Below are 49,317 nucleotides of genomic sequence, written 5' to 3'. Positions count from 1 at the left end.
GTAGAGCGTTTTTTTGCCTGGCTACAAAACTTCAGACGATGCGTAACCAGATACAAATATCATTTAGACAATTTTGCAGGATTTGTCAAACTGGCTGCCATGATTATACTACTTAGACAGTTTTGAGATGAGTTGTAATCACCCTTTTGTCAGGTTTTTCACTCTTTTTTCTTACATTCAGATTAACCCCTATCCAACGGAAGAAATAAAAGTGAAATACTCAAAAATAATCTTTCCCAAGTATAAAAAAGCGTTAGAATAATTGACTGCTGAGCGGTAATCGTTGGTTTCTTAAATCAAAAAATTTTATTGGATTGGAATGCCCGTAATTAACTTTTGAGCGTTAACTTTGTAGTAGATATTTCAAATATCTGATACTCATTGAAACACCGCTCTGCTACCAAAATTATCTATAAGGCGGATGTTAGAAAGAAAGCGCCATATTGCCCAACAAATCAAGCTCATCAGACGGGCTAAAACCTTAGTTTTATTGCTACTGGCATTGTCGTTTGTCTTAGAGCTTGTTTTGCTGAATCTGATATCGGCTTATCACGAACAATGGGTCAGCGCTGATCTTTCTTTGGGTCAGGTTAAAAATGAGATCCATGCTGTCACCACTCATGTAAGGTCGGAAATAGCAGAAAAATACAAGGCGCTTCTGGATTACATCAAAAAAAAACACGAAGAGCAAAACCGTCATCAAACTAAAAATCATCAGTTTTCAGTTTTCAATTTATTTATTGTTGATAAGTTTTATTTCCAATTTGAAAATAATTTTTGCTTGGAAAGGCAATTTTTTAGTGCTTTTTATCAAGAATCTTTTACCCAAGAAGTCTTTTCCGATATTTTCCACCCGCCCCAAAGTTTAAGTTCGTTTCAAGTATAATTCCAAATTCATTTTTAGGATTCATTATTTTTTGCTTTTATTTTTCACGATAGGTGCAGGTTTTTTGTGTCTTTTTCACAAAAAATATTCACGGACTTAAAAATTTTCTAAAAATATGGACTTTCCAATCTTTGATCTGGGTTGGGTAGGCAATCGCTTCTTGTTTGTGGTGATTGCGATTACTCACGTACTCATTAATCACGCCCTTGCCGTTGGGCTTGCCCCCGTTGTGGTGGGAATGGAATTTTTAGGCATCAAACAACAAAATCCCGAATGGGATAAACTTGCCTATAAAATTATGAAGGTTGCCTTCATCGTAACTACTACCGTAGGTGCAATGACAGGCGTAGGTATTTGGTTTTCAGCGTCTTTGGTTAATCCTAATTCTATTGGTTCACTTATTCGGGTGTTTTTCTCCGCTTGGTTTTTTGAGTGGATTATCTTTGTTACCGAAGTCGTTTTGATAATGTTTTATTATCTGACTTGGAATACATGGACAAAAGGACGCGCCAAACTCAATCACTTTAAAGTAGGCTATGGTTTGGCGGTTTTCTCTTGGATAACAATGGCGATCATTGTGTCTATTTTGGGCTTTATGATGGATCCCGGGAATTGGCACAACCAACAAAGTCTTTTAACAGGTTTTGCCAATCCGATTTACCTCCCGCAGTTGGTTTTCCGCACTTTCTTAGCAGGCATGATGGGGGCTTCGTTTGCTTTGGCTTGTACCTATTTCTTTACGGAAAAAGGTTCTGAAATCAGAGCAAAAGCAACTCGTTTTACTTCGGGCTGGTTGCTGATTTGTGCCGCTCCTACCATAGCAGGCGGTTTGTGGTATTGGAATGTAATACCTGATATGATGGTGAACAACATGTCTGTAGCCGTAGGAACGCAGCAGTTCCAAAATTGGTACGATATGCTTTCTAAATTGCTTGTCGGTGGGGTGTTGGGTGTGATTGCTTTCGCCTTCGTAACCTATTTTAAACCTGCTTGGAACTACGGCAAATGGGCGTTTGTTGCACCTATCATTATACTTTGGGGAACGCTGGGAATGTTTGAACGGGTGCGTGAGTTTGTCCGCAAACCTTATGTAATCGGCGGTTATATGTATTCCAACGCCTTCCGCGTGGAAGATTATCCTTTATTAAAACAAGAAGGCATCCTCAAACACGCCTCTTTTGTGAGTACCAAAGAAGTAACCGATGATAATTTGGTAGAAGCGGGCAAAAATGTGTTTATGCTTTCGTGCAGCCGTTGCCATACCACTAACGGGGTAAATGCCATTACGGATAAGTTTCGTACTATGTACGGCACAATAGATGATCCTTGGAATGCCGATGCAATGAAAAGCTACATTCGCAATATGCACAATGCACGCTATTATATGCCGCCTTTCCCCGGAAATGATAAGGAACTGGACGCTTTGGTAACTTATATCAAAGTGTTGCAGTATTTCCCTGACCCGCAAACGCATACTTTTGGGCAAACCGCTATCTCAAAAGAAGAAAATGCACGCTTATTAGCTTTTGTGAAAGAAATGGAACAAAAGCAAGAAAAACTGGCGCTTAAAACACAAAGCGAGGACATCAAACTTTCAACAAAGTAAGATGAAAGCAAGACCCAAAAAGCAACACAAAAGCAAAGAACCTACCGAACAGGACGTGCTGAACGAAGCCAAAAGTTTGCAAGAACTTATAAGGCTTGCGGCAGCGGTTATTTTTTCGTTGTTGTTGCTTTTGGGCTTATTTTGGGCATTTTCTTAAAAAAACGGATTGGGCAGAATTGGTTTTGTCTAATCCTTATTTTCAAACATTTAAAAAATTTTCAACAATGATTTCACGTAAAGAATTTCTTATCAAAAGTTTAGGTTTGATGGGGGCTGCTATTGCCGTACCAAGCCTTTTGTCAAGTTGTGGCGGCGAAACTAAAAAGGAACTGGCTGCCGATGCTTGTGATGATTTGTCGGGTTTGAGCGAAACCGAAATCAAAAAAAGAGAAGGCGTAAAATACGTTGCTCAAACACCTGACAAGGCTAAAAACTGCGCCAATTGCCGTTTTTACGTAGCACCTCCACAAGCAGGTGAATGTGGTGGCTGTACACTTTTTGCAGGTAAAGTACACCCTAATGGCTATTGCCAATCTTGGTTTGCCAAAGAAGGTTAATTCATCAATTGTCCCTCAATCTTTTGATTGGGGGATTTTGTTCCACATTTTAAACACGAAATTTCAATGAATCATATTGCGTTCATTTTTTTGCAAATAGATATTGGCAGGGACATTCCTTTGCCTTTGCCACTTCCCGAATGGCTCTTGGTTGGGCTTTTAGTGGTAAGTTTTTTGGCGCATATTCTTTTTATCAACCTGATGGTGGGCGGCACCTTGTTGTGTCTTTTCTTTGAGGCTTTGGGTATCAAAAATGATGATTACTTCAAACTTTCCAAAGAAATTGCCGCCACAATTACCGTCAATAAAAGTTTGGCAATCGTAATGGGCGTTGCTCCTTTGCTCGTTATCAACACGCTTTATACCAAGTTTTTTTATGCTGCCAATGCCCTAACGGGTTTGGTCTGGATAATGGTTATTCCCTTAGTAACGATTGCTCTTTTGGTGTTGTATCTGCACAAATACACTTACGAAAAACTGGAAAATAATCGCCCTTTGCACGTTGCCATTTTGACCTTACCAATGGCAATTTTCTTGTTTATTCCTTTGGTATTTTTGACCAATATCAACCTGATGCTTTTTCCTGATAAGTGGTCGGTAGTTAGTGGTTTTATTGATGCTTTGTTGTTGCCTAATGTTTTTCCAAGATATTTCCACTTTTTTAATGCTTCGCTAACGGTTACGGCTTTATTTTTATTTTATTGGGTGAGCCGAAAAAACTACCCTTTTGAAGAAAATTTCAAAAAATACAGCCGTTTTGATTTTCAGAAGCGTTTTTATAGCATTGCTTTTGCTTGTTCTATTGCCCAATTCCTTTTCGGACCGGTGATTTTGTTTACGCTGCCCAATCAAGGTTTGGGAATGGATATGATTTTTACCATTCTCACGGGAGCAGGCATTGCTATTATCCCTACGTGGTATTTGTGGAAAGAAGTTACGGCAAAAGCCGAGGACATTGGCAGGTACTTCAAGCGAATTGTAGCCCTACTCTCTGTTACAGTGTTAATGATGGGAACAGGTAGGCACTTGTATCGCGCCAATGCCCTTGCACCGCACCGAGCCGCCATGGCAAAAAACACCGAAGCCTATTTGGCACAAGTAGCCGAAGCCAAAAATAACCCCAATGCCAAAAAAGAGGAAGTCTTGGAAGTTACGGGAGCAAGCCTTTGGGATACCAAATGTTCGGTTTGCCACGCCAAAGACAAAAAATTGGTAGGGCCGCCCGTAACCGAAATGCAGCAAATTTATGCTTCAGACAAGGCAGGACTTATCAAGTGGACAAAAGCGCCAGGTAAAAAGCGGGAAGGCTATCCGCAAATGCCGGGTTTTGAAGGACAAATTTCTGATGCTGATTTGGAAAAATTAGCTGATTTTATCTTGGAGATGAAATAAACTGCTTTCACCAGAGAGGCTGTCTAAAAAGGCTGAATGTAGCGCAGACTTTAGTCTGTAGCCGTCTGATTATCAAGTATTTTAACGATCACAGACTAAAGTCTATGTTACTTTTTGGACAGCCTCCTAAAACGTCTGAAAAATCAATGGAAAATACGATAAAAGTCAATTTTTTGCAAAAATTGATGCAAAAATGGCAGCTTAAAAGTACCTTTCAAGTTCTGATGGTTTTGCTTGTTTTTACGCTTACAGGCTCAACGGTGGTTTTATTGCGGAAAACGTTGTTTAACTTCTTAGATTTTGGTGATGAAACTTCTTTTTGGCTCAAAACAGTGGTTTATCTGCTGTTTATTTTTCCTGCTTACCAAATCTTGATTCTATTATATGGTTTTCTCTTAGGGCAGTTTGATTTTTTTTGGCAAAAAGAGAAAAAAATGTTGCAGCGTATAAGGACACTGTTCAGACTTAACACTTAAGTAGCTGTGTTGCTTTATTTGCTAAAATATAGCAAATTGCAACACAGTTGCATTTAACATACTTTTATCTATCCTTATGCTTCAAGCTGTTCATCTACGCAAGGAATATAACGGTCATGTAGCGCTGCACAACCTGAACCTAACCGTTGAGAAAGGGGAAATTTACGCGCTGCTGGGGGCCAATGGGGCCGGCAAAAGCACTACCGTTAATCTGTTTATGGGTTTTATTACGCCTAGTTCGGGGCAGGCGCTCATCAACGGTATTGAAGTTAAGCCGGACGATACCATCACTAAGTCGTTGGTTGCCTATATCCCCGAAAATGTGATGCTTTACCCGCACCTGAGCGGCTTACAAAACTTAGCTTTTTTCAGCGGTCTTTCCCAAAAAAATTATACTGAGCGCCAACTGAAAGACCTGCTTGCAAGCGCCGGCTTACAAGAGCGCGCCTTTTCGCAAAAGGTAGGCACGTATTCCAAGGGGATGCGTCAAAAAGTGGGTATTGCGCTGGCGTTGGCCAAACAGGCCCGCGCACTGTTTCTGGACGAGCCTACTTCTGGTCTTGACCCGCTGGCAAGCAACGATTTTTCGCAAATCATCAGGCGACTGCGCGCTGACGGTATGGCTATTTTGATGGTAACGCACGACCTGTTCCGCGCCAAAGAAGCTGCCGACCGCATTGGCATTATGCGCGAAGGGCATTTAGTACGCGAAATTGAGGCCGCTGATGTGAGCGCCGTCCAATTGGAAGATCTCTACCTGCAAGCTGTCGCTACACAAGCGCAAACCTTGAACGTTTAACTTGGGAAAATTGGATATGATAAGCATTATTTTCAACAAGGAAATAGCCGACTTCAGACAGGATAAGCGCAGTTGGCTGATTGCCGCTGTGTTATACATGCTTTTTGCGCTTGGGCTGACCGAAGGCTACCGCTACTACACCGAAACAACCGCCATTCATGAATTGGCAGCTAAGGAAAGCTACGAACAATGGCTATCGCAGGGAAAAAAGAACCCTCACGGGGCAGCGCATTATGGTTTTTATGCCTTCAAACCGCTTTCGCCGTTGAGCATTTTGGACAAAGGCATGGAAAGCTACTTAGGGCAAAGCGTATGGCTGGAAGCGCACAATCAAAATGAGGTAAAAGAACGTCAGGCTAACGATGCAGGCAGTTTGGCGCGAATAGGCGAACTCTCCGCCGGCTTGGTGTGGTATATGGCGCTGCCGCTGGCAATTATCTTATTGGGGTTTAATCTGTTCAACAAAGAGCGAGCGAACGGTACGCTGCGTCTTTGGCTTAGTTCGCAAGTGAGTGTGCGTCAGATACTGGTAGGTAAATGGCTTGCGCTCTATGTATGGTCGCTGGCGTTATTGCTGCCAATGCTGGCAACCGCCGCAGCATCGGTTGCCGTTGCCGATGCGGCGGCAATGGAACAGTATTGGGGTCGCTTATGGCTGCTCTTTGGGGCGCTGTTAGCTTATGTAGCCTTCTGGACGCTTGCCACCTTGCTTGTTTCTTTCTACACCTATCAGGCAGGCACGGCGTTGGCTTTGCTAACGGGTTTTTGGGCGGTAGGCTGTTTCTTTGTACCGCGCCTAAGCAGTACCTTAGCCAAAGTGATTCACCCCGCGCCTTCGTCGTTTGAATTTTCGGAAAACATACGCTTGGATACCGAACTGGGGCTTGACCGCCAAACGCCTGCCGCCGAGCGGCAAAAACATTTGCAGGATTCGCTGCTGGCGCAATACGGAGTAGATAGCATTCACCAATTGCCGATTAATTACACCGGCGCTATGCTGCAATACAACGAAGAATACGGCTATCGGGTATTTGAGAAAAACTACGGGCAATTGCACGACATCTATCGGCAACAAGACAAGGTAATGGAATGGTGCAGTTTGCTTTCGCCGCCGCTGGCTATGCGACACCTGATGGTACACCTGAGCGGCACGGGGCTGGTGCGATATTTACACTTTGCCCAACAGGCCGAAGCGCACCGTCGCCTGATTGCCGAAACTATGAACAACGACATTATGAACAATGGCGCGGGCAAACGCGTGTATGAAAGCGACGAAAAACTCTGGCGAAAAATCCCGCCTTTTGTGTATCGGGCTTCTTCACTGGTGCACGATGCGCCCTATACCGCCATCGCTCTGCTTGCGCTTGGTCTGTGGTTGTTTTTGGCGGGCTGGTGGCTTATCCGCCCTGTAATGATTCAAAAAGTAATTGAAAGTTAAATATCAAACGCTATGTTTCTGCACATTAGCAAATACGATTGGTTGTCGTTGCGCGCTAATAGGAATTTTTATCTCATCATGGCTCTGATGGGCGGACTGGTGTGGTTTTCCCTATGGGCAGGCGCGCAACGCGTTGGTTTTCAGCGGGAGACGCTTGAAAAAATAGTCGCGCAGCAGCAAGCTGATTACGAAAAATACCGCAAAATTCTTAGCGATATTAGCGGCGGTATGCACTTTGATGGCGGACACTTTGGCGACCCTACCAATCCTTTTTACTTTGGCAATCGCATGGGGGCGCAGTATGCCTATTTGCCGCCTTCGCCGCTCGCTGTGGTGGCGGCAGGCCAGAGCGATTTGATGCCCTATTACTACAAACTCACGCTTTCCAAGCGACAGGCACTGTTTCACAGCGAAGAACTGGAAAACCCGCAGATACTTTACAACGGTCATTTTGACCTGTCCTTTGTAGTGATTTTTTTACTGCCTCTGTTGATAATTGCCCTTAGCTATCAAATCGTATCTGCGGAACGCGAACAAGGAACTATGCCGCTTTTGCTGGCTGAAAATACTTCGCTTCGCAGCATTACGGCCTATCGTTATTTGTTTCGCTACCTGTTGTTCCACTTGGGTTTCACTTTTTTTATGTTGGTAGGTTTGCTTGCGCTCAACGTTCCTTTGAGCCAAAATATAGAGCGCCTATGGTTGTTGTTGGCTATTGTTTGGGCTTATGGAGCGTTTTGGTTCGCCGTTTCATTTCTGGTGAATAGCATGGGGTATCAGTCGGGCGTTAATGCGGCTGCATTGGTAGGCGTATGGCTATTGTTATTGGTTTTTGTACCTGCTTTACTGTCTATTTGGGTTAATCGGGCGCATCCAATGCCTTCTCGTGTGGAACTTATCGCTGAATCGCGCAGAATAGGCGATGCCCTTGCCAAAGATAAAGATGCTTTGCAGCGTTTTTATGAGGAACATCCCGAATTGAAGCCTGCACAAATCAATCCGCAAGACCGTACGTCAGCTATGCTTTTCAGCCGTCTGCAAGTAGAGATGAGCATGGAAAAACAACGCGAAATTTTCGCACAAAAAGCTATGGAACGGCGCGAAATGGTGAACCGTTACCGTTTGCTATCGCCCGGAATAGCGATGATGGAGGCGCTCAATCAGGTTGCCGGCACAAGCGAAACGGTCTATGCCGATTTTGACCGTCAAGTGACGGCTTACCACCAGCAATTCCGCGACTATTTTGCGCCAATGGTGTTCAAGCAAGAAAAGTTTGGCGTAGCGCAATTAGATGTCTTGCCAAAATTCACTTACCGCCCGATAGACTTTACACCCTTTATTTTGGGATTGTTTATTGACGTTGGTTATCTGGTAGCCTTAGCGTTAATATTTGCCATAGTCGCTAATAGTAGGATGGCAAAGGTTGAATTTGTTTACAATTAAGTAAAATTACCGCCCGTAATACAGGCTCATATGTAAGCCGATCCATTGTAATGAAGTGTGGTTAACGTCTTGCAGAATATTGCCAAGCGGCAGGTTGATATTAGGTTCTACCTGCAAGATGATATTATTTCTCATCGGGAGGCGAACGCCACCACCTAAATACAGCGAGCGAAACGGCTGGATGCTGTTTTCGACAGGCGCAGGGCTGCCGCTATTGTGCAATCTGCCCATAAGTGTATTTTGAGCGACATTCTCTATGCGTGTGCCGTTGGTAGCCATGTAGCTAATGCCGCCAATATTGACAAAAAATTGATCACTTATCAGGTACTTCATGGTCAGCGGTAGTTGTACTAAATTGAGTTTGACGCGATCGTAATGCGTTTCTTTGGCATATCCGGGTACGGACTGCGCCCCCAACGGATTGCGCTGCAAGCTCAAACTGCTGACAAAGAAAGTTCTGGCAGGGGTTTCGTAAGCAGTTTGTACGAATTGCAGGTTGGTACTGAGTGCAATCTTTTTTTGAATAAAAAGATCCAAACCTAAGCCGGCACCATAAAAAGAGGTTGTTTTTTCAGGCGATCCCATGACTATTCCGCTTAACGCCTGTACTCCTGCTACAGCTTTAATAACATTTGTCTTAGGTAGGCGCAGGGCTGCTTCGGTCTGTATTTCCGCTAATGCGGGCATTTGTGGCAGCAGGCTGTCTGTAGCAACAAGTGGCAGCAGGTCAATAGGTGATAGAGGCTCAATGGCTGCCATTGTAGTCGCTGTAGCAGTTGGAGCGGGCTGTACTGTGGCTACCTGTGGCTGAGGGTTTGCTCTAAAATTGGCTACTGTTTGTATATTGCTTTTGCCTTTTGCGAATAGATCTGCGCTCCGACTGTCGGTTTTTTGAGGCGGCATAGAGGACGACCCCAGCAACGGCGTGTGCAACGGCGTGTGCAACGGCGTTACAGATGCCTGTGCTACATCGCTGTCATCAGGTAATGCTAAGTGTTCAGTTGTGTTTGCGGGCGCTTGTTGAGCGATTACCATGTCGGCAGGTGTTTTTTGTGAAATGCTGTAATAGATGCTACTTAGCGCCGCAACAATCACTAATACTGCCGCTGCTATACGGAAGGTGTACCGCTGCCACAGAGGAATAATTGGGACAGGCGGCTTCTTCAGGTAGTTTCGGCTAAACTCCTCCCATGCGCCGGCTTCATAGGCAACGGGATACTCGTCGAGGCTTTCCCTGATTTTTTTAGCTAATATATCGTCAAAGTCTTTGTTCATACGGTTATTTCTTGGCAATCATTTGTCTTAACTTCACTTTTGCGCGTGCCAGGTGCGATTTGGAAGTTCCTACGGGAATATCCAGCATTGCACCGATTTCCTCGTGTGAGAAGCCTTCAATCTCGAAGAGGTTAAAAACTGCCCGCTGGGGAGCGGATAAGTCTTGTATCATTTGCATGATGTCTTCCGCTGAAAGCCTTGCAATAACTCCTTCGTCGAGTGTTTCTAATGGAAGCTGCTGAATGTCTGTCTGGTGTAGTTCGCGCTTGTTTTTGCGCAGCCTGTCCAATGCCGTATTAACTACAATGCGGCGCAGCCACGACTTGAGCGAACGCTGCTGGTCGTGGCGGTTCAGGTGCTGAAATGCTTTTACAAAACTGTCATTGGTTATTTCTTTGGCTTCTTCCGTATGCTTGGAGTAGCGCAGGGCAATACTCATCACATACCCGTAAAAGCGCTTGTAGAACAACTCTTGTGCGCCGCGTTTACCTGCAAGGCAGTCGCGGATGAGTTGTATTTCTATTGCTTCGGGCGATGATGTCGCATTTGCTGATCCCGTTGTTTGAACCGGGTAAGTCATGTTGAGCTATTACGCTGAAAACTTAAACTTGTTTTGCATATGGTTGTTTGGGTATAAGGCGCTTAGTGGGAAGCATGTTTCGTTGCCTTTATTCGTACTTAGAAGTTAATTTTTTCCAGACATTTAACTCTAGCAACTTTACCAATAGTGGGAATACGTGTGCCACAGGGGATGATGCCGTCTTCAATGGTATAGGCAAAGCGCACACGTTCGCCGTCTGCTACTGCAATACCCAGATGGGCAATATCGGCGAGCAGTCTTTCGCCATCGTCCAGCACAAACTCGAGGCAGCCGTCCACAGGGCGCATATCGCTGACAGTAGCTTCTGTAGTAGCGCAGCCAACTTCGCTCAGGCAAGTAAGTTGAACGGGTGTGGCCTTTTCTACCTTTTCATCGTAAAGCGTGCAGCGGATAAGGTCTTTGTAGCGATTGTCGCGACTGACTTTCTTATAGCCGATGATGTAGCGCTTGCCCGCCTGAATGGCTACCGGCGCAAATGTGGGGAACATTTCCCAAGGTTGAATATACTCTCCCCGATCGGTGAAGAAATAAATATTGCCAAACGCGCCATAAGCTGCACAGGACATCTGAACAGCAGTTACTTCTAATCCACAGGCAACTTCTTCTCCCTCTTGGGGACTGACTTTGTCATGTTCGCAGGCAGGCAAGCCCAATAAAAGTATAGCGAATGCAACAAGGCCGAAATATTTGAATTTGCGCTCCATGACAGTAATGCAATGCTAAAATGAATCAGGTACGATGCAGTTTTTATCTACATAAGCACACGCTAAAAGGCGTGTTACAGGGCAATTATTGCTACCGATATTGAACACCTCTGGGGTGATTGACCCGTTACATAAATTTGTTATAACTACTTTTTTTACGTCTGTTTTCTTACAGGCGTTGCAGCAGTTCAAAAAAAATTGTAGCTCAGTAGGGGAGTATGCGCATTTGTTCTCGATTATCTACAGCCTGTAGGTTGAGCAGCAGGTGCAATCGCAGCCCAATAATAGCTGTGTTGAGGTTGAGCCGCCTTTCGGGTTCTATGACGTTGCCATTAGCATCAAAGCGCCCGAGTGCAATAAAGTAGCTGGTGCTTTGTGCAAAAAACAGCCCGATGCTGTAGGTTTCTTTGGGAAACCACGCCAGTTCGGCTTGCGCTCTTGTCTGGTCAATGGTGCGCGGGTGGATACTGCTGCCCGGAAAAATACTTGCCTGATAGCTAAATATGGGTCGTAGCAGTTGTTCTTTTCCGATAGAAAAATTGCGGGTAAGCGCTGTCAGGAAGTTGAATGAGTTCAGTTGATCGCTTTGTAAGGTGTAGGCAACCTGCTTGAGAAACTGCCATTTGGCTATTTTGCCCGAGTGGCTTGTATTCAGGCTGTAAGAGAAAGTGTTGCTATTATCTACTGTTGTGGGCATGATACTGCCACCGATAAACCAACGGCGCGTCAGCCGCTGTTCGTAGCCGATAGTAGCCGACAATCCGGGCTGACTGATTGCCTGCTGCAACTGCGCGAAGAGAAAACTGCCGCGCTGCTGGTAGCGCTCGGCATTGGCAGTAGCAAAAAATACAGGGCGATCTGCCCAGCTCCTGACCAGCGGCAGTACTGTCTGTGCCTGAGCGGTCAGTTGGCACAGGCACAGAATCAGTAAAGCAGCAACAGGTTTACAACACATTGCTGAGTTGTTCTTTGATTTTTTCCAATTCTTCTTTCATTACAACTACTAATCGCTGCAAGGCAGCATCGTTTGCCTTAGAGCCGACGGTATTAATTTCGCGTCCTATTTCTTGTGCAATGAAGTTGAGCTTCTTACCATTGGAGACAGGCTCGTCCATTGCTTCCAGAAAGTAGTCCAGATGGCTCTTCAGGCGTACTTTTTCTTCGGCGATATCTAATTTTTCGGCATAGAAGATCAACTCCTGCTCGAAGCGATTTTCGTCGAGAGCATTCTTCTCGATCAGTTCGCTAACTTGCTGCCTGATTTTTTCGCGCAGATGTGCCATTCGTTTGGGGTCTTCGGCATCAATAGCCTCTAATTGCTTACGGATGACACCGATGCTACCTCTGAGCATCTCGTCCAGCGACTGTCCTTCTTTGATGCGGAAAGCATCGCACAGGGCTGTTGCGCGGACAATACTCTCCCAAACGGCTTGCCACTCGCTGTCTGAAGCGGGGGTAGGGCTTGCCTGCTCGTAGGCATCAGGCATAGAAAGTGCCAAGCGGAATAGGTCAGGGCTTACTGCGCCCATCTGGTCGGCTGTTTCTTTCAGGTCGTTGTAGTACTGCGTTACTAATAGCCGATTGATTTTCATGCGTCCTTCCACTTCTGCTTTGCGCGTATAGTTGACTACTACGCTGATTTTGCCGCGTTCCAATTGCTGCGCCACGTAGTTTCGCACATCAATTTCCTTGTCGGAAAAGGCGTGTCCGATCTTGGTAAACAGATCTAAAGTTTTAGAGTTCAACGATTTGACTTCTGTTGTCAGGCTGTACTGGTCGTTTTCGATTTGTACGACTCCGTAGCCGGTCATAGATTTAATCATTTGGTATTACTAATTTCTTTAGCAGTGATTTCTTTTGTCCACTGCTCTTTGCCTGTGTAGTCAAAAACCTTGATGGTCAGTTTGCGGTCGTTGCGCGGGCCTGTAACTTCAATAGTAGCAAAATTGCGATCGTTGACCATCGTATTAGGGACGCGCAGCGTGTTAGGCTCATTTACATTGCGGGCTGGACCGGATGTCAGCGGTGAAACGGTCAGGTCGTAAAGCGCAGGTACGCGGTCGTTTTCTTTGAGCATGGTCAGTTCGGTGTGGTGGCGGTCGCCGCTGATGAAGAACACACCTCCGATTTTAGCATCGCGAATAGCTTGCAACAAACGGGCGCGTTCTTCGGGATAAGTAGAATAGTTCTCAAAAACCTGCGCCGGATTGAGTACCTGACAGCCAATTACTACAAACTTAAAGGTTGCTTTGCTGGCAATGAGCGCATTGATGACCCATTCAAGTTGTGCATCGCCGAGTAGTTTGCGCGGCATAACGTGGTTGTCGTTGGCTGTGCGGAAATAGCGGTTGTCTAAGAGGAAAAATTCGGCATCGCCCCACTGGAAAGTGCCGCTGATGCCTTTACCACCTGTGCCGGGGCCGTAATTAGGGTTTGCCCAGAACCTTTTGAAGGCTTCGTCGGTCAGATGTTTGAACGAGTAGCTGCCGTCGGAGTCATTTGGGCCATATTCATGGTCATCCCAAATAGCATAGTGGTGCACTGAACCAAGCAGCGGCTGCATTTCTTTGACTGATCGGGTGTGGGTATAGCGGTACAGGATGCCTGTTTTGGAATCAAAATCAGGCTCGCGGAGGTACACGTTGTCGCCACCCCAGACCATAAAATCGGGCTTTTGCTCGTAGATTTTCGTGAAAATTTCGTAATACCCGCCGTAAGGTCTGCCCGGGCGATCGTCTATAGTGTCGTTGATGTAGGTGCAACTGCCCAGCGCAAATTTGAAGTTGGGCGGGTCGGTTCGGTATTGCCACAAAACTTGACTCTGAAACTCAAGCGGATAATTGCGGGATGCCTTTTTGCCATTGATAAACAGTTCGTAGGCATATTTTTTACCGTGTTGCAGTTCGTCTGCAATTAGTGTAGCTGTGTAGCCTTCCGATTTTTTGGTAGTGTAGCTCTCGGTGCGATAGCGCTTCTGAGGCTGGTCTTTATCCCAGTATTCAAAATAGACAGTTGCCGGAGCAGTGGTTTGTACCCAGAGAGCGGTTTCTTTCATGGCAGAATAGCCCACCATAGGCCCTGACTGGAGGAGGTTGGTGTTTTGGGCAATGGCTGTACCCCAAAGTAGCAATAATGTAAACAGGAGGGAAAATAAATTTTTCATTGTAGTGTAGTACGTGAGAATAACATGCTAAAGGAATATGACTGCAGTTGATATGGCAGTAATTTCACAATAGACACAATAGCAAATCAATCAAAACTGCTAAATTAGCAGCCCTATGAATGACGCAAATATAGATTTTTATCGCCGGATAGGTGCAAATAAGTTGCGCGAAATGGCAGTATTGCAGGGTTTGGAGCGAGGGCCCGAGATTCCTTTGCTGATGCCTTTTATCAGAGATGCACAACTGCTGATCGAAATTGGCGCAGGCTATGGCAGAATTGTAAAAGCGCTGAAAACCAACGGCTTTAAAGGAAAAATAGTGGCACAGGAGCGCTGCCCTGAGCTTTGTCAGGTATTGCGCGAGGAGTGTAGCCAAGATGCAGTGATATTTGAAGGCGACATCAAGCGCGAGCATTATCCGCAGAACTCTGATGCCTTACTCTGGATGTGGTCGGGTATGCTAGAGTTTACCCCTGAAGAGCAACAGGCGGTGATTGGACAACTCTTTGCACACCTCAATCCCGGCGGTGTGTTGGCCTTAGAGATTCCCCGCGAAATTCGCTATGTGGGCAAACCGATAGACGAACGAAAAATCGTTGTTGATACCGAATGGGGACGCATTGATGCCTATTTGCCTTTGGAAGAGGAGTTGATTAACTATGGCTTGCGCGCAGGCTTCAGGCATCTCGAAACCATCCACTACCAAACCGATACGGGGCTGAAGCGAAGCCTCTACTTGTTTGTCAAAGATTAGGCTTTGTCTTAGACAAATAGCGATACAGCGCCATTACCTGCGTAGCCGCATCGTCCCAACTCATTTTACTAATAGTACGGCGGTTTTCTTCCGACAATACTTTGGCAAGCGCCGGATTGTTGAGCAGCGCGAGTATGTAATGCGCGAAGCGGTCTGTATCCCAAGGATTGGCTTTGAGTACAAAATCCAATACTTCAGAAACACCCGACTGTGCAGAAATCACCATCGGTATGCCTGCCAAACCTGCCTCTAAGGCAGAAAGCCCAAAGGGTTCGGAGGCAGAAGGCATAAAATATACGCTTGCCGTGCGCATCAGCGCCGCTACGCGCTCAGGACTCAGGAAGCCCGCCAAAATAAAGTTTGCTCCAATGCCCCGACTGGCAATTTCGGATGCCAGCCAGTCGTGCAAATCGCCCGTACCTACTACTACGAAGAGTACTTCGGGATCTTGTGCGATAATCTTGGTAGCAGTTTCCAGCAGAAAATCAGGCCCTTTTTGGTAGGTTACGCGCCCTACAAACAGCACCATTTTGCGTTTAGGCGCTTCCAACGCCGCTACAGGAACGGCAGCAGGCGCAAAAAGCCCTTCGTCGGGGTTAATAGCATTGTACACAACGTGTACTTTGCTGCGGTCTATGTTTGGGTAGTACTCGGCAATGCGATTTTTTGTATAGTGGCTAACGGGAATAACCAGATCGGCTTCGGTCATGCCAATATATTCGATGCGATAGATGGCATTTTCTGCTTGGCAAGCAGCAGGCCCGCAGCGGTCTGTCTCCAAAGAGTGAATGTGCGCAACCAGCGGAATGCCGAGTTTGTCTTTGAGAGCTACGCCCGCCTGCATGGTCAGCCAGTCGTGTGTATGGATAATATCAAAAGTCCTGCCTTCGACTAATTGTAAAACAGTTTGTGTAAAAGTCAGCACCTTTTCCATTGTGTTGCTGCCATAGGCTTCGCCCGAAGCAAACAAGTTGCGGATGCGGCGCGCGTCCATTGGCGTGTTGGCAGTGCTGTCTGGAGTTGTAATTGCTTGCGGGGGCAGCAGTTCGGGCGAGTCGTCGCTTTCTACCATAATCGTCCGCCGCACCGGAATAGGGTAGGGGCTGAGTTCGGTGGTAATCAGCATGACCTCTGCAAATGCGCCGTAAGGAGTGGCTTGCTTTGGATCGTCGGCAGTAATCGTTTCTCCCGCGTCTATCTGGTTGATTGCCAGCGTTTCAAAACCGGAGGGCAGTTGCGCCTTTTCGGGCAAATAGGGAATAATAACAGTAAGGTCAGCATATTTGCTGATTGCCTTTGCCAACTGATAGGTAGCCTGTCCCAGCCCACCCGAAATGGCGGGGGCAAACTCCCAGCCGAGCATTAATACCTTTGGTCGTACCACAGTTTTTGCCAGAGTATTTTAGTGTTGGTAAATCAGAAATTTTCCGCGCAAATAACGCATATTTCAGCGAAAAACTGATAGTTGGGAAGGTGCATTCCTACCTTTGTGCCCGTTCGCGGATTTGTTGCTGCCACTTGTCCTGCGTGCGTTGCCCAATGCCGATGCTGCTGAGCGCACCGTTTAGGATGATGCGCCCCCAGAAGGTAAAAATAGATTTGTCGGGTTCGCGTACTTGTGCTATGTATCCTTCCCGTCCTTTGTAGAGAAGCATGCGCCTGTTCTTGTTGCGAATGAGCGTATTGGCAAGGATGCTCAGCAGCGTGCTGCGCCGCACGATTACTTCTTCCTGATCGGTTGTGCGGCGGCTTAGAATGCTGAATTTCAGATTGTTGTAGTAGAGCCACATTTTACCCGTTGCTTTTTCGTGATTGACGCGGACAACCATACTGCCGTTCGTAATCTGCCCGCGTCTGATGCGCACACCTGCCATAGGTTCTACCAGTCCATTAAATATGGTAATAGGAATGCTGTCGAAGGTAGCCTCTATTCGATGTTCGCCCGTTTGGCTGCCTGCTGCAAAAAAAATATCGAAATCTATCTCACCGATGCCTTCAGGGCTGCCTTTGATGTGCAGGCGGATGCTTTCATTGCTTGCAGCGCGGTTGTGAAGACCGTAAATGTGTCCTCTGATTTGATTTAAATTAAGGGTCGCCACTTCCTGATAACGGTTTTTTTCGCGGTAATGTATTTCACTATTCGACAATTGGATGGTGTCTATGCGCACTTCAAAGGGCATTTTGGCAAATTGATCGAGTGGAAACAAGCGTTTGTTGCCTAAGCGCGGAAAATTAGTGTCTAAAAATACATTACAGTCGAACCGATCAACACTGGCAAAACCTGCAAAAAAACCTTCTCCTGCAAATAACCTGCGCCATTGCGGTGCATGGATAACCACCTGACGAGCGGCATAGCTGTCATAGCTACGGCGAACGGGATAGCGTATGTAAAATTCGTTGATGTCCATATTCGGGCGCAGGCTGATGCTGTCCAGCATCAGACGGCGGCTAATCGGCTCGTAGAAAACAGTTCCTACCCGCAGTAAATCGCGATTGTTGGGGAGTCGCCACCGTACATTGCCTGCATGCAGATGAACAAATGACTGCTCATCGGTTTGGAAAGGCTGCTCTACGTGCAATAGGTGAATATCGGCGGCTAATCGCTCGCTTTTGAGTTGCGTGCGTGTTACGTACAGATTGCTGATGCGTGGATGTGCGAGCGGCGAAAAAGCCTGTTGCGCCGAGTCGGGATGCAACTGCACCTCGCCATTGACCAGCGATAAACTGCCCAATGCGGGCGCTTGTCCTTTCTGCCAGTTTTTTTCGGGCAGCGATAGCGATGCTTGCTTGAAACTGCCGTCAAAATCTTTGTGTTGCAGCGTTAGCTCGTTGAACTGAAGCTCTTGCAATGCTGCATCCGATAGCTGGGCATCTGCAAATGCCAGCGTAACGGGTTGTAGCTGTAGGTTTGTTTCTCCCGCGCGGAAGGCTTCGATCGCAGCTAATGAAATGGCTGTAGGGCTGTTGTGGATAGCTGAAAGCCGCGCATACAATTGCCTTGTTTGGAGGCGCATAGCGGCGGGTAGCTCCAGCCGCAGGCTATCGCTTGAGGCTGTTATTTGACCAATGTACAGGCTGTCGAAAGGCGTAGGCAATTGCTGTGAAACCCTGCCGACAAAGTGCCCTTGCAACTGATCTATCTGCAAAGTATCTATTTTGAGGTATTTGTGCCGCAGAAGCGATTGGGTATCCCATCCGCGCACAGATAACTGCCTGAGCGATAGTCGAGCCGAGTCGCCATGTACAGTGTAGAGTGTAAACTGCCGGAGTGCGAGCAGCCTCTTGTCTGTATCTATCTCAGGCTGACTGCCTGCTATGCGGTAGCCCTTCCAAAGCCCATAAATGCCGCTGCCTTCTTGTTTGAGCAAGGGCAGTTCGTCCGATCCGAAATTCATTGTGCCGTTGATCCCCCACAACTTGAGAAAGTCGTTATTGCTGCCTTTGAGGGTAACGGCTGCCTGCTGCATAAGAATTGCACCGCGCATTGACAGGGGAAATGGCGCTTGGTCTGTTGCGGGCTGTTCTACGGTCAGGCGCAACTCAGCGCTGACAAGCTGTAGCGTATCAAAAACAGGTTGCCAGTTGCCTTTGAGCAAGTGTCTGATATCCAGATTTTTCAGGCTGAAACTTTTAACATTGCCCTGCGCAGCGCGTATTCCACTATTATCCGTCCGAAAAGCAAAAGCCGTACCTGATGCCTGCAGCAAGCCATTGCGCGTTTGCAACTGTGTAACACCCAGTTCCAACTGTAGCTTTGCAAGTTGCAGTTTGCTTTCGCCAATACGCAGCCGGATCAGGCTTTCAGGTAGCTTTGCTGCCCACAAGTTGATCGCAGCAGGCAGCGAAAGTCGTTCTATTTGCAGATGGCAGCCCTTCAGGTGTACCGATTGCTGTGCATCTGTCATATTTAATTCGCCTTCACTAATTTTTAGTAGGTCTATTAATATACTGTTGTTCAGTGCGTTTAGCTCAGTTATTGGATTGCTCGCGCCGGCAGGCAGACGCATATTGACAACAGGTCGTTCCAATTGGAGGGTCGAGAAGTGCCATCGCTTCCCTTCTGCTACAGATTCCCATCGGTGGAGCTTTGCAACGAGCGAGTCAGTTTTCAGGCGCTGCTGCCAGGTGCTACTCTGTCGTTCCCTGAGGGTAATGCCCGCAGCAGTTAACTGCGCTGGATGCGATGTCAGCCGCAGATACCGCAGATGCACATTGTAGAGGCTATCGCCGATAAAGAATCGTTGGTTGCGCAGTGTCAGTACTGCATTTTTCAGCTTTGGAAAGCTAGCACTCGCCGAGGTATCGGGCAATGCAAACGCAAAAGAGTCCAGTCCGAAGTCTAAATGCGGAAGCAGTAGTTTGGGGCTTTTGCCTTGGAAAAGTGCAAATGCACCCTGTTGTAAATAGAACTTGCCAATAGCTACACTGTCAAAAACTGTTGCCATAATTTTGAGAAATGTGCGATCCGGTTGCCAACTGCCTGCTTTGGATGCTGCATCTGCCGCACGATCAATGGCTATATCCGGCTTAATGATTTGCAAATTCTTAATAATCAGACTATTGTCATTATAGGCTCTCGCAAAATCAACGCCTTCGAGGCTAAGCTCCGGCACGCTCATCTGATAAGCATGCTTATGTGCAGGAAGTCTCTGGCGAGGCAGTAGGCGAAAATTGCGAAATGTGATAGCCGATTTTTGTGTGCTGATTTCCAGTTTATCAAAAGTAAACGCATGAAGGCTGTCGGGCAGCATAATTTCCTGACCGTCAATACTTAGGTCAAAACCATCGGCGTAGAAAATCTTTTTGCGGTTGTGTACCGAAGCCGAATCAATGACCAGATTTTGCAGCACAAAATTGATATGCCTGAAACGGTAGTTGGTAGTGCTTGCTTCACCATGCTGCACGAAGCCAAAAGAAGCCTGATAGAGTGCAAAATGTTTGATCTGAAATTTGTCTAAATAATTTTTAATCAGCAGGTAAAGATTGCCCGTTTCGCGCGAGAAGGTCGGATTTTTTTGTGCCGACTGTGCAAAACTTTCTACTTCGATATCTGGCTTGATAAAAGTTAAGCCGATGATATTCAACTCTCTGGTAAAGTAGATCTGCCAGAGACTTTCTGTTTCCAATGCAACAGATTTTACCCGCAGTGAATAGCGGTTGGCAACCGTTGCAGTATTGATAGGATGAGGGAGGATCGCAAGTTGCGAGAGTTGTAACTTGTTTTTAAGCACTTCAAACTGTAGATCTTCATACTGTACTGTATATTCCCCCTTAGTTTCTCTGACTATCAATTCAGCGATTGCCTGCCCCAAGAGTTGGTCAGTGTAAGATTGCAGCCACTTTGTAAATAAAAAGAATGCCGAAAAAGCTACCAGTGTTGCCACCAGCCGAAAGCGTTTCCGTTTCCTTAAAAAGTACATAAAGCCCTTTTGGTGCATTATTGTTCCCGATCAGCTAATCCAAGACCCAAAATAATGCCTCATTTATGGAATTCAACAGTTTTTGTGAACAGCATTTTTTTGCAGCCCATTTTAGGTTTAACAGACAGATTCATTAAAGTTTAAATTTAACTTAGGTGTTATAAAATGTTATATATCAATATTTTATGATTTTCATTTGTGTAAAATCTTACGCTGAAAAAACATTTTTAAAGTTCAAAATCAACATTTTTTGAGAAGAGAATGGCGTTAAAATTGCGATCTGTGGGAGAAAAAGAATAAAAAGTGGGAGAAAGTGGGAAATTGTGGTTGATTTTTTGAAATGAATTCTTAGCTTTGTCTCATAAAGTTAAAGTGATGCTTTAAGTTTTTAGAAATGCCTGTATTTAGTGGCGAATATGAATGTAAGTTAGATGCAAAAGGACGACTGGTTTTACCTGCTAAAATCAAGGCTGCCCTACCTGCGGAAGCGGCAGCGACTATTGTATTGACGCGTGGTTTCGAGCCTTGCATCATCTTATATTCCTTGGTATACTGGAAAGAACTGTCCGAACGGGTAATTGCGCTGAATGAGTTTGTGGAGGAGTATCGCAATTTTCAACGGAATTTTTTTCGAGGTAATACCGAAGTCGAACTGGATTCAGCAGGGCGTTTTTTAGTGCCGCGTACCATGCTCAAATATGCCAATATCGAGAAAGATGCTATCGTAGTTGGTGCAGGTAATCGTGTAGAAATTTGGCAACCGGATGCCTACGAAGCCTCGTTGGTGCAGGATGCTAAGCAGTTTTCACAAATGGCAGAGCGTGTTTTTGGTAGGGAGGACAAATTACAATGAGTGAATACCACATTCCGGTGCTTTTGCAACCAAGCGTGGAAGCACTTATTACCAACCCTAACGGCACTTATGCAGACTTGACTTTTGGTGGTGGAGGACACAGCCGTGCGATCATTGAAAAACTCGAAAATGGGAGGCTTTTTGCTTTCGATCAGGATTGGGACGCAGCCGAGCAAGCCGCTAAAATTGACTATAAAGGCTTTACCTTTATCAGGTCTAATTTTCGTTTTGCCAAACGTTATCTGAAAGTTTACGGCGTAACAGCATTAGACGGCATACTGGCAGATCTGGGCGTTTCCTCGCACCAGTTTGACCAAGCAAAACGCGGCTTTTCCATTCGGTTTGATGCGCCTTTGGACATGCGCATGGATAGGGAACAGCCTGTTTCGGCAGCCGACATCATCGCCAACTACGATGTAGCAGCCTTGCACAAAATGCTTGGACGCTACGGTGAGATTACCAATGCCAAAACACTGGCAGAAGGCATCGTAGCGGATAGGGCGCGCAAGCCGATCCTGACCATTGCAGACCTACTGGCTGTTTTGGAGAAATTTGCGCCCCGATTTAAGGCATACAAATATTACGCACAGGTTTTTCAAGCCTTGCGTATAGAGGTCAACGATGAAATGGGTGCGCTGCGCGACATGTTGCAACAGGCAGCAGAGTTGCTCAAACCCGGTGGTAGGCTGGTGGTGCTTTCCTACCACTCGCTGGAAGACCGATTAGTGAAAAATTTTATCAACAAAGGAAAGTTTGAAGGCGAGGTAGAAAAAGACCTCTACGGCAACGAAATCAAACCGCTAAAGGCACTCAACCGACAGGTAATAAAGCCTTCGGAAGAAGAAATAAAACAGAACAACCGCGCCCGCAGTGCAAAAATGCGGATAGCAGTCAAAACATAAACAGTTATGGCACTAGCAGTAAACAGACCTAAAAGGCAGCAAAATACGCAGGGCAGGCTACTTACCCGGCTAAAGGCAGCACAGCCCGGAAAAATTTTGAGTGGATGGGTAGGTTATTTCCTATTGATGGCAACATGCGGGCTGCTTTACATAGCTAACCTGCATTATGCCGACCGAAACATACGCACACTCAACCGCCTGAGGAAAGAGGTTGCAGAGTTTCGCACCGAGTACACGATGCTTCGCGCACAGTTCATTATGGGCAGTAAGCGAGGAGTCATTTCAACCAAAGTCAATCAGTTGGGGCTGGTCGAAAACGACAAGCCCGCATATGAATTGACAGCAGACAAATAGCAATAAATTTACCCCTTATTATTTGTACAAACCAAATAACAGATGTTCCCGATTGACCATGCCTTCTGCTGAAGGCACAACCAATTGTTGTACTTATTAGAAACAGGAAAAAAGTGAGCAAAAGCATTCGCAATTCCATCTTATCGCGTGTACGCCTTGCCTTCTACGGCATGGTAGGAATCTCGGTACTTGTCCTGTTGAAAATTCTGGTGATTCAGGTCTGGCAAGGCGAACTCTGGGAGAAGAAAGCCAGCGAAAACGGCGTTTCTTTCCAGAAGATCAAAGCTAACCGTGGTAATATTCTTGCAGACGACGGCAGCCTGCTGGCTACCAATTTGCCTTACTATCGGCTGGCAATAGATCCATATTTCTCTAAGGATACGGTCTTTAACCGGAATATAGATACCCTTGCTGCACTGCTTGCTGAACGCTTTGGCGAAAAAACTAAACAGCAATGGATAAAAGAATTGGTGGCTGCACGTGCCGATAAGAAACGCTATAAAATTCTTACCAAAGAACCTTTTGACTATTTGCTGAAAGATGAAATCAGCGCTTGGCCAATGGTAAGCATGGGGCGCAAAGCAGGTATATTCTTCGAAAAAACAGAACGCAGGTTTAAGCCCTTCGACAACCTCGCACGCCGTACCATTGGTTTTGTACAAGAAGACAGTGGCAAAAAAGTAGTTGGACGCGGGCTGGAGTTTAGCTTCCAGCACGTCTTGGCAGGCCGCGACGGGCAGGCTATCTTCCAGAAAATCGGAACAGAGCAGTGGAAACCCGTCAATGATGGCTCTTACATCCGCCCCGAAGATGGTTTAGATATACAGACAACTATCAACATAGATTTACAGGCACATGCCGAGCAGGCGCTGCAAAAGGCACTTGCTGCACGCAATGCGGATTTTGGCTCAGTGATAGTTATGGAGGTAAAAACAGGGGCTGTTAAAGCAATTGTCAACTTGAGTAAAGACAAAAATGGAAGGTATGTAGAAGACAACAACTACGCAATAACAGGACTTGCCGAGCCGGGCTCTACCTTTAAAATTGCCACAATGGCAGCTTTGATGGAAGAAGCTAATATCAGCCTGACCGATACAGTGCAGACCGGCAACGGAATCTACCAGTTTTTTGGAGATGCTATAATGACGGATACTAAAAAAGGTGGCTACGGCAGATTGACAGTGAAGCAGGCTTTTGAGTACTCTTCTAACATCGGTATTTCTAAACTGGCTTTCAAATATTTCCGAAAAAATCCTGAGCGATTTTTGGAATATTTAGACAAGTTCGGGCTGACACAAAAGTTAGATTTTCAGATGATTGGCGAGCCTGCACCTTTTGTTAAGCGCCCCAACGATCCTACATGGAGCGGTGCAACGCTCCCATGGATGTCTATTGGTTATGAACTGCAACTCACTCCACTGCACACACTGACATTTTGTAATGCACTTGCCAACAATGGCTACATGGTAAAGCCGTACATTGTTAAGCGAGTAATGAACGGAAACAAAGTTGTCAAAGAATTTGAAACAGGTGTGAAAGGCGACAAACTGGTTTCCGCCAATACGGTAGCCAAAATGCGCGAGCTGATGGTAGGCGTAGTAGAAAACGGAACAGCTAAAAGTATTCGCAGCGAGTATTTCAAAATTGCAGGTAAAACCGGAACATCGGAAAAAGTGGTGAGCGGCTCTTACACAGAAAAGCACTACACCTCTTTTGTAGGCTACTTCCCTGCCGAAAAACCAATCTACAGTTGTATCGTGATTGTGGATAGCCCTGAAGGCGGCTACGGAGCAACAGCAGCAGCCCCTGTCTTCCGCGACATTGCAGACTTTGCCTACTCGCAGCGACTAACCCGCGAACTAGTTCCGGAGGATAAGATAGCAGTACAGTTACCCGCTGTACCTAAATCAGGCTATCAGCCCGATTTGAATCTGATCTCAGAAAAATTGAATATTGTCAAGGCGAGCTATACCGCTGAGCCGTGGGTCTATGTACGCACGGGTAGCGATACCCTGAAAATGTTAGGACATAGGATGCAGGCAGGCATCGTGCCTAACGTGGTCGGTATGACCATGCGCGATGCGGTTTACATTCTTGAAAACAAAGGATTGAAAGTCCTTTTTACCGGCAAAGGCAAAGTCAAACAGCAGTCCTTATTGGCAGGAACTAAATTCAACAAAGGCGATAGAATATTCCTGCGGCTGGGCTAATTTTTGCTCCAAGTCGGTCAGTTTTTAACTTAAAACCCGTTTAAAAATGAAGAAGAAAATCGTTTTCACCCTTCTATGGTTAGGCTTGTCATTAGGGCAAATCTTTGCAGCTACTGCACCTAAGGCAATGAGCGCCGAGCAGCGCGATGCAGAAAATGCAAAGATGCAAATCGAGCAGATGATGCAGCCGCAAGCAAATACCGACAAGCGCCAGATGCGCCTGATCCAGAAAGCAGAGCATAAAATGGATCAGTTGGCAGATAAGCTCCGCCAAATCAAGCGTCCGATGGATGACATTAAAGGCTTGCTGAAAACTATCGGCATCATCCTGATTATCATTGGTCTGGTTGGTATCGTACTGGGTGTACTGGGTATCGGTGGTGGCTATCCTGCGGGTGGCGGTGCACTGTTCCTCGGTCTGGTACTGTATCTGATTGCGCGATATGCGCTTTAAGAGGTGTTAAAACCTGATTGAATTTCAACCTGACGGGTTTTGTAAAGCCCGTCAGGTTTGTATAAATACACACAAACTTGATACGACTATTAAAACATTAGCTCACATATTGCCCGCCATCAATCCTATCAAGATACAGGGCGATACATCTGTTGCCATCGGGCAAATCGTTTTTGATTCCCGAAAAGTGGCGGCAGGGGATGTTTTCGTGGCGGTCAGAGGCACGCAAGCCGATGGACATGCCTTTATAGCGGCGGCAATACAGCGCGGGGCAGCCGCCATCGTATGCGAAACACTGCCTGAAACAGTACCTGCCGACTGCTGCCTCGTACAGGTGGCAAACAGCGCCGAGGCGCTTGGCAAACTGGCCGCTGCTTACTACGATTATCCTTCCCAAAAGTTGAAACTGACAGGCATCACGGGTACAAACGGCAAAACCACTACCGTTACCCTGTTGCATCAGCTTTTCACCAAATTAGGCTACAAAGTCGGGCTGATTTCTACCATTCGCAACCTGATTGGCGAGAAGGAAATACCCGCTACACATACTACCCCCGATGCGGTATCGCTCAACGCCCTGCTGGCGCAGATGATAGCCGACGGATGTACGCACGCATTTATGGAAGTAAGTTCGCACGCGCTGGTGCAGTACCGCACCGCCGGACTGACCTTTGCAGGAGCTATTTTTTCCAATATCACCCACGATCACTTAGATTATCACGGCACGTTCGATGCTTACATCCGCGCCAAGAAAATGTTTTTTGACGGATTGGATAAAAATGCTTTCGCATTGATTAATAAAGATGACAAGCGTGGCGCAGTGATGGTACAAAATACGGCGGGCAGGGTCAATACTTTTGCATTGCATTCCCCTGCCGACTTCAAAGGCAAGGTGCTGGCAAACACCGTTCGCGGCTTGCAAATGGAGATCAATGGCAGAGAAGTCTGGTTTCGACTCATCGGCGATTTTAACGCCTACAATCTGTTGGGCGTTTACGGCACCGCCGTTTTGCTTGGCCAAGATGCCGAGCAAGCGCTGACTATTTTGAGCCAATTAGACGGCGCGTCAGGCCGATTTGACCGCCTGATGGCAGCCAACGGCACAACAGCTATTATTGACTATGCACATACGCCCGATGCGCTGAAAAATGTGCTGCAAACCATTCAATCGCTGCGAGGGCAGCGCAAAGATTCCATCACTACCGTTGTAGGCTGCGGCGGCAACCGCGATGCGGCCAAACGACCTCTCATGGCGGCGATCGCTTGCCAATTCAGCGACCGCGTAATACTGACTTCCGACAACCCGCGCTTTGAAAAACCCGAAGCGATTCTGGCAGATATGGAAAGGGGCGTTCCTGTCCATGCCTCCAACCGCGTACAGGTGATTGCCGACCGCCGACAAGCTATCAAAACAGCTATTGCACAGGCAAAGGCAGGCGATATTATCCTGATTGCAGGCAAAGGCCACGAAGACTATCAAGAAATTGAAGGTGTAAAATTGCCTTTTGACGATAAAAAAATTGCAGCCGAGTATTTATCAACCCTAAACTAAACTGACAAGTGCTTTACTATCTGTTTCAATATCTGGACAAACAATTCGACCTGCCGGGCGCGGGCTTGTTCCAGTATATTTCGTTTCGGGCAGGTATGGCGGCTGTGGTTTCACTGCTCATAGGGATGACTCTCGGCGAACGAATTATCAACTACCTACGCCGCCTGCAAATTGGCGAAACCATCCGCGAACTGGGATTAGAAGGGCAAACCGAGAAAAAAGGAACGCCCACCATGGGTGGGATTATCATCATGGCAGCCATACTGATTCCCGTGTTGCTATTTACCCGCATTACCAACGTCTATATCGTGCTGCTGCTAATTACGACAATTTTTGCAGGACTGATTGGCTTTGCCGATGACTACATCAAGGTTTTCCTCAAAAATAAGAACGGGCTGCGAGGGCGCTTCAAAATCATAGGACAAATTACGCTGGGCATCATCGTTGGCACAACGCTGTATTTCAACGATTACGTAGTCGTACGCGACTACGACGATAAAGTTACCGCTGAAAATGTGGTGCAAGCCGTGCGACAAGGCAACTTTGCCGATGTCAAGTCCACCAAAACTACTATTCCTTTTGTCAAAAACAATGAGTTTGACTATGCCGACATCTGGCCGGTGGCAAATGACGACTTCCTTTGGGCGCTGTATGTAGGTGTAGTAACTTTTATCATCACCGCTGTTTCCAATGGGGCAAACATTACTGATGGTTTGGACGGGTTGGCGGCGGGCGCTTCGGCCATCATAGGCGTTACGCTGGCCGTACTGGCCTATGTTTCCGGCAACGTCATTACGGCTAAGTACCTCAATATCATGTATATACCGCATACGGCAGAGTTAACAATCTTCTGCCTTGCCTTTGTAGGCGCGTGCATTGGTTTTCTGTGGTACAACTCCTACCCCGCGCAGGTATTTATGGGCGATACAGGCAGCCTAATGCTGGGTGCGCTCATTTCAGTAATTGCCGTAGCTATTCGCAAGGAACTGATGATTCCCCTGCTGTGCGGCGTTTTTCTGGTAGAAAATCTGTCTGTTATGATTCAGGTATCTTACTTCAAATATACCAAAAAGAAATATGGCGAAGGGCGGCGCATTTTCCTAATGTCGCCCTTGCACCATCACTACCAAAAAAAGGGCATGCACGAAGTGAAAATTGTCAATCGCTTCCTGATTGCACAGGTATTGCTGGCATTGTTTACGGTTATTAGTTTGAAAATCAGATAATAGTAATTGAGCCTATGAAAATAGCGGCGTTGGGTGCAGCCGAAAGCGGCGTAGGAGCAGCAATCTTAGCTCGTCAGTTAGGATACGAAGTTTTCGTGTCTGACAGCGGCACCATTGCCGAACGCTACCGCCGCGAGTTGCAGCACTATGGCATTACCTTTGAAGAAGGCGGGCATACGATGGAACGCATCCTCGATGCTGACCAGATTGTGAAAAGTCCCGGCATACCCGACTCGGCACCTGTAACTGCCGCCGCTATTGCCAAAGGCATTCCCGTGCTTTCAGAAATTGAGTTTGCGGCGTGTTTTACCCCTGCCCAACTCATTGCTATCACAGGCACAAACGGCAAAACCACGACCACGCTACTCACCTACTACCTAATGAAAGCTGTCGGACAAAGCGCCGTGCTGGCAGGCAACGTAGGCGAAAGTTTTGCGCGACAAGTGGCGCTGGAACGCACAGAAGGCAAAAAAATTGACTGGTACGTGCTGGAAATCAGTAGCTTTCAATTGGATAACTGCTACCGTTTTCATCCGAATATCGCTGTGTTGCTCAACATCACGCCCGACCATTTAGACCGCTACGACAACAGCATGGAACTGTACGCGGCGGCCAAGTTCCGTCTGTTGCAAAACATGGACGCTTCCGACGCTTTCGTCTATTTCGCCCAAGACCCGATTCTTTCGGCAGAACTGGCAAAACGCAAGGTGGCCGCTCGGCATTACCCCATTACCGATGCGCAATTTGGCGACGGAACACTGACCATAGACGGCTACACCTTTGAGCATCTGCCGCTGGTAGGTCGCCACAATATGATTAACATGTCGGTTGCTATTCAGGCCGCGCTGCTGGCAGGCGCAAGCGCCAAGGCTATCCAAGAAGCGTTGCCCGGCTTTGTCAATGCGCCGCATCGCTTACAAAAAGTGTTTGAATATCAAGGCGTTACATTCATCAACGACTCCAAAGCGACGAACGTAGAGGCCGCTATCTATGCCTTAAACGCTTACCGCGAACCTATCGTGTGGATTGCAGGCGGCAAGGACAAAGGCAATGACTACGACCTGATGCGCGAATTGGTGCGGCGTAAAGTGAAGGCGCTTGTTTGCATGGGTGCAGATAACAGCAAACTGTACCGCTATTTCGCGCCGATTGTGCCGCAAATAGCCGATACGCACAGCATAGAGGAGGCGGTAGCAGCCGCTTATCGCTTTGCCGCGCCGGGCGATGTGGTGTTGCTTTCGCCCGCCTGCGCAAGTTTTGATTTGTTCAAAAATTATGAAGACAGAGGGCTGCAATTCGCCGCCGCCTGTCGGAAGTTAGGGGAAGCTATAACGATAGCGGACGCTTGAATTACAAACCTGACGCCGTAGTTCGTGTCCGCACGAACTACCCTTGATAAAAAAACAAATGTCGCGTGTGGAGACACACGCAACGGCAAATGATAAAACAATAAAAGACATGGAAAATGCAGCAAAACAAACGGCAGACGAGAGCGGACAAACCGCTGCGTTGCGGCGCAAGGTAGAACTCAAAGACATTTTTCAAGGCGACCCTGTGCTTTGGGGGGTTGTGTTTGCCCTCTCTGTGATTGGCATTTTGCTCGTGTACAGCGCCACAGGTACGCTCGCCTTCCGCTACATGGAAGGCGATACTGAAGCCTATCTGGTGCGCCACTCACTGCTGGTTTTAGTAGGTTTCATTGCCATGTGGTTTTGCAGTCGCGTGGACTATCGCATCTACTCGCGCCTGTCGCGGTTTGCGCTGCTGCTGTCCGTGCCGCTGCTGCTGGTAACATGGCGCTACGGCGTTACCCTCAACGACGCTACGCGCTGGATTACGATTCCTTACTTTAATCAAACTTTTCAGCCTTCGGATTTGGCAAAATTTGCGCTCATTGTCAATGTGGCAAGCATGTTGGCCAAACGTCAAAATGCCGTTCGTACCGATACGCAACGCGCTTTTACCCCTATTCTAATTTGGTGCGGCATCATTTGCGGGCTGATTGGACTTTCGGATTTGTCGGGGGCCATATTGCTCTTCGTTACCTGTATGTTGCTCATGTTCATTGGACGCGTGCCTTCGCGCTACCTGACTTCTTTGCTCATCGTTGGCGTAGTGGCAGGCATATTTGCCGTAGCAGTCGGGCAGCGCGGCGAAACTGCTAAGAGTCGTATTCAGGCATTTTTTGACTTAGATCAAATGCCTTTTCAGGCCGAGCAGTCGCACATTGCCATCGCTACCGGCGGATTTATCGGCAAGGGCCCCGGACAAAGCACACAGCGCAACTACATCCCACACCCTTATTCGGATTTTATTTTTGCTATTTTGGTAGAAGAATACGGCTTCATAGGCGCGGCGATAGTCATTGGGCTGTACCTAACCTTGCTTTATCGCGGGATGCTTGCCGCCGCCAACAGCGAACTTGCCTTTGGCGGCTTGCTTTCGGCAGGGTTAAGTTTCAGTTTGGTGTTGCAAGCCTTGGTCAATATGGGCGTAGCCGTTGGCCTCGTGCCTATTACAGGTTTGTCGCTGCCGCTGATTAGTATGGGCGGCACGTCTATGCTATTCACAGGCATATCTATCGGGGTAATCATTAGCGTCAGTCGCGGCGTTCGCACCATCAGACCCTTAGAAGCGCGTCAGGCAAGGCTCAAGTTTCAATAAATTCAAAATCGTAAATCGTTAGTTACCATGCGTTTGCAAAAAGTCATCATTAGCGGAGGAGGCACCGGCGGACATATTTATCCGGCCATTGCCATTGCGCAGGCTTTGCGGCAACGCGTGCCTAACCTGCAACTACTTTTTGTAGGTGCAGAAGGCAAAATGGAGATGGAAAAAGTGCCTAAGGCAGGTTATCCAATCGTTGGCTTGCCGATTCGCGGTTGGCAGCGCGGTCAGTGGAAAGCCAATTTGAGCTTCCCTTTCCGATTGGCGGCAAGCCTCTGGAAAGCCCGCCGCGTGCTGCAAGAGTTCCGCCCCGATGCCGTCATTGGCGTAGGCGGCTATGCAAGCGGCGCTATCGGGCAGGTGGCGGCGTGGAATAAAGTGCCTATTTTCCTGCAAGAACAAAATGCCTTTGCAGGACTGACCAACAAACTGTTGGCCAAGTATGCGCGGAAAATTTGTGTCGCCTATCCGGGCATGGAAAAATTTTTCCCCAAAGAGCGCATTGTGATGACGGGCAACCCCGTCCGTCAGGACATTAGCCATTTGGAAGGCTTGCGCGAAAAGGCAGCCGCTCGTTTTGGGCTGGATGCCGGTAAAAAAACAGTCTTGGCCATGGGGGGCAGTCTTGGCGCGCGCACCATCAACCAATGCCTGCAAAAAGAAGCGACCCGCCTACTGGCGGCAGGTTATCAGCTCATCTGGCAAACGGGAAAAGGCTATTACGAATCGCTGCGAAAGGCAATTTCGCCACAGCAAGGGCTGTATATCAGCGACTTTGTGTATGAGATGAACTATGCCTATGCGCTTGCCGATGTAGTCGTTTCGCGTGCCGGAGCGCTTTCCGTGTCGGAAATATGCGTAGCGCAAAAGCCCTGTATTCTGGTGCCTTCGCCCAATGTAGCCGAAGACCATCAGACCAAAAACGCCCTTGCGCTGGCAGAAAAAGGCGCGGCGCTGATGGTGAAAGACAGTGAAGCGGCAACACTGCTGGGCGATACGCTCATGCAATTGCTGGCGGATGAACCCAAACAAGAGGCGTTGAAAAATGCTATTCGCGCATTTGCACGTCCCGATGCGGCAATGAAAATTGCGAACATTATTTTGAACGAAACAAGTAAAGCATAAATATAAGGTGTTAGCCAACATTGGTTTTGTGTATTTCATCGGTATCGGTGGTATTGGGATGAGCAACTTGGCGCGTTGGTTCAAAGCCAATGGCTATGAAGTGGCCGGCTATGACCGCACCGCTACCCCGCTGACGGCTGCTTTGCAAGCCGAAGGCATGGATATACACTTTGAAGACGATGTTGCGCTGATTCCCACCGCGTTCCTTGAAAATCCGAAGGCAACGCTGGTGGTTTACACGCCCGCCATTCCCAACGAGCATCGGGAGTTAAACTACCTGAAAGCCAACGGTTTTGACTGTCGCAAACGCGCCTACGTATTGGGGCTGATTGCCAATGCGATGCGCTGTCTGGCAGTAGCGGGAACACACGGCAAAACAAGTACAAGCAGCACGCTGGCGCATCTGATACGCCAAAGTGGCGCGGACTGCGCGGCGTTTTTAGGTGGCATCGCGCAAAACTACCAAACCAACTTTTTGCTTAATCGCGGAGAAGCAGCAAAGGCTTGGGCTGTTGTAGAAGCCGATGAGTACGACCGTTCGTTCCTGCATTTGCAGCCACAAGCGGCAATTATCACCTCTACCGATGCCGACCATTTAGACATCTACGGGGAAAGTAGCCGATTGCTAGAAAGTTTTATAGAATTTGCGCATAATATTGACAAAAAAGGCTTTTTGCTTTTGCATGAAACCGTAAAAATTGATGCAAGCGCTTTGGGCGATATAGAAATTTGGCGATACGGCGCAGAAGCCGCCAATACGGCAGATGTGTGGGCAACCAATATCCGCGTCATCAACGGTCGCACCGTCTTTGACTGGGTTGTGCGCGGCCAAACCATTTTGCAGGATGCCGCGCTTGCCGTTCCGGGTATGCACAGCCTGAACAACGCGCTGGCAGCCTTGACGCTGGCTTGGAAAGTGGCAAGCATTGCGCCTGAATGCTTGCGAGGAGCGCTGGCAAGCTACAAAGGTGTTAAACGCCGCTTTGAAATTTGCATTGAATCCGATATCTTGACCTATGTGGACGACTACGCCCACCACCCAACAGAAATTGATGCGTTCATTGCCGCCATGCGGATGTGCTATCCGAACCGTCACCTGACTGTGGTGTTTCAGCCGCACCTATTTTCACGTACACGCGACTTTGCGGCAGGCTTTTCGGAAAGTCTCAGCCGTGCAGACCGCCTGATTTTGCTGCCGATTTATCCGGCGCGGGAGCTGCCGATGGAAGGCGTAAGTTCGGAGTTGATTTTCCGCCATGCCACCGTGCAGGACAAATATTTGATTACAGAACAAGAGCTGATGCCTTTGCTTCAGCAGTTAGATATTGATTTACTCGCTACGGTCGGCGCAGGTGATATTGACCGATTCGTACCGCAGATAATAGAAACATTCACCCTTAAAATCGTTTGACACATGCGCAGATTCAGACTCAAAAAACGGGCGAAGATAATACTTGTGGCAATCGCCATTTTTGCAGCCGTTGGTTTTGCAGGCAGGCAATACGCCCGCGTGGCCAATGGGCAGATACAAATCCAGATTGACTACGCCGAAGAGGGGCAACTGCTCACCGAAAGCGATATTGAAGCGATTGTAAATGACTTCCGTCGCGGCGATTCGCTTGTCACCCAACCGGGCACCATCAATCTGGTCGCATTAGAAAACCGCATCAGGCAGTACGAATTTGTGGAGGACTGTCAGGTTTCCCGCGACCTGAAGGGTACGCTGATTATCAAGGTAGCGCAGCGCAAGCCTGTTGCCCGCGTAATGCGCAACAAAGGCGGCAGCTATTACATTTCCAATGAAGGCAAAATGATTCCCACTTCGGATAAGTTCACCGCCCGCGTGCTAATTATTACCGGCGCCGGAACAGATGCGCTGTCTAATTTAGATACCTTAGTACAGCCTTACGGCAAAGCGTTGGTTGAGACGTTGAATTATATTGACAAAGACCCTTTCTGGAAAGCGCAAATTACGCAAATTGATATTGACGAGGATATGCACTTAACCCTATATCCTACTGTAGGCGAACAGGTGATTGAGTTCGGCGAACCTGCTGATGTTGAAAAGAAATTTCAGCGATTAGCGCTTTTCTACGACAAAATTGTCCCTGCCAAAGGCTGGACAGCCTACCGGAAGGTAAAGCTGGGCTTCAATAACCAAATCGTCTGCGAATGACCCAAAAACTGAACACGCGAAAAATATTAAACATCTACCATTATGAACGACAAAATCATCGTCGGCTTGGATATCGGAACGACCAAAATATGCGCCATTGTTGGTCGGTTGGATAATTTTGGCAAACTGGAAATCATTGGGATGGGAAAATCTGAATCCCAAGGCGTAAAAGACGGCGTTGTTTCCAACATCAGCAAAACGACAGTGAGCATTACAGAAGCCATCGCTGAGGCGGAAAAAAACTCTGGCATTGAAATTCGTGTGGTAAACGTAGGTATTGCAGGCAAGCACATTCGCAGCTATATACACAGAGGCAGCATTACCCGAAGCCGCAACGACGATGAAATTACCATTGAGGATGTCCACAGGCTCACCAACGACATGTATCGCACCGTAACCACACCGGGCAGCGAAATCATTCACGTAATGCCGCAACACTACACTGTGGACTACGAGGAGAACATCAAAGACCCCGTAGGTATGGCAGGGGTAAAGTTGGAGGCTGACTTTCACATCATTACGGCGCAAACCAATGCGGTAAAAAATATCAAACGGGCGGTAGAGCGCGCCGGCTTGCAAATTGAAAACATTATTCTCGAACCGCTTGCCTCCAGCCTTTCCGTATTGAGTGATGAGGAAAAAGAAGCGGGCATTGCCATTGTGGATATGGGTGGCGGCACTACCGACATCGCTATTTTTCACGACGGTATCATCCGCCATACCGCCGTTATTCCGTTTGGCGGAGAAATTATTACCAGCGACATCAAACAAGGTTGTTCGGTGCTGGAGAGCCAAGCAGAGCAACTCAAAGTACTGTTTGGCTCTTCGCTGCCGGCGGCAACCCCCGAAAATGTGATGGTGTCCATTCCCGGCTTGCGCGACCGTCCTGCCAAAGAAATTTCTGTGAAAAATTTGGCGCGCATCATCGAAGCCCGCGTAGAGGAAATTGTAGAAATGGTATATCTGGAAATTGTGCGTTCGGGTTATGCCAATAAGCTGGCGGGCGGCATTGTGCTGACCGGCGGCGGGGCTATGTTGCAAGGCATCCGCGAACTGTTTTCACTCAAAACAGGGCTGGATACCCGCATCGGCTATCCGAACGAGCATCTTGGCAAGAGCAAGCACGAAAACGTCAAAAGCCCGATGTTCGCCACCTCCGTCGGGCTGGTGCTGGCAGGCTTTATGACCATTGATGAGCGCGAAGATAACTACTTGAAAAGCCCGAAGATCAGCGGTGTGGAAAGCTACTCCTACGGCAGTGGCGGCAGCCGCCCTTCCGCTTCCAGCTTCTTAAGAGACATCCTTCAGAAAACCAAAGACTTACTGATTGATGACTTTGACGACGGCAAATACTAATCCCAGCCTTTCACACCAAACGACATACAACTATGAAAGAACTAAAATACGAATTTGACATGTTCGCTAATACCGATTCCATTATCAAGGTAATCGGAGTAGGCGGAGGCGGCAGCAATGCCGTAAACCACATGTATCGTCAAGGTATTCGCGGCGTGGATTTCTACGTTTGCAATACCGACCTTCAAGCGCTGCAACTTAGTCCCGTACCTAACAAGGTACAACTGGGCGCTAACCTGACTTCGGGGCTGGGTGCAGGAGCGAATCCTGAAAAAGGGCGCAACTCTGCCATCGAAAGTAAAGAAGAAATCCGCAAGATGCTGACGGGCAATACTAAAATGGTGTTTATTACCGCCGGCATGGGTGGCGGCACAGGCACGGGTGCCGCCCCTGTTATCGCTGAAATAGCTAAGGAAATGGGCATCCTCACGGTAGGCATTGTTACGGCGCCTTTCCAATTTGAAGGCAAGCCCAAGCAAATTCGCGCCGAGCAGGGCATTGCCGAACTGCGCAAATATTGCGATACCGTGATTGTGATTCTGAATAATAAGTTGCGCGAGATTTATGGCAACACCACCATGCGAGATGCCTTTAATCAGGCCGATAACGTGCTGACCAAAGCGGCCAAATCAATTGCGGAAATCATTACCGTTCCCGGCATTATCAACGTGGACTTTGAAGACGTGCGCACGGTGATGAAAGATTCAGGCGTAGCCGTGATGGGGTCTGCTGTTGCAGAAGGCGATAACCGCGCCCGTCGTGCCGTAGAAGCTGCCATAACTTCGCCGCTGTTGAACGATACGGATATCTTCGGTGCGAAGTATATCCTGCTTAGCATCATGGTAGGCGATGAGGATACCTTCCAGTTTGAAGAGTTGGAAGAAATTACCCAATACGTACAGGAACAAGCCGGCGAAAATGCCGAAATCATTTTTGGGCAAGCTGTAGATGAATCGCTGGGCAAAGCCATTAGCGTTACGGTCATTGCCACAGGTTTTCAGGAACACAACGAAATGGAGCAACGTGCGGTTTATGATTTGGCTACCAGCAAGCGGATACAAAACCCAATTAAGGAACTCAACAAAAAAGTGCCGCTGATTTTTGATAATGAAGCAGACTTTTTTGATAAAGACGATGAAGCTGTTCAGCCGCCGCCTAAACCCATGAAAACACCGCCGCCCAAAGCGCCCACAAAAGTGGTGTACAAGCTCGATGGCGAAGAATTACCTCCTCCAATGGCTATAGAATCGGACGAAGATCTGCGCCGCCGCCTGTTGGAAGAGCAGTATAAGTCGCGTTTGCAGCGCATGGAAAATGCCAAATCTATTCACGAGTTGAGCAATCAGGAACTCAATGAAAAGAAAGATGTGCCGGCGTATTTGCGCCGCAATATCAAGTTGAACGATGTGGATCATTCATCCGTTAATTCTGTTTCACGCATGAATATTACCGACGGCGACCATATGCTGGGGAATAACCGCTTCCTGCACGATAACGTAGATTAATCCGACTGTTTTTGCGTTGTATTTACCCTTATTGCTGCCAAGCCGCCCCGAAAGAGGCGGCTTTTTTTAGTTTACCCGAATAACTTGCTACCGATGCGCACCATGTTGCTGCCCTCTTCCAGTGCGATGCGGTAGTCGTTGCTCATGCCCATAGATAAAATTTGCACGTCGGGTAGCCAGAGTCGCAATTTTTCAAAGGTTTCGCGCAGACCTGCAAATTCGCTGCGCACCTGTGCCATATCGTCCGTGTTAGATGCCATGCCCATCAAGCCCGCAATGCGGATATTTTCCAGCTCCAGCAGTTCGGGCAACTCCAGCATAGCAAACAGCTCTCGCTCGTCTAATCCGAATTTGGTTTCCTCCTGTGCAATGTGCATTTGCAGCAGGCAAGCGATGGTGCGGTTATTTTTGGCTGCCTGTTTGTTGATCTCCTGTAAGAGTTTGAAACTGTCCACCGAGTGCACCAGCTCGACAAAGGGAGCAATGTATTTTACCTTGTTGCTTTGCAAATGTCCGATCAGATGCCACTGAATATCAGCGGGCAGCGCCTTGTGCTTGGGTACCATCTCCTGTACGCGGTTTTCGCCAAAGATGCGCAGCCCCAAATCGTAGAGGGCTTGCAAGTCCTCTTGCGGACGTGTTTTAGTAACGGCTACCAGCGTAGCCTCATAAGGCTTCAGTTCGTCTAAAATCTGGTGGATAGTGTCTGTGCAGATCATACGGCGAATTTAGGCAGAAGCGAGCGTAGCAACAACGATAAGCAAGCATAGACACAAAATTTTGCAATGCACCAACTCATGCGTACCTTTAAACGTATCAAGTCCAAAATAGCAATTCAAGTATGAAAAAATTTCTGATAATTGGTGGCATTGTATTGACTATAGCGCTGCTCGGTGGAGGCTGGTTTGCTTATTTTGCAAGCTACAGCGAGGGCTATCGTGCTGGTAAAGTGATGAAAATCAGTCGCAAAGGAATATTATTTAAAACATGGGAAGGACAGTTGAACGTTGAGGGGATCACGAGCAGTACAGGAAAAGCAGGCGGAAACCTGACCAGTACATGGGAGTTTTCGGTAGAAGATCGCTACAAAAATGTTATTGACTCCATCCAAAAAGCGATGGACGAAGACAAGCGCGTCAAACTCTACTACGAAGAAAAGTTCTACACCTATCCTTGGCGCGGAGATACCAAGTACCTGATTACCAAGATAGAAGTATTAGACTAAGAGTCTAAAAGCGCACATTCAAAACCGGACGCAGTTGGAGGTCTTTGTAGATTTCTGACTGATCCGGTTTTCTGTTTCTGAAGAGCATTTTGCCTTGCGCCTCCGCACAATGAACTATTGGCTTATGCCCGCGAATACATAGATTTAAACATGTGCTAATCTACACAGCCACTTTTTCTTTGACAAATGGACGAACGATCAGTCGGGTGGCGCGGTCGTAGGTAAAATAGTTCCAGATCCAGTTCATCAGTACGACCAACTTGTTGCGGAAGCCAATGATATAGAGCAGGTGGACAAAAAGCCACACAAACCATGCAAACAGCCCCTGAAAGCGGAAACCGGGCATCTCCACAACGGCACGGTTGCGCCCAATAGTTGCCATACTGCCTTTGTCAAAATATTTGAAGGGCTTCATCGGTTTATTGCGAAGGATGCGCAGCAGGTTGTCTGCCAAGAGTCTGCCCTGCTGCATAGCAACAGGCGCTAATTGCGGATGCCCGTTCGGATGTTCTTCCGTAATAACAGCGCTGATATCGCCGACAGCAAAAACATTTTCAAAGCCTTTCACCTGATTGAATTCATTGACAATGATGCGGTTGCCGCTCGTAATGACTTCCTGCGGCAATCCTTCGATCAGGTTGCCCGTTACGCCTGCCGCCCAAATGACGGTTCGTGCCATAATTTTACGTCCGTTGCTAAGCGTAACTTCTTTGCCGTCGTAGTCTGTCAGGCGCGTGTTAAGCCAAACCTGTACTTTGAAGCGTTCGGTAAGGTACTTATACGCCTTTTTGCTGGATTCTTCCGACATAGCGCCCAGCAGGCGGTCGCTGCTTTCGACTAGGTGAATATCCATCTGGCGGAAATCCAGTTCGGGGTAGTCTTTGGGCAGCACATGCAGTTTCAACTCGCCGAGCGCTCCGGCAACCTCTACGCCCGTCGGGCCGCCGCCTACAATCACGACATCTATCAGGCTTTGCTGTTCGTCAATATTTTTGACCAACAATGCCCGCTCAAAGTTTTGCAGCAACTGACTGCGCAGGTCTAAAGCCTGATGCAGTTGCTTCATCGGGAATACCAACTGCGCCAGTTTTTCATTGCCAAAGTAATTGGTTTTCGTACCTGTGGCAATAACCAAATAGTCATAGCGCAATTCTCCAATAGAAGTAGCAATGATATTTCGTTCAGTATCAATGCGATTGACAAGCCCGTAGCGAAAATGGAAATTGGGCGTTTCTTTGAATAGCTTGCGCAGCGGGCCGGCGATAGAGTCCGGTTCTAAGCCCGCAGTAGCCACCTGATAGAGCAGCGGCTGGAAGGTGTGGTAATTGTGGCGGTCAAAAAGTACGATTTGAACGGATTTATTGGCTAATTTTTTAATCATTTCAATGCCTGCAAAACCACCGCCAATAACGACGACACGCGGCAACTGCGTTTCGGGAATAGACATAGTGGTTTCGCCGTGAATCTGTTCTAAATCTATTTGATGAATCTCAGGATGTTCTAAAGGCTGCATGACAAACAAGTTTGGTCGTTTCTATCCTTGTACGCAAAAGGCGGGGAAAGAGTATATTTCACACGAAGTTTTTTGCCTGAATTTTGATGATGCGGAGAATGATGAAAGCTATCAAGGAAAAGTATATTGCACACGTATATTTGCGACAACATCACACAGTAGGACTTTAACCAAACACACTATGTCTTTCGGAATTTTTCAAGTGCCGCCGCCTGCTAATGAACCCGTGAAAAGCTATGCGCCGGGTTCGCCCGAAAAGCAGGCGCTCAAAGCCGCTATTGCCGACATGCGCAGCCGCACCGTTGATATACCTATGTACATCGGCGGCGAAAAAATTTACACCCAAACCAAGCACCGCCTCGCGCCTCCGCATGACCACCAACATACACTCGGCCACTTTTCCGTTGGTGACAAAGGACATGTAGAGCATGCGATCAACGCCGCGCTCGGAGCCAAAGAAGCATGGGCTGCCATGCCTTGGGAGCATCGCGCTGCCATTTTCCTGAAAGCTGCCGACCTGATTGCAGGCCCTTACCGCGCCAAGCTGAACGCCGCCACGATGCTGGGACAATCTAAAAATGCTTTTCAGGCAGAAATTGATTCGGCTTGCGAAATCATAGACTTCCTGCGCTTCAATGTGTACTTCATGCAGGAAATTTATCGTCAGCAGACGGCAAGCGCGCCCGGCATCTGGAACAGACTGGAACACAGACCGTTAGAGGGCTTCATTTTTGCCGTTACCCCTTTCAACTTTACGGCAATCGCGGGCAACCTGCCTACTGCGCCTGCGATGATGGGCAACACCGTCGTCTGGAAACCTGCCTTTACGCAAGTCTATTCGGCCAACGTACTGATGGAAATTTTCCGCGAAGCAGGCGTTCCCGATGGCGTAATCAACCTGATTTATGTGGACGGACCGGAAGCGGGCGAAGTCGTATTCAAGCACCCTGACTTTGCAGGGCTGCACTTTACGGGCAGCACGGGCGTATTCCGCCACCTCTGGCAAACCATCGGCAACAATTTGCCGGTTTACAAAAGCTATCCGCGCATTGTGGGAGAAACAGGCGGCAAAGACTTCGTAGTCGCGCACAAGTCCGCCGATGCAAAGGCATTGGCTACGGCGCTCGTTCGCGGCGCGTTTGAGTACCAAGGACAAAAATGCTCGGCAGCATCCCGCGCCTACATTCCCACCAACCTCTGGGAGGAGGTGAAGCAATACATGATTGCCGATCTGGAAAGTATGCGCATGGGTGGCACAGAAGACTTTCGCAACTTCATCAACGCCGTTATTGACGAAAAAGCATTTGACAAAATTGCCGGCTACATTGAGCAGGCAAAGCAAGACGCGGGCGTAGAACTCGTTTGGGGCGGCAACTGCGATAAGTCCGTAGGCTACTTCATCCAACCGACCGTGCTGAAAGTAGAGGACAACCAATACCGCACGATGGTCGAGGAAATCTTCGGGCCTGTACTGACGGTGTACGTCTATCAGTCCGAACGCTTTGAGGAAGTGCTGGAACTGACCGACCAAACCTCGCCTTACGCGCTCACAGGCGCTATTTTTGCGCAAGACCGCTACGCCATTGAGCTGGCTTCGCGCAAATTGCAAAACGCTGCGGGCAATTTCTACATCAACGACAAGCCAACGGGTGCAGTTGTAGGGCAGCAGCCCTTTGGCGGAGCGCGCGCTTCGGGTACTAACGACAAGGCAGGCGCAATTTACAACCTATTGCGCTGGGTTTCTACGCGCACCATCAAGGAAACATTCGTGCCACCCACCGACTATCGCTATCCGTTCATGGCAGAAGAATAAATTTTCAACCTGCCGTTCATTAAAAGCCTCCCTGCCAACCGTGCAGCGAGGCTTTTTCATTGCTTTTGATTAAATTTTGCAGAGCAATACCAACCATGCACTACCTCAAACAAGAACTTTACGAACAAGTCCGACAAGACCTCGCCATTTTCGATTTCATTCAGGAAAATGCGCTGGACGGACTTTGGTTTTGGGATTTGGAAAACCCCGAGCACAAATGGATGAACCCGCGATTCTGGCGGGCGCTGGGCTATAACCCCGATGAGATGCCACACCTGACATCAGTGTGGCAACATATCATCCACCCCGACGATCTGGAAAAAGCTAAAATACTGATTGGCAGGCATCTGGAAGATCCTTCGCAGCCCTACGAGCAGGAAGTGCGCTACCGCCATAAGCAAGGACATACCGTTTGGATTCGCTGCAAAGGCACTGCTATCCGCGATGCTACGGGCAAACCTATCCGCTTTTTAGGAACTCATATAGATATTACCCAAGCAAAGCAAGATGCTATCAAAGCCCAACAGGAGGCACAGTTTCTCAAAAGCGTTTACGATAACCAGTCAGTTTTTATCGTCGAGCTGGATCGGCACGGCAACTACACATTTGTCAATAACTACTACAGAGATTTCTTTCAGTGGGACGACAACAACCTGATCGGTACTTCGTCGCAGATCGGCATTGTTCCTGAGGACATTCCCAAGCTGCATGAAGTTGCCGACAAATGCTTCAGCCAACCGGGAGTCAAAGTAAAAGTGGAGCTTTCCAAAGAGATCAACAATATCCGATCTACTGCTCTGTGGGAATTTATCTGCCTGCCTAACCCTGCGGACAGCAACGATTTGCGGATCCTGTGCATCGGCTACGACATCAGCGAACAAAAACTAACCGAAGAACACCTGCAACGCGTTTCCTTGCTGCTCAACGATGCGCAGCGCATTGCCAAAATGGGCGCGTGGGAGTTAGACCTTGCAACCGGTCGCACCTTTTGGACGGATGAAGTCTATGCTATTCACGAAGTAACTAAAGATTTTGACCATAATAAAGACACAGCTATTAGCTTTTACCATCCCGATGACCAGCCTGTTATCAGCCGCGCTATTCAGGATGCCCTCGACAAACAGCTGCCCTTTGATGTAACCTGCCGTTTCATTACTGCCAAAGGCAACCATCGCTGGGTACGCGCTTCGGGCTATCCTGTCGTTAAAGAGGGCAGAGTAACACGACTGACGGGTATGTTTCAGGACATTACACAAAGTGAAGAAGACAAAGCCACCATCAGGCGCGAACAACAGTTTTCGCAAAAGTTGCTTGAGAAAATGGGCGATGGCTTTTTAGTGATTAGCAGTACAGGGCAAACGCTCATTGTCAATGCGGCGCTTTGCCAAATGACAGGGTTTTCTTCAGAAGAACTGGTGGGTAGCTATCCGCCCTATCCCTATTGGCCCGCAGACGAAACAGCCACAATAGAGGCAGTTTTCAAGCCGTCTGTTGAGGCACAAGGCGGTAACTTTGAGTTGATTTTTTGCCGAAAAAACGGTGAAAAATTCCCTGTAATTGTTTCCGTAGGTTCTATCAAAGATCCTTCAGGGGAGGTTACTAATTATTTTGCAAGCATTAAAGACATCAGCGAGCGCAAAAAGGTAGAAGAAGAACTGCGCCAAAGCCGCGACCAGTTTCAGTCGCTGGTGGACAATATTCCGGGCATTACCTATCGCTGCAAAGCCGACGAGCAGTGGACAATGATTTACATGAGCAGGCAAATAGACGTACTCAGTGGCTACCCTGCCGAAGATTTTATTGGCAATGCTGTCCGTAGCTATGCCAGCGTGCAGCATCCGGACGACCAGCCAATGATACGGCAACGAACACTGGCTGCCATTGCTGCCAATCGTCCGTTTGAACTGGAATACCGCGTTCTGCACCGCGACGGCAGTATTCGCTGGGCTTATGAAAAAGGTATCGCCATCCGAAATGCCACAGGAGAGATTGATTATCTGGACGGATTTATTCTTGATATTACGGCGCGCAAACTGGCAGAGCAGGAACTTATACGTACAAAAAATCTGCTCGACCAGACCAGCAAGGTGGCGCAGGTAGGTGGTTGGGAATATCTGCTCGATACAAAAAAAGTTATCTGGACAGATATTGTCAGGAAAATACACGAAGTACCTGACGATTATGTGCCGGATTACAACTCTGCTGCGGGATTTTACACTCCCGAAAGCATAGAACTTCTACGACAGGCAATAGATCGCTGTCAGCAGTTTGGCACGCCCTACGATCTGGAGTTGCATATCATTACAGCCAAAGGACGCAAAAAATGGGTGCGCGTCATAGGCAATGCAGAAATGGAAGACGGGCGCTGCGTGCGGATGTACGGCACTTTTCAGGACATAGACCAGCGCAAGAAAATGACGCTCCAGTTGGAAGAATCGCGCCAAAGAGCCGAAGAAGCCAATCGCGCCAAATCGCAGTTTCTGGCTAATATGAGCCACGAAATCCGCACACCTCTCAATAGTGTCATTGGTTTTTCCGAGCTGCTGATGCGTACCTGTATGAGTGAAACCCAACAACAGTATATCAAGGCGATTCATCAGTCGGGCAATACGTTACTCAATCTGGTAAACGATATTCTGGATCTGTCTAAAATTGAGGCGGGCAAAATGGAACTTGTATCCGAAAAGACCGACCTCTACAAACTGAGCAGCCATGTAACAGAAATCCTGCGCTTCAAGACCAACGAAAAGCATTTGGAACTGCTGCTGCGCATTGCACCACAAACGCCGCGTTATGTGTGGATAGATGTTGTCCGTATCAAACAGGTACTAATCAACCTGCTAGGCAATGCCATCAAATTTACACATCAGGGCGAGATAGAACTGCTCATCAGACCCGTTGGCCATGTGCAGGAGAACAGCCAATGGCTTGAGTTCTCTGTGCGAGATACCGGCATTGGCATCCCGCCCGAACGACAAAAACAGATTTTTGAAGCCTTTGCGCAAGCTGATGCCTCTACCACGCGCCAATATGGAGGCACAGGACTTGGACTGACCATATCCAACCAACTGCTCGCCCTCATGGGCAGCAAGTTGCACTTAGAAAGTAAAGTAAACGAAGGCAGCCGTTTCTATTTCCGCCTCAAGTTGCCAGTAGAGAGCGAGCAATGGACTCCTCCAGCCAATCTACCATTTAAAAAAGCGCTAATCGTAGATGATAATGCCTCGAGCAGCCTCATTTTACAGGAAATGCTGGCTGAAGGTGGTATTAAAGCCGATATAGCCGAAGACGGTATGTATGCGCTTAAGCGACTAAGCAAGCCGCACCCCTACGACTTTGTGCTGATTGACTACGAGCAACCCTTTATGGATGGTATGGAAATCGTTCGGCAGATCAGAGAAAAACTGCCGATGGAGCGGCGCAAAATCCCTGTTGTACTTATGTACAACAACGATCCGGACGATCGAGTACGGGCGCTTTGTATCAGTTATCAGATTTGCGCCAAATGCGCCAAGCCAATGACCAAACAACAGCTTTTCGACACCCTGATGGCTATTGGAAAGCGTGTAGATCACAAAATTGAAGACAAAGTAGCGGCAGTAGAGGAATTTGCACTTGCTTCGGATACACAAAAAACTATACTCATTACGGATGATAACGAGCTTAATCGGCTATTGGTAGAAAATATCACCCGATTGCTGTTGCCCCAAGCTACTGTCCTGCAAGCAAAAGACGGCTTGGAAGCAGTTGCTATTGCACAAACGCAACATCCCGATTTGATCCTGATGGACGTACAAATGCCGATGATGAGCGGATATGATGCAACGAAGCAAATCAAAACAATTACACCTTTGCAACACATTCCTATAATTGCACTTACAGCAGGTACAACTCCCGAAGAACAGGAAAAGTGTAGGCAGGCAGGTATGGATGACTACCTAAGCAAGCCGCTCGACATCAACCGGTTACGAGCAATTTTTATGCGCTGGCTTCCTGACCAACCCAAGGGCAGCACAGAGGCAACATCGCAAGCGCCTGCCCATACGCACATGAGTTTCAACAGAGAAAAACTACTTGAAAATCTGGGAGGCAGCCTAAGTGTATTACACAAACTCATTCAAATAGCCACTAACGGAGCAATACAGAAAAGCATTAACCAGCTCGTAGAAGCATTCAGCACACAAAAACCTGCCACAGAGATCCAAAAACTTGCGCATCATTTGAAGGGAAGCGCCAGCACGCTTTGCCTCGAACGGCTCGCACAACTTGCAGATGAGGTAATGCATATAGATGATTACCATTCGCAGCAGGCAAATACGCTCATGCAACAAATAATGCAGGAAGCAGCAATTTTACAGCAATTGCTGCAACAGGAATTGAATAATTTCTGATTAGCTGCCCGTCTTTAGCGCCTGACGGATCAGTTCTTCCAGAGAAATATTGCTGCCGAATTTTTTGAGTACGGCAGCAATACTTTTTTCGGCAGCAGGTTTGGTTACACCCATAATCATCAGCGCTGCCAATGCTTCAGCCTGCAACTGCGGATTGATGATGGCCGCAAAGCTGGCTTTTTCTACTGCCATAAGCCCTTCTTCTTTGCGGATTTTGTCTTTCAGTTCCAAAATGAGGCGCTGTGCAGTTTTTGAGCCAATGCCTTTGATCCTTTGTATCGTGTTCAGGTCTTCGCGGGCGATGGCCTCGCGGATTTCCTGTGCGCTAAGCGATGACAATATGTTCAGCGCTGTGCCTGCACCTACACCCGAAACACTGATCAAAAGCAGAAACAGCGATTTTTCGTCTTCCGTAGCAAAGCCAAAAAGTGTTTGCGAAAAATCATTACCGTTGATGTGCAGATATGTAAACAGTTTACAGGCTGCTCCTTCCCGCAACTGTGCATAGGTTTGCAGGGAAATGCGCAGCTCATAGCCGATGCCGTTAGTTTCCACCACAGCGACTGCCGGAGCGCGATGTGTCAATTTTCCTGAAATATAAGCGTACATGATGCCTTTTTAGTCCTCTGGATAAGGAATAAACACGAAGTTGGTGAAGTTATAATCAATGACAAACAAACAGGCGAACTCTTCGGGATCTTTGTAAGCAGCTTTGAACTCTTCTTCCAACTCAAAATCAACTAATCCGCGCTCAACAAATTCGCTCAGGAACGAGGCATAGTAATGCCACGTGTTTTTCATCTGCCCGCGCGGGATCAGCAAAGCGCCTACAGCCTGCTCTATCTTGCAAATCGGGAAAATAGGAAAGTCGGAAATACCGCGCTTCCTGATCTGATAAGCCGCCTCGCGAAGCATATCGGCAACTTTAACAAAGTCTTGGCTGATTGTTCCCAGATACTTTCCGCTCAATTCGGGGTCATTGGCGTACATACTCTCGTGCGTTTGAAGGCATCAAAATTAGGGCTTTTTGGCTAATTGGAAGTTAGCGCCTGCAATGTTGATTGTTCCTTCATCTGTTTTAGTGATGATAGCCTCACCCATCAGGCGATGTGCGATGAAGATACTGCCTGTTGAAAATTCCAACTCGCCAGGGCCTTGAATATTTTGCTCGCGTCGCTCCCGCTTACCCTTAAACTGGAATGTAAATCGCTGATTAACAGAAGGCTTCAAATTGTATATCTCTATTTGCACAGACTCGTCCCGATCGCCGTCGCGCATGGTGCCGTTGTAGATGCCTTCTATGTCTGTTGCATTTAGGTTCAGCCCAATTAGCAAAGGAAGTCTTGTTTCCGCCTGACGGCGCTTGGTTGTAGCATGATTGGCATTATACCAGAAAAAAGCCGCTATACCTCCGCCACCCAACACCAAAAAAGCAATAATGAGCGGTAAAACTTTTTTGAATGGACTTGTATTACCCCCATCACTTGGCTGTTTTTTGCCTTCAAAGGTAGGTTTCTTCGCACTCACAGGCGGCGGCTCTGCACTTACGGGTTGTGGCTCAATAGCGCCATTTTTTTCGTGCATCTTTTCGCGAATTTGCCTGTTATGCCGCTCCACTGCCTCTTCTTCGGCTTTTTTACGGGCAATCGCCTCCTCCTTGGCGCGTAGTTCTGCAAGGCGACGAGCTTCCTCCGCTGCTGCCAGTTTTTGCGCCTCTGCTTCCTTCAGCGCCGCCTCGTCTTCGGTAGTTTGTTCGGTTAGCCAATCAACACTGAATATGTCCTCCTCTTTGGATAGCTTTGCCTCTTGCTCCTTGCTGACGATACTGATTAAACGTTGCAAATCGGCATCGGAAAGCCCCAATAGCTGAGCCTGTTGCAGTAGTGCAGGGCGAAACTCATCGCGAATCGTTGTACTCCCTGCGGCTATGCTTTCCTGCAAGCATTGTCTGATTTGCGTTTTCAAGTCGTTGATTGTCACGGCAGTTTGTTAGTTAAGTGATTTTTGTAGCCCTATTTTCGTCCAGTCAAAGAGGCTGCCCGGATCAGTTTTGCGGTCGGGTGCATACTCGTCGTGTCCGACGATGTGCTGTCTGTTCAGTTGAATGTTTGGATGCCGCCCGCGAATATCGTCAATCAGTTGTTTTAAACTGGCATATTGCGCTTCGGTAAAGCCAATATCTGCTTTGGCAATTAGTGCATAATCGGCGGCAGACATAAATGTTGCCATCTCTTTTTGCGTGCCAATGCCCATCAGTTCAATCCCGATAGAACTGCTGTTAAAACTGTTTTCCAGATAAGGCGGGAAGGGCAGTTTGCCTTTGCCTGCATGGTAGGCGACGCGCTTTTCATCTACAAGTTGGTAAATCGTGCCATCGCGCCCGATGAGGTAGTGCGCCGATACGCCGTAATTTTCAAATACCCGACATATAGCATTTACATCGTGTGGATTTTGCGGCTGCTCAATGCAAACGCTGCAAAAGTGAATCATCAGATGGGTAACGGGCTTTCCTGCATCGCGTAGGCGCGAGCATTTGTCGGAAAGCAGACGCTGAACGACCTTCACCTGCCCGCAGGCAAGGGTAGTGAGGCACAACATCGGTACAAAGAAAATGACCGCTTTTGTCAAGACTTGCTTAATTTTGAACATTCCCACTCGTTTTTTATGTCGTATTACATCTTAGAGGCACAAAAATTAAGCAAAACTTATTACAGTAACCAAAAAGCGCTGACGGTTTTGCACGAAATCAGCTTTGGCATAGCCCCCGGCGATACTTTTGCCATCGTAGGACCTTCGGGCAGCGGAAAAACCACGCTTTTGGGGCTTTGTGCAGGTTTGGACAGCCCGACAACGGGTTCTATTATCCTCAACGGGCAGCCGCTGGAAGCCATGAGCGAGGATGCACGCGCCCGCCTGCGCAATCGCGATGTGGGTTTTGTATTCCAGAATTTTCAGTTGCTGCCTACGCTGACGGCGCTGGAAAACGTAATGGTGCCGATGGAACTCAAAGGCATGAAAAACATCCGCCAGCGTGCGATGGCGTTGCTAAGCAAGGTAGGTCTCGCCGACCGCCACGATCACTACCCTACGCAGCTTTCGGGCGGCGAACAACAGCGCGTTTCCATTGCCCGCGCCTTTGCCAATGAGCCGAAAATCCTCTTTGCCGATGAGCCAACGGGTAATCTGGACGAGGATACCAGCAAGAAAATTCAGGAGCTGCTCTTCGGCTTAAACCGCGAAACAGGCACAACCCTAATTCTGGTTACGCACGACCTTGAACTGGCGCAACGCACGCAGCGCATTATCCGTCTAAAAGGCGGGATGATAGTTAATTGATTACTGCCATGAACGATTTTGCAGACCGATACGTCAATCCATTCACCGACTTTGGGTTCAAGAAAATATTTGGCGAAGAACCCAACAAGGAACTCCTCCGCGATTTCCTCAACGAACTCCTCCGCGAACAGGAAGGTGAAATTGT

General features: G+C 47.8%; 42 protein-coding genes. 28 read left to right on the top strand and 14 right to left on the bottom strand.

Annotation, left to right across the window (positions count from 1 at the left end):
- Nucleotides 1–421 precede the first annotated feature (421 nt).
- From ACWIP2_RS10735 to ACWIP2_RS10700, 8 genes are all read left to right on the top strand, one after another.
- On the top strand, nt 422–886 hold the full coding sequence (locus ACWIP2_RS10735) for a hypothetical protein (RefSeq protein ID WP_448519927.1): 465 nt from the start codon (nt 422–424) through the stop codon (nt 884–886).
- Between the two features lie 115 nt (nt 887–1,001).
- The gene (locus ACWIP2_RS10730) at nt 1,002–2,492 is read left to right on the top strand and encodes a c-type cytochrome (RefSeq protein WP_448519926.1); all 1,491 of its coding nucleotides are present in this window, start codon (nt 1,002–1,004) and stop codon (nt 2,490–2,492) included.
- Nucleotides 2,493–2,587: 95 nt separating this feature from the next.
- Nucleotides 2,588–3,049: a high-potential iron-sulfur protein gene (locus ACWIP2_RS10725; protein ID WP_448519925.1), complete on the top strand. Its 462-nt coding sequence runs from the start codon at nt 2,588–2,590 to the stop codon at nt 3,047–3,049.
- A 66-nt stretch (nt 3,050–3,115) separates the two neighbouring features.
- On the top strand, nt 3,116–4,441 hold the full coding sequence (locus ACWIP2_RS10720) for a c-type cytochrome (protein WP_448519924.1): 1,326 nt from the start codon (nt 3,116–3,118) through the stop codon (nt 4,439–4,441).
- A gap of 104 nt (nt 4,442–4,545) precedes the next feature.
- Nucleotides 4,546–4,917, top strand: a complete 372-nt coding sequence (locus ACWIP2_RS10715) for a DUF6787 family protein (RefSeq protein WP_448519923.1) — start codon at nt 4,546–4,548, stop codon at nt 4,915–4,917.
- A gap of 76 nt (nt 4,918–4,993) precedes the next feature.
- On the top strand, nt 4,994–5,716 hold the full coding sequence (locus ACWIP2_RS10710; protein ID WP_448519922.1) for an ABC transporter ATP-binding protein: 723 nt from the start codon (nt 4,994–4,996) through the stop codon (nt 5,714–5,716).
- Nucleotides 5,717–5,732: 16 nt separating this feature from the next.
- Complete coding sequence (locus tag ACWIP2_RS10705) at nt 5,733–7,154, top strand: ABC transporter permease (RefSeq protein WP_448519921.1); 1,422 nt, start codon at nt 5,733–5,735, stop codon at nt 7,152–7,154.
- Nucleotides 7,155–7,166: 12 nt separating this feature from the next.
- Nucleotides 7,167–8,597, top strand: coding sequence for a DUF3526 domain-containing protein (locus tag ACWIP2_RS10700; protein ID WP_448519920.1), 1,431 nt, complete (start codon nt 7,167–7,169; stop codon nt 8,595–8,597).
- A gap of 6 nt (nt 8,598–8,603) precedes the next feature.
- Here the strand turns inward: ACWIP2_RS10700 and ACWIP2_RS10695 are convergent, their stop codons facing one another.
- The 6 genes from ACWIP2_RS10695 to ACWIP2_RS10670 form a co-directional block, all read right to left on the bottom strand.
- Nucleotides 8,604–9,872 carry a hypothetical protein gene (locus ACWIP2_RS10695; protein ID WP_448519919.1) on the bottom strand — a complete coding sequence of 423 codons (1,269 nt, stop codon included), beginning with the start codon at nt 9,870–9,872 and terminating at the stop codon, nt 8,604–8,606.
- A gap of 4 nt (nt 9,873–9,876) precedes the next feature.
- Nucleotides 9,877–10,452, bottom strand: coding sequence for an RNA polymerase sigma factor (locus tag ACWIP2_RS10690; RefSeq protein WP_448519918.1), 576 nt, complete (start codon nt 10,450–10,452; stop codon nt 9,877–9,879).
- 98 nt (nt 10,453–10,550) lie between these two features.
- The gene (locus tag ACWIP2_RS10685; protein ID WP_448519917.1) at nt 10,551–11,177 is read right to left on the bottom strand and encodes a hypothetical protein; all 627 of its coding nucleotides are present in this window, start codon (nt 11,175–11,177) and stop codon (nt 10,551–10,553) included.
- 205 nt (nt 11,178–11,382) lie between these two features.
- Entirely contained in the window at nt 11,383–12,132 is a 750-nt protein-coding gene (locus tag ACWIP2_RS10680; protein WP_448519916.1) for a hypothetical protein, read from the bottom strand.
- On the bottom strand, nt 12,122–12,988 hold the full coding sequence (locus ACWIP2_RS10675; protein WP_448519915.1) for a YicC/YloC family endoribonuclease: 867 nt from the start codon (nt 12,986–12,988) through the stop codon (nt 12,122–12,124). Before ACWIP2_RS10675 ends, ACWIP2_RS10680 begins: the two co-directional genes overlap by 11 nt.
- Before the next feature lie 8 nt (nt 12,989–12,996).
- On the bottom strand, nt 12,997–14,340 hold the full coding sequence (locus tag ACWIP2_RS10670) for an alkaline phosphatase D family protein (RefSeq protein WP_448519914.1): 1,344 nt from the start codon (nt 14,338–14,340) through the stop codon (nt 12,997–12,999).
- 115 nt (nt 14,341–14,455) lie between these two features.
- Between ACWIP2_RS10670 and ACWIP2_RS10665 the strand changes: the two genes are divergently transcribed.
- Nucleotides 14,456–15,094, top strand: a complete 639-nt coding sequence (locus ACWIP2_RS10665) for a class I SAM-dependent methyltransferase (protein ID WP_448519913.1) — start codon at nt 14,456–14,458, stop codon at nt 15,092–15,094.
- On the opposite strand, the gene ACWIP2_RS10660 is transcribed toward ACWIP2_RS10665, so the two are convergent.
- Complete coding sequence (locus ACWIP2_RS10660; RefSeq protein ID WP_448519912.1) at nt 15,084–16,478, bottom strand: glycosyltransferase; 1,395 nt, start codon at nt 16,476–16,478, stop codon at nt 15,084–15,086. The two genes, ACWIP2_RS10665 and ACWIP2_RS10660, sit on opposite strands and share 11 nt — an antisense overlap.
- Nucleotides 16,479–16,575: 97 nt before the next feature.
- Nucleotides 16,576–20,478 (bottom strand): hypothetical protein, encoded by a 3,903-nt coding sequence (locus ACWIP2_RS10655; protein ID WP_448519911.1) that lies wholly within the window; start codon nt 20,476–20,478, stop codon nt 16,576–16,578.
- 430 nt (nt 20,479–20,908) lie between these two features.
- Here ACWIP2_RS10655 and mraZ point away from each other — a divergent pair, with 430 nt between their 5' ends.
- The 14 genes from mraZ (at nt 20,909) to ftsZ (ending at nt 36,894) form a co-directional block, all read left to right on the top strand.
- Nucleotides 20,909–21,367 carry a division/cell wall cluster transcriptional repressor MraZ gene (gene mraZ / locus ACWIP2_RS10650; RefSeq protein ID WP_448519910.1) on the top strand — a complete coding sequence of 153 codons (459 nt, stop codon included), beginning with the start codon at nt 20,909–20,911 and terminating at the stop codon, nt 21,365–21,367.
- Nucleotides 21,364–22,269 (top strand): 16S rRNA (cytosine(1402)-N(4))-methyltransferase RsmH, encoded by a 906-nt coding sequence (gene rsmH / locus ACWIP2_RS10645; RefSeq protein ID WP_448519909.1) that lies wholly within the window; start codon nt 21,364–21,366, stop codon nt 22,267–22,269. The genes mraZ and rsmH overlap by 4 nt, the downstream gene beginning before the upstream one ends.
- A 6-nt stretch (nt 22,270–22,275) precedes the next feature.
- Nucleotides 22,276–22,623 (top strand): FtsL-like putative cell division protein, encoded by a 348-nt coding sequence (locus ACWIP2_RS10640; protein WP_448519908.1) that lies wholly within the window; start codon nt 22,276–22,278, stop codon nt 22,621–22,623.
- A 113-nt stretch (nt 22,624–22,736) separates the two neighbouring features.
- Nucleotides 22,737–24,833 carry a penicillin-binding protein gene (locus ACWIP2_RS10635; RefSeq protein ID WP_448519907.1) on the top strand — a complete coding sequence of 699 codons (2,097 nt, stop codon included), beginning with the start codon at nt 22,737–22,739 and terminating at the stop codon, nt 24,831–24,833.
- Nucleotides 24,834–24,879: 46 nt separating this feature from the next.
- The gene (locus ACWIP2_RS10630) at nt 24,880–25,287 is read left to right on the top strand and encodes a hypothetical protein (protein WP_448519906.1); all 408 of its coding nucleotides are present in this window, start codon (nt 24,880–24,882) and stop codon (nt 25,285–25,287) included.
- A gap of 88 nt (nt 25,288–25,375) precedes the next feature.
- Entirely contained in the window at nt 25,376–26,839 is a 1,464-nt protein-coding gene (locus ACWIP2_RS10625) for a UDP-N-acetylmuramoyl-L-alanyl-D-glutamate--2,6-diaminopimelate ligase (RefSeq protein ID WP_448519929.1), read from the top strand.
- An 8-nt stretch (nt 26,840–26,847) separates the two neighbouring features.
- A complete protein-coding gene (gene mraY / locus ACWIP2_RS10620) occupies nt 26,848–28,065 on the top strand; it encodes a phospho-N-acetylmuramoyl-pentapeptide-transferase (protein ID WP_448519905.1) in 1,218 nt (405 codons plus the stop codon).
- Between the two features lie 14 nt (nt 28,066–28,079).
- Nucleotides 28,080–29,414, top strand: a complete 1,335-nt coding sequence (gene murD / locus ACWIP2_RS10615; protein WP_448519904.1) for a UDP-N-acetylmuramoyl-L-alanine--D-glutamate ligase — start codon at nt 28,080–28,082, stop codon at nt 29,412–29,414.
- A 109-nt stretch (nt 29,415–29,523) separates the two neighbouring features.
- Complete coding sequence (locus tag ACWIP2_RS10610; protein ID WP_448519903.1) at nt 29,524–30,729, top strand: FtsW/RodA/SpoVE family cell cycle protein; 1,206 nt, start codon at nt 29,524–29,526, stop codon at nt 30,727–30,729.
- A gap of 27 nt (nt 30,730–30,756) precedes the next feature.
- Complete coding sequence (gene murG / locus ACWIP2_RS10605; RefSeq protein ID WP_448519902.1) at nt 30,757–31,857, top strand: undecaprenyldiphospho-muramoylpentapeptide beta-N-acetylglucosaminyltransferase; 1,101 nt, start codon at nt 30,757–30,759, stop codon at nt 31,855–31,857.
- 7 nt (nt 31,858–31,864) lie between these two features.
- Entirely contained in the window at nt 31,865–33,268 is a 1,404-nt protein-coding gene (gene murC, locus ACWIP2_RS10600; RefSeq protein ID WP_448519901.1) for a UDP-N-acetylmuramate--L-alanine ligase, read from the top strand.
- 3 nt (nt 33,269–33,271) lie between these two features.
- A complete protein-coding gene (locus ACWIP2_RS10595; protein ID WP_448519900.1) occupies nt 33,272–34,033 on the top strand; it encodes a cell division protein FtsQ/DivIB in 762 nt (253 codons plus the stop codon).
- A 42-nt stretch (nt 34,034–34,075) separates the two neighbouring features.
- Nucleotides 34,076–35,389: a cell division protein FtsA gene (gene ftsA / locus ACWIP2_RS10590; protein ID WP_448519899.1), complete on the top strand. Its 1,314-nt coding sequence runs from the start codon at nt 34,076–34,078 to the stop codon at nt 35,387–35,389.
- 32 nt (nt 35,390–35,421) lie between these two features.
- On the top strand, nt 35,422–36,894 hold the full coding sequence (ftsZ, locus tag ACWIP2_RS10585) for a cell division protein FtsZ (RefSeq protein ID WP_448519898.1): 1,473 nt from the start codon (nt 35,422–35,424) through the stop codon (nt 36,892–36,894).
- 71 nt (nt 36,895–36,965) lie between these two features.
- On the opposite strand, the gene ACWIP2_RS10580 is transcribed toward ftsZ, so the two are convergent.
- Nucleotides 36,966–37,613 (bottom strand): YggS family pyridoxal phosphate-dependent enzyme, encoded by a 648-nt coding sequence (locus ACWIP2_RS10580; protein ID WP_448519897.1) that lies wholly within the window; start codon nt 37,611–37,613, stop codon nt 36,966–36,968.
- A gap of 122 nt (nt 37,614–37,735) precedes the next feature.
- Between ACWIP2_RS10580 and ACWIP2_RS10575 the strand changes: the two genes are divergently transcribed.
- Complete coding sequence (locus ACWIP2_RS10575; RefSeq protein WP_448519896.1) at nt 37,736–38,119, top strand: hypothetical protein; 384 nt, start codon at nt 37,736–37,738, stop codon at nt 38,117–38,119.
- Between the two features lie 160 nt (nt 38,120–38,279).
- Here the strand turns inward: ACWIP2_RS10575 and ACWIP2_RS10570 are convergent, their stop codons facing one another.
- The gene (locus ACWIP2_RS10570; RefSeq protein WP_448519895.1) at nt 38,280–39,632 is read right to left on the bottom strand and encodes an NAD(P)/FAD-dependent oxidoreductase; all 1,353 of its coding nucleotides are present in this window, start codon (nt 39,630–39,632) and stop codon (nt 38,280–38,282) included.
- A 181-nt stretch (nt 39,633–39,813) separates the two neighbouring features.
- Between ACWIP2_RS10570 and pruA the strand changes: the two genes are divergently transcribed.
- Together pruA and ACWIP2_RS10560 are read left to right on the top strand one after the other, a co-directional pair.
- A complete protein-coding gene (gene pruA, locus ACWIP2_RS10565; protein WP_448519894.1) occupies nt 39,814–41,445 on the top strand; it encodes an L-glutamate gamma-semialdehyde dehydrogenase in 1,632 nt (543 codons plus the stop codon).
- 95 nt (nt 41,446–41,540) lie between these two features.
- The gene (locus ACWIP2_RS10560; RefSeq protein ID WP_448519893.1) at nt 41,541–45,836 is read left to right on the top strand and encodes a PAS domain-containing protein; all 4,296 of its coding nucleotides are present in this window, start codon (nt 41,541–41,543) and stop codon (nt 45,834–45,836) included.
- Here the strand turns inward: ACWIP2_RS10560 and ruvA are convergent, their stop codons facing one another.
- Genes ruvA through ACWIP2_RS10540 form a run of 4 tightly spaced genes read right to left on the bottom strand, consistent with a single transcriptional unit; the run spans nt 45,837 to nt 48,485 of the window.
- Entirely contained in the window at nt 45,837–46,445 is a 609-nt protein-coding gene (gene ruvA, locus ACWIP2_RS10555; protein WP_448519892.1) for a Holliday junction branch migration protein RuvA, read from the bottom strand.
- A 9-nt stretch (nt 46,446–46,454) separates the two neighbouring features.
- Nucleotides 46,455–46,826: a hypothetical protein gene (locus tag ACWIP2_RS10550; protein ID WP_448519891.1), complete on the bottom strand. Its 372-nt coding sequence runs from the start codon at nt 46,824–46,826 to the stop codon at nt 46,455–46,457.
- Between the two features lie 27 nt (nt 46,827–46,853).
- Nucleotides 46,854–47,816 (bottom strand): hypothetical protein, encoded by a 963-nt coding sequence (locus ACWIP2_RS10545; RefSeq protein WP_448519890.1) that lies wholly within the window; start codon nt 47,814–47,816, stop codon nt 46,854–46,856.
- Between the two features lie 9 nt (nt 47,817–47,825).
- Nucleotides 47,826–48,485: an N-acetylmuramoyl-L-alanine amidase gene (locus ACWIP2_RS10540; protein WP_448519889.1), complete on the bottom strand. Its 660-nt coding sequence runs from the start codon at nt 48,483–48,485 to the stop codon at nt 47,826–47,828.
- Between the two features lie 15 nt (nt 48,486–48,500).
- Between ACWIP2_RS10540 and ACWIP2_RS10535 the strand changes: the two genes are divergently transcribed.
- Nucleotides 48,501–49,172, top strand: coding sequence for an ABC transporter ATP-binding protein (locus ACWIP2_RS10535; RefSeq protein ID WP_448519888.1), 672 nt, complete (start codon nt 48,501–48,503; stop codon nt 49,170–49,172).
- 8 nt (nt 49,173–49,180) lie between these two features.
- Nucleotides 49,181–49,317, top strand: a 137-nt coding sequence (locus tag ACWIP2_RS10530) for a PD-(D/E)XK nuclease family transposase (RefSeq protein ID WP_448519928.1), incomplete at its 3' end; no start/stop codon positions are given.

The organism is Rhodoflexus sp. (genome assembly GCF_053489755.1).
Note: the sequence above shows the minus strand (reverse complement) of the source record. Positions and strands in the feature narration are given on the sequence as shown.

Coding starts and splice junctions, on each gene's coding strand:
- ACWIP2_RS10735 (WP_448519927.1), top strand. CDS start 422: ATGTTAGAAAGAAAGCGCCATATTGCCCAACAAATCAAGCTCATCAGA.
- ACWIP2_RS10730 (WP_448519926.1), top strand. CDS start 1,002: ATGGACTTTCCAATCTTTGATCTGGGTTGGGTAGGCAATCGCTTCTTG.
- ACWIP2_RS10720 (WP_448519924.1), top strand. CDS start 3,116: ATGAATCATATTGCGTTCATTTTTTTGCAAATAGATATTGGCAGGGAC.
- ACWIP2_RS10715 (WP_448519923.1), top strand. CDS start 4,546: ATGTTACTTTTTGGACAGCCTCCTAAAACGTCTGAAAAATCAATGGAA.
- ACWIP2_RS10710 (WP_448519922.1), top strand. CDS start 4,994: ATGCTTCAAGCTGTTCATCTACGCAAGGAATATAACGGTCATGTAGCG.
- ACWIP2_RS10705 (WP_448519921.1), top strand. CDS start 5,733: ATGATAAGCATTATTTTCAACAAGGAAATAGCCGACTTCAGACAGGAT.
- ACWIP2_RS10700 (WP_448519920.1), top strand. CDS start 7,167: ATGTTTCTGCACATTAGCAAATACGATTGGTTGTCGTTGCGCGCTAAT.
- ACWIP2_RS10695 (WP_448519919.1), bottom strand. CDS start 9,872: ATGAACAAAGACTTTGACGATATATTAGCTAAAAAAATCAGGGAAAGC.
- ACWIP2_RS10690 (WP_448519918.1), bottom strand. CDS start 10,452: ATGACTTACCCGGTTCAAACAACGGGATCAGCAAATGCGACATCATCG.
- ACWIP2_RS10685 (WP_448519917.1), bottom strand. CDS start 11,177: ATGGAGCGCAAATTCAAATATTTCGGCCTTGTTGCATTCGCTATACTT.
- ACWIP2_RS10680 (WP_448519916.1), bottom strand. CDS start 12,132: ATGTGTTGTAAACCTGTTGCTGCTTTACTGATTCTGTGCCTGTGCCAA.
- ACWIP2_RS10675 (WP_448519915.1), bottom strand. CDS start 12,988: ATGACCGGCTACGGAGTCGTACAAATCGAAAACGACCAGTACAGCCTG.
- ACWIP2_RS10670 (WP_448519914.1), bottom strand. CDS start 14,340: ATGAAAAATTTATTTTCCCTCCTGTTTACATTATTGCTACTTTGGGGT.
- ACWIP2_RS10665 (WP_448519913.1), top strand. CDS start 14,456: ATGAATGACGCAAATATAGATTTTTATCGCCGGATAGGTGCAAATAAG.
- mraZ (WP_448519910.1), top strand. CDS start 20,909: ATGCCTGTATTTAGTGGCGAATATGAATGTAAGTTAGATGCAAAAGGA.
- rsmH (WP_448519909.1), top strand. CDS start 21,364: ATGAGTGAATACCACATTCCGGTGCTTTTGCAACCAAGCGTGGAAGCA.
- ACWIP2_RS10640 (WP_448519908.1), top strand. CDS start 22,276: ATGGCACTAGCAGTAAACAGACCTAAAAGGCAGCAAAATACGCAGGGC.
- ACWIP2_RS10630 (WP_448519906.1), top strand. CDS start 24,880: ATGAAGAAGAAAATCGTTTTCACCCTTCTATGGTTAGGCTTGTCATTA.
- murD (WP_448519904.1), top strand. CDS start 28,080: ATGAAAATAGCGGCGTTGGGTGCAGCCGAAAGCGGCGTAGGAGCAGCA.
- ACWIP2_RS10610 (WP_448519903.1), top strand. CDS start 29,524: ATGGAAAATGCAGCAAAACAAACGGCAGACGAGAGCGGACAAACCGCT.
- murG (WP_448519902.1), top strand. CDS start 30,757: ATGCGTTTGCAAAAAGTCATCATTAGCGGAGGAGGCACCGGCGGACAT.
- ACWIP2_RS10595 (WP_448519900.1), top strand. CDS start 33,272: ATGCGCAGATTCAGACTCAAAAAACGGGCGAAGATAATACTTGTGGCA.
- ftsA (WP_448519899.1), top strand. CDS start 34,076: ATGAACGACAAAATCATCGTCGGCTTGGATATCGGAACGACCAAAATA.
- ftsZ (WP_448519898.1), top strand. CDS start 35,422: ATGAAAGAACTAAAATACGAATTTGACATGTTCGCTAATACCGATTCC.
- ACWIP2_RS10580 (WP_448519897.1), bottom strand. CDS start 37,613: ATGATCTGCACAGACACTATCCACCAGATTTTAGACGAACTGAAGCCT.
- ACWIP2_RS10575 (WP_448519896.1), top strand. CDS start 37,736: ATGAAAAAATTTCTGATAATTGGTGGCATTGTATTGACTATAGCGCTG.
- ACWIP2_RS10570 (WP_448519895.1), bottom strand. CDS start 39,632: ATGCAGCCTTTAGAACATCCTGAGATTCATCAAATAGATTTAGAACAG.
- pruA (WP_448519894.1), top strand. CDS start 39,814: ATGTCTTTCGGAATTTTTCAAGTGCCGCCGCCTGCTAATGAACCCGTG.
- ACWIP2_RS10560 (WP_448519893.1), top strand. CDS start 41,541: ATGCACTACCTCAAACAAGAACTTTACGAACAAGTCCGACAAGACCTC.
- ruvA (WP_448519892.1), bottom strand. CDS start 46,445: ATGTACGCTTATATTTCAGGAAAATTGACACATCGCGCTCCGGCAGTC.
- ACWIP2_RS10550 (WP_448519891.1), bottom strand. CDS start 46,826: ATGTACGCCAATGACCCCGAATTGAGCGGAAAGTATCTGGGAACAATC.
- ACWIP2_RS10540 (WP_448519889.1), bottom strand. CDS start 48,485: ATGTTCAAAATTAAGCAAGTCTTGACAAAAGCGGTCATTTTCTTTGTA.
- ACWIP2_RS10535 (WP_448519888.1), top strand. CDS start 48,501: ATGTCGTATTACATCTTAGAGGCACAAAAATTAAGCAAAACTTATTAC.